The organism is Acidobacteriota bacterium (assembly GCA_040752915.1).
Classification (GTDB): Bacteria; Acidobacteriota; UBA4820; order UBA4820; family DSQY01; genus JBFLVU01.
Genome location: JBFMHB010000002.1, coordinates 1 through 57671 on the forward strand (window position 1 = coordinate 1; position 57671 = coordinate 57671).

General features: G+C 67.6%; 34 protein-coding genes (1 of these 34 running past the window's edge). 6 read left to right on the forward strand and 28 right to left on the reverse strand.

The annotated features are described in order from the left end of the window. From nrfD to hypF, 9 genes are all read right to left on the reverse strand, one after another. Nucleotides 1-1132: NrfD/PsrC family molybdoenzyme membrane anchor subunit (gene nrfD / locus AB1824_00810; GenBank protein ID MEW5763488.1), on the reverse strand; the 1132-nt coding region annotated here is incomplete at its 3' end. After that, nucleotides 1129-2013, reverse strand: coding sequence for a hydrogenase 2 operon protein HybA (hybA, locus tag AB1824_00815; GenBank protein ID MEW5763489.1), 885 nt, complete (start codon nt 2011-2013; stop codon nt 1129-1131). The genes nrfD and hybA, both read right to left, overlap by 4 nt. 1 nt (nt 2014) lies before the next feature. Beyond that, a complete protein-coding gene (locus tag AB1824_00820; GenBank protein ID MEW5763490.1) occupies nt 2015-3142 on the reverse strand; it encodes a hydrogenase small subunit in 1128 nt (375 codons plus the stop codon). 333 nt (nt 3143-3475) lie between these two features. Beyond that, a complete protein-coding gene (hypB, locus tag AB1824_00825) occupies nt 3476-4213 on the reverse strand; it encodes a hydrogenase nickel incorporation protein HypB (protein MEW5763491.1) in 738 nt (245 codons plus the stop codon). 18 nt (nt 4214-4231) lie between these two features. Continuing rightward, entirely contained in the window at nt 4232-4588 is a 357-nt protein-coding gene (locus tag AB1824_00830; GenBank protein ID MEW5763492.1) for a hydrogenase maturation nickel metallochaperone HypA, read from the reverse strand. Nucleotides 4589-4630: 42 nt separating this feature from the next. After that, a complete protein-coding gene (hypE, locus tag AB1824_00835) occupies nt 4631-5650 on the reverse strand; it encodes a hydrogenase expression/formation protein HypE (GenBank protein MEW5763493.1) in 1020 nt (339 codons plus the stop codon). Next, nucleotides 5647-6756, reverse strand: a complete 1110-nt coding sequence (gene hypD / locus AB1824_00840) for a hydrogenase formation protein HypD (protein MEW5763494.1) — start codon at nt 6754-6756, stop codon at nt 5647-5649. The genes hypE and hypD overlap by 4 nt, the downstream gene beginning before the upstream one ends. Next, on the reverse strand, nt 6756-6989 hold the full coding sequence (locus AB1824_00845) for a HypC/HybG/HupF family hydrogenase formation chaperone (protein MEW5763495.1): 234 nt from the start codon (nt 6987-6989) through the stop codon (nt 6756-6758). Before AB1824_00845 ends, hypD begins: the two co-directional genes overlap by 1 nt. 245 nt (nt 6990-7234) lie before the next feature. Then, nucleotides 7235-9571: a carbamoyltransferase HypF gene (gene hypF / locus AB1824_00850; protein MEW5763496.1), complete on the reverse strand. Its 2337-nt coding sequence runs from the start codon at nt 9569-9571 to the stop codon at nt 7235-7237. Nucleotides 9572-9857: 286 nt separating this feature from the next. Here hypF and AB1824_00855 point away from each other — a divergent pair, with 286 nt between their 5' ends. Both AB1824_00855 and AB1824_00860 read left to right on the forward strand, forming a co-directional pair. After that, nucleotides 9858-11399 carry an ATP-binding protein gene (locus AB1824_00855; GenBank protein ID MEW5763497.1) on the forward strand — a complete coding sequence of 514 codons (1542 nt, stop codon included), beginning with the start codon at nt 9858-9860 and terminating at the stop codon, nt 11397-11399. Then, nucleotides 11396-11758 carry a response regulator gene (locus AB1824_00860; protein ID MEW5763498.1) on the forward strand — a complete coding sequence of 121 codons (363 nt, stop codon included), beginning with the start codon at nt 11396-11398 and terminating at the stop codon, nt 11756-11758. The genes AB1824_00855 and AB1824_00860 overlap by 4 nt, the downstream gene beginning before the upstream one ends. A 59-nt stretch (nt 11759-11817) precedes the next feature. Here AB1824_00860 and AB1824_00865 read toward each other — a convergent pair whose 3' ends face one another. Together AB1824_00865 and AB1824_00870 are read right to left on the reverse strand one after the other, a co-directional pair. Beyond that, entirely contained in the window at nt 11818-12552 is a 735-nt protein-coding gene (locus AB1824_00865; protein MEW5763499.1) for a TIGR02186 family protein, read from the reverse strand. After that, nucleotides 12549-13460, reverse strand: a complete 912-nt coding sequence (locus tag AB1824_00870; protein MEW5763500.1) for a sulfite exporter TauE/SafE family protein — start codon at nt 13458-13460, stop codon at nt 12549-12551. Before AB1824_00870 ends, AB1824_00865 begins: the two co-directional genes overlap by 4 nt. 106 nt (nt 13461-13566) lie before the next feature. Here AB1824_00870 and AB1824_00875 point away from each other — a divergent pair, with 106 nt between their 5' ends. After that, a complete protein-coding gene (locus AB1824_00875) occupies nt 13567-14724 on the forward strand; it encodes a HAMP domain-containing sensor histidine kinase (GenBank protein ID MEW5763501.1) in 1158 nt (385 codons plus the stop codon). Continuing rightward, complete coding sequence (locus AB1824_00880) at nt 14724-15116, forward strand: response regulator (GenBank protein MEW5763502.1); 393 nt, start codon at nt 14724-14726, stop codon at nt 15114-15116. The genes AB1824_00875 and AB1824_00880 overlap by 1 nt, the downstream gene beginning before the upstream one ends. Nucleotides 15117-15187: 71 nt before the next feature. On the opposite strand, the gene AB1824_00885 is transcribed toward AB1824_00880, so the two are convergent. From AB1824_00885 to AB1824_00905, 5 genes are all read right to left on the reverse strand, one after another. Beyond that, nucleotides 15188-16039 carry a cytidylate kinase family protein gene (locus tag AB1824_00885; GenBank protein ID MEW5763503.1) on the reverse strand — a complete coding sequence of 284 codons (852 nt, stop codon included), beginning with the start codon at nt 16037-16039 and terminating at the stop codon, nt 15188-15190. A gap of 100 nt (nt 16040-16139) precedes the next feature. Next, nucleotides 16140-18710, reverse strand: coding sequence for a PEP/pyruvate-binding domain-containing protein (locus tag AB1824_00890; protein MEW5763504.1), 2571 nt, complete (start codon nt 18708-18710; stop codon nt 16140-16142). A 145-nt stretch (nt 18711-18855) separates the two neighbouring features. Next, a complete protein-coding gene (locus tag AB1824_00895) occupies nt 18856-19638 on the reverse strand; it encodes a TIGR02186 family protein (protein ID MEW5763505.1) in 783 nt (260 codons plus the stop codon). 1 nt (nt 19639) lies between these two features. Beyond that, the gene (locus AB1824_00900) at nt 19640-20560 is read right to left on the reverse strand and encodes a sulfite exporter TauE/SafE family protein (protein ID MEW5763506.1); all 921 of its coding nucleotides are present in this window, start codon (nt 20558-20560) and stop codon (nt 19640-19642) included. Between the two features lie 60 nt (nt 20561-20620). Further along, a complete protein-coding gene (locus AB1824_00905) occupies nt 20621-21430 on the reverse strand; it encodes a cytidylate kinase family protein (GenBank protein ID MEW5763507.1) in 810 nt (269 codons plus the stop codon). 243 nt (nt 21431-21673) lie between these two features. Between AB1824_00905 and cobA the strand changes: the two genes are divergently transcribed. Both cobA and AB1824_00915 read left to right on the forward strand, forming a co-directional pair. Then, nucleotides 21674-23380, forward strand: a complete 1707-nt coding sequence (cobA, locus tag AB1824_00910; protein ID MEW5763508.1) for a uroporphyrinogen-III C-methyltransferase — start codon at nt 21674-21676, stop codon at nt 23378-23380. 34 nt (nt 23381-23414) lie between these two features. Next, entirely contained in the window at nt 23415-24050 is a 636-nt protein-coding gene (locus AB1824_00915) for a bifunctional precorrin-2 dehydrogenase/sirohydrochlorin ferrochelatase (GenBank protein MEW5763509.1), read from the forward strand. 160 nt (nt 24051-24210) lie between these two features. On the opposite strand, the gene AB1824_00920 is transcribed toward AB1824_00915, so the two are convergent. The 12 genes from AB1824_00920 to gcvT form a co-directional block, all read right to left on the reverse strand. After that, nucleotides 24211-26418 carry a hypothetical protein gene (locus AB1824_00920; protein MEW5763510.1) on the reverse strand — a complete coding sequence of 736 codons (2208 nt, stop codon included), beginning with the start codon at nt 26416-26418 and terminating at the stop codon, nt 24211-24213. A gap of 185 nt (nt 26419-26603) precedes the next feature. Then, a complete protein-coding gene (locus tag AB1824_00925; GenBank protein MEW5763511.1) occupies nt 26604-29501 on the reverse strand; it encodes a M28 family peptidase in 2898 nt (965 codons plus the stop codon). A 37-nt stretch (nt 29502-29538) separates the two neighbouring features. Continuing rightward, complete coding sequence (locus tag AB1824_00930; GenBank protein MEW5763512.1) at nt 29539-34200, reverse strand: proprotein convertase P-domain-containing protein; 4662 nt, start codon at nt 34198-34200, stop codon at nt 29539-29541. Between the two features lie 325 nt (nt 34201-34525). Further along, nucleotides 34526-37984 (reverse strand): M6 family metalloprotease domain-containing protein, encoded by a 3459-nt coding sequence (locus AB1824_00935; GenBank protein MEW5763513.1) that lies wholly within the window; start codon nt 37982-37984, stop codon nt 34526-34528. Between the two features lie 156 nt (nt 37985-38140). Continuing rightward, complete coding sequence (locus tag AB1824_00940) at nt 38141-41344, reverse strand: hypothetical protein (GenBank protein MEW5763514.1); 3204 nt, start codon at nt 41342-41344, stop codon at nt 38141-38143. Between the two features lie 21 nt (nt 41345-41365). Beyond that, on the reverse strand, nt 41366-43522 hold the full coding sequence (locus AB1824_00945; protein MEW5763515.1) for a hypothetical protein: 2157 nt from the start codon (nt 43520-43522) through the stop codon (nt 41366-41368). A gap of 367 nt (nt 43523-43889) precedes the next feature. Next, the gene (locus tag AB1824_00950) at nt 43890-50456 is read right to left on the reverse strand and encodes a hypothetical protein (GenBank protein ID MEW5763516.1); all 6567 of its coding nucleotides are present in this window, start codon (nt 50454-50456) and stop codon (nt 43890-43892) included. A 354-nt stretch (nt 50457-50810) separates the two neighbouring features. After that, nucleotides 50811-53588: a hypothetical protein gene (locus AB1824_00955; protein ID MEW5763517.1), complete on the reverse strand. Its 2778-nt coding sequence runs from the start codon at nt 53586-53588 to the stop codon at nt 50811-50813. 109 nt (nt 53589-53697) lie between these two features. Further along, nucleotides 53698-55161, reverse strand: coding sequence for an aminomethyl-transferring glycine dehydrogenase subunit GcvPB (gene gcvPB / locus AB1824_00960; protein ID MEW5763518.1), 1464 nt, complete (start codon nt 55159-55161; stop codon nt 53698-53700). Then, nucleotides 55158-56507, reverse strand: a complete 1350-nt coding sequence (gene gcvPA / locus AB1824_00965; GenBank protein MEW5763519.1) for an aminomethyl-transferring glycine dehydrogenase subunit GcvPA — start codon at nt 56505-56507, stop codon at nt 55158-55160. Before gcvPA ends, gcvPB begins: the two co-directional genes overlap by 4 nt. 9 nt (nt 56508-56516) lie before the next feature. Beyond that, on the reverse strand, nt 56517-56906 hold the full coding sequence (gcvH, locus tag AB1824_00970; protein MEW5763520.1) for a glycine cleavage system protein GcvH: 390 nt from the start codon (nt 56904-56906) through the stop codon (nt 56517-56519). A gap of 89 nt (nt 56907-56995) precedes the next feature. Continuing rightward, nucleotides 56996-57671: the 3' portion of a glycine cleavage system aminomethyltransferase GcvT gene (gcvT, locus tag AB1824_00975; protein MEW5763521.1), read on the reverse strand. The gene runs 425 nt beyond the window's last position; the window shows 676 of its 1101 coding nt (coding positions 426-1101); the start codon falls outside the window, past its right edge; the stop codon is at nt 56996-56998.

A 57671-nucleotide genomic window follows, 5' to 3' on the forward strand; every position in this document is an offset into this window, starting at 1 on the left:
TGTAGAGCATGATCTCGAGGGCCACGATCCCGAACGTGATGAACATCTCCGGGACCGAGGGGAAATAGGAGATGCCCTCGCCCGGGTCGAATCCGATGAGGTAGCTGTTGAACCGATAGAGGGTCCCCCCAAGCAGCATGAAGAGGGCCGCGCGGAACTGCACCACCGGATCCAGGCGCCCCGCCTTGGAGGCGAGCATCACGAGGGGCGCGACGGACAGGGCCGTCTCGATCCAGAAGAAGACGCTCATCCATCCGGAGGTGAACGCGGCCCCGAGCGCTCCGCGCCAGATGAGATCCGCGAAGCGAAGGACCAGGTAAAGGGAGAGGACCACGACCATGACGCCCGACAGGCGTCCGAGCATCTCCGTCTCCCGCTCCCTCTTGAAGAAGTGGCTCGCCAGGGAGCCCTCGAGGACCACCACGGCGTAACCCATGGCGATGACCGAGATGAGGAAGAGGAGCGGGATGAAGGGCGTGTTCCAGAGCGCGTGGAGCTTGTGGCCCGCGAGCAGCATGACGGTGCCGAGGGAGGACTGGTGCATGGTGGGCAGCAGCAGCCCCAGGGCGACGATGAAGATCATGAGCTTGTTGATCACGGGGTGGAGGGCCGTCGATAGGCTCTTCAGGATCGGCAGGGGCGCCTCCACCTTCCACTTCTCCATGAAGGCGGGCGAGAGCTCCAGCCAGAGCACGACGACATAGGCCATCACGCAGAGGGCCACCTCGAGTAGCGCCGAGTTGAGGTTCCACTGCCAGAAGCGCATGGGGATCCGGTAGATCCACCAGTAGCGGCCCACGTCCACCACGATGGCGAAGCCGGCCATGGAGTAGCCCAGCGCGCTCGTGAGGATGGCGGGGCGAACCAGGGGATGGTAGACCCCCTTGTTGAGGATGTAGACGAGGATCGCCACGGCGTACCCGCCGCACCCGAGCGCGGTTCCCGTGACCACGTCAAAGGCGATCCAGATGCCCCAGGCATAGCCGTCGTTGAGGGCCGTCGTGGCGCCCAGGCCGGCCAGGAAGCGCCAGGCCAGGAGGAGGACCCCCACGCCGAAAACGGCGAGGAGCCACTTGAAGGGTCGGGTGAGAATGGGGCCGCCGACGGGCGTCGCTTCGAGATGGGCGCTCATGGCTTGGCCTCCTCCGCGGACTGGCCCTTCCGGTTCCGCCAGATCACGGCGCCGAGGATCACGTACAGCACGGCGGGCGTGATGAACCCCTGGTAGACGCCGTGCTGGATCTTCTGGGCCGTCTCGGGGACCGGCTTCTCGCCGAGGTTCGGGAAGCCGAGGGCTTCGAAGGGCACGCCGGCCTTGGACAGGTAGAGGACCTGGGTTCCGCCGCCGTCGCGTTCGCCGAAGATCTTCGGCTCGTAGCGGTCCGGGGCGTCGGCCAGGCGTTTCTTCGCGTCCGCGAGCAGGTCCGCGTACTTTCCGAAGACCACCGCCTGCCGCGGGCAGACCTCGCAGCACGCGGGGTTGAAGGCTTTGTCCTTCCGGTCCTTGCACAGCTCGCACTTGACGATCCTGGGAACGGCCTTTTCCCACTCGAACTTCGGGATCTCGTAGGGGCAGGCGATCTGGCAGTAGCGGCACCCGATGCAGCGGTCCCCGTCCCAGGTCACCACGCCGTGGTCCCGCTTCTGCAGCGCGCCGATCATGCACGCCCCCACGCATCCGGGATCGATGCAGTGCATGCACTGGCGCTTCACATAGGAGATCGTGTCTCCTTCCTTGTAGAGTTTGATGATGTTCTTCGTCTTCCCGTTCAGGTCCGTGGGGTAGTCGTAGAGGCGCTGCGGATCCCAATCCGTGGGCATGTTGTTGGCGTCCTTGCACGCCACCACGCAGGCCTTGCAGCCGATGCAGCGCGTGGCGTCGTACAGCATGCCCAAGGCGTCGGGAGGCGCCACCCGCGTTTCGCGGGCTTCCAGAGAGACGGCGCTTCCCGCGGCCGCGGCCGCGCCCACCCCGGCCATGGCCTTGAGGGCGGTGCGTCGGTCCACGGTCATCTCACTTCTCCTTCTCGGGTTCGGCGGCCACCTTCTTGGCGGCCATGAGGCCCGCGCCGATGAGCGCGCCTCCCACGAGACCCGCAACACCCGTGGCCACCGCGCCGACCTTGCCCTGCTTGCCGTGAATCTCGGGGTAGACGTCGGGCGGAGTGGGCCGGGAGATCTCCACCGTCGAGTGGATCGGCATTTTCCAGAGGACCGATTGCTCCGTGCACCCCACGCAGGGGTGGCCGATGCCGATGGGCCACGCCTCCACCTCGCCGAAGTGCTGGAGGGAGCAGTTGGCGTGCGTCGCGGGCCCCTTGCACCCCATCTTGTAGAGGCAGTACCCGAGCCGATGGGCCTCGTCTCCGAACTGCTGCACGAAGCGTCCGGCGTCGAAGTGGGGCCGCCTCGGGCAGTCCTCGTGGATGACCCGCCCGTAGGCGAACTTGGGCCGCCCCAGTTCGTCCAGAGCCGGGAGCGTGCCGAAGGTCGCGTACTGAAGGGCCACGCCGAGGAAGTTGTAGGGGTTCGCGGGGCATCCGGGAATCGTGACCACGGTCTTGCCCTTGAGGACCTCGGGGGCGCCCGTGGCCCCCGTCGGATTCGGATCCGCCGAGGCGACCCCGCCCCAGGAGGCGCAGGCGCCGATGGCGATGAGGGCGCCCGCCTTGGAGGCCACGTCGTTCACGATGTCCAGGGCCGTGCGCCCGCCGATTTTGCAGTAGATGCCGTTCTCCTTCACCGGAATGGAGCCTTCGATGACGCAGATGTATTTGCCCGCGTTCTGCTCCATGGCGGCGTGAAGCGCCTCCTCCGCCTGGTACCCCGCCGCGGCGAGGAGCGTCTCGCAGTAGTCCAGGGAGACCAGGTCAAGGATGAGCTCCGCGACCTTGGGGTGGCTGGTCCTCAAAAGGGATTCCGTACACCCCGTGCACTCCTGGAAATGCAGCCAGATGACGGATGGCTTGAGTCCCTTGGCGGCGTTCTCCGCCCAGACCTTGGCGGTCCACGCCGGCAGACCCACCGACGCGGCCGCGAGGGTGCAGGTCTTGAGGAAGTCCCTGCGCTGGACGCCTCCGCCGTCTTCGCCGCCCTCACGCGGCCGGACACGATCGTACGGTATGCCCCTTGGCTTTCCCATGGCCACCTCCTTGTTTACGCGACCCCCCAAACAGCGAAAATCTACGATGAAAGATAGGGTGGATGGGAATAAATGTCAACCTTGAGAATCGCCCACATTTTCATATAAATACGCCACTTCGCGAGGGGCCGTTCCAGGGGGATTCCGCCCGGATTAAACGTACCGTGTTGATACATTCATGAACGCTCATTCTCATTCGGAAATCAAACACACAACAAAACCATACACAAACACCCCTTTGCGCGAGCAATTACTTACTGATTGAGGGCGCCTCGGTCGGAAGACTCGGAGGGCGATCGGGCCCCGAAACCGCCGGAAGCCCCCATCCCTCCCCTACCCGAGGAGGGCCTTCCTTTCGGCCTCCAGGTAGGCGGCCAACCCGGAGAGGGATTCGGGGGCCCGGGAGGAGCACGCGAAGACCTTCAGGTCACCCTTGAGGAGGCGCGCCTCCCGCTTGGGCCGCTCCACGTCGAAATCCACATGGGGGAGAAGGTCGGTCTTGGTGATGCAAAAAAACTGGGCGTGGCGGAACGCCACCGGGTACTTGGCCACCTTGTCGTCCCCCTCGGTCACGGAAAGGAGGACGCCGTTGAGGTGGCACCCCAGGTCGTAGAGCCCCGGGCAGACCAGGTTCCCCACGTTTTCCACCACCAGGAGGTCCAGATCCTCCAGGGGAAGAGCGTGGAGGGCCCCGTGGACCATGGCCGCGTCGAGGTGGCAGGTGGATCCCGTGGTCACCTGGCGGACGGGGAGCCCGAGGGCCCGCACGCGGGCCGCGTCGCGGTCGGTGGCGAGGTCGCCTTCGATGACGCCGATGCGCCAGCGGCCGGCCGTGAGCCGGGCCAGGGCTTCGATCAGGCTCGTCTTGCCGGATCCCGGGCCGGACATGAGGTTGACCGCGAGGACCCGGTGTTCCAGGAGGTGCTCCCGGTTTTCAAGGGCCTGCCTCTCGTTGGCCTCGAGCAGGCTCCGATAGAGGCGCGCCTCCTCCCGGTGCGGATGGTCGTGGCCGTGACCCTCGTGGGCGTGTTTGGCTTCCTCGGGCAGACCGCAGCCGCAGGTCTCGCACATCGCATCCTCCCCCGCGGCTCAGGCCGAGCCGCCCACTTCAAGGTCCAGCCCCCTCAGGAGGATGTCGCCCCCCGAAAGGACCTCCATCCCCGGCCGCCCGCAGGCTGGACAGGCCAGGGCGTAGCCTTCGAACACGCTCTCCCGCCCGCATTCTCCGCACCGGGCCCGCACGGGCTCCACCTCGATCCGGAGGGGGGCGCCCTCCAGCCCCGTCCCCTGGCGCGCCATCTCGTAGGCTCGCTCGAGGAGTTCGGGCACCACGCCCGTGAGAAAACCCACCGAGACGGACACCTCAAACACCTTGGAGGCGCCTCGGCGGGCGGCTTCCTCCTCGGCGGTTCTCACGAGGGCGCAAGCCAGGGACCACTCGTGCATGGGGGTCCATCCCCTTTCCTCCAGGCCCCGGATCCACGGGGCCTAGCAAATCCTCGGCAGTTCGGCCCCCGAGAGAAGGTCCAGGGGGCGCTCCTCACCCGAAACGGTCCGGACCGCCACGGGAGACGCCCCGGTCCGGACCGCCTCCACGCGGCCGATCCGCGCCGCGCCGGCTCCGAAGGGGTGGCTCCGGAGGGCGGAGAGGGCCGACTCCTCGCATCCTCCCTCCACGAAGACCAGGGCCCGGCCCTCGCAGGGGCTGGAGAGGGGATGGAGACCCAGGAGGTCGCACACGGCCCGGACTTCGCCGCGGACGGGCAACGCCTCTTCGTCGAGCACAATCCGGACCCCGGCCCGCTCGGCCACCTCGTGGCAGGTCACGAGGACACCGCCCCGGGTGGGGTCGTGGAGGGCCCGAACCGGGGCCCCCGATGCGGCGAGGGCCTCCACCAGCCCGTTGAGGGGCGCCACGTCCGACCGCAGCGCCTCCCCCGCCATGCCGTGGCGGCACGCCATGATCGTGGCTCCGTGATCCCCCACGGGGCCCGTGACGAGGAGCGCGTCTCCCGCGGCCACCCGGTGGTCTCCCCAGTCCCGGCCCGCGGGAACGGAGCCGAGGCCCGCCGTCACGGCATAGATCCTGTCCCCCCTGCCCTTGGGCACCACCTTGGTGTCTCCCGCCACGATTTGCACGCCTGCTTCCCGGGCCGCCTCCGCCGCGCTCTCCGCGCAGCGCCGAACCAGGTTCATTTCGGCCCCCTCCTCCAGCACGAGGGCGAGGGTGAGCCAGAGGGGCCGCGCGCCCGAGACGGAGAGGTCGTTGACGGTTCCGCACACGGCCAGACGGCCCAAGTCCCCTCCGGGGAACTCGAGAGGCTCCACCACGAAGGCGTCCGTGGTCAGGGCCGGGCGCCCTCCTGGCCAGGCCGGCAGGACCGCGGCATCGGAGAGCACCTCCAGGGCCGGATTGGAGAAGAGGGGCAGGAACAGGTCCTTGACGAGGGACCGCGTCAGGCGGCCCCCCGCCCCGTGGCCCATGAGAATCCTGTCAAAGGGTCTCACGCCACACCGCCCGAGGCCCGCCAGCGCTCGTGGCGGTAGTAGGCCGCGCAGGTCCCCTCGCTGGACACCATGCACGCGCCGACCGGAAGGTCCGGTGTGCAGGCCTTCCCGAAGAGCGGGCAGGCGGGCGGATCCACGGCCCCTTTCAGAACCTCGCCGCACAGGCAGCCGGCGGGCTCCTCGGGGGCCGGAACGTCCACGGCCAGCCGGGAAGCGTCCCGATGGACCAGGGACTCCCGAAGCGCCAGCCCCGAGTCCGGAATGGACCCCAGGCCCCGCCAGTCCGAGGCATCCCGACGAAAGACGCGGTCCATCGCCGCCCGAGCCGCCCCGTTTCCCTGCGGCGTGACGGCCCTTCCGTAGAGATTAGAAACCCCGGCCCGCCCCGCGCTCCTCTGGGCGGCCAGGTCGCGCACGCCCGCCAGCACGTCCGTGGGCGTAAAGCCCACGACCGCCGAGGGGATTCCGTAGTCCCTCGCCAAAAAGGAAAAGGCCTCCGATCCGGTGATCACGGAGACGTGCCCTGGCAGGAGAAAGCCGTCGAGGCGAAGCTCCGGATCCTCCGCCAGCACCCGCAGGGGCATGGGGACGGTCTTGTTTCCGGGCAGGATCATGAAATTGGAGAGGCCTTCGCCCTCGGCCTCCTCGAGCGCGGCGGCGATGGTGGGGGCCGTGGTCTCGAAGCCCACCGCCAAGAAGACCACCTCCCGCCCGGGGTTCTCGGCGGCCACGCGCAGGGCGTCCCGAGGGGAGTAGACGACCCGCACGTCTCCGCCCTCGGCCTTGAGCCGTTCCAGGCTCCCCGTGCTGGAAGGCACGCGAAACAGGTCCCCGAAGGTGCAGAGGACGGCGTTTCGCTGTCGGGACAAGGCCTCCGCCCGGTCCAGGTACCCGACGGGCGTCACGCACACCGGACATCCGGGACCCGAAACGAGGCGGATTTCAGGAGCCAGCTTGCCTCGCAGGCCTGCCTCGGCGATGGCGTGGGTGTGGGTGCCGCAGACTTCCATGAGGACCAGGGGGCGGCGGAGGGTGGCCGCTTCCGCCTTGGCCGCCCGCAGGAGCGCCGCAACGGCCCGGGGATCGCGGAACCCCGCTTCCTCCATCACGGGCCCTCCGACTCCAGGCTCGCGGCGATCCGCTCCAGCCCTTCCAACGTGAGCCGCGCCTCCTCCTCGTCCACCTTTCCGATGGCGTATCCCGCATGGATGAGGACGTGGTCCCCCACTTCCGCATCCTCCAGCAGCATCAGGGACACGGAGCGCCGCACCCCGTTCAGCTCCACGGTGCCCTCCCAACCGTCCTTCTCCACGAGCCGCATGGGAATGGCCAGGCACATGGCGCGCTCCTTCCTCCCCGTCGGGATGAGTTTCTAAGATGGGCCGGCGCCCGAGAAAGGTCAAGAGGCGGCGGAGCGGGGAGGGGAGCGCAGGGAGTCGTGGAGCCCGATCGGCGCGGCTCGCGTCGACGAGACGCCCGAAGCGTAGGCCGGACTTGGCCTCTCCGATGAGGTTGCCTGCGTGAACGGCCGGACAGGGATTTCTGGCAGGGTCCCCGCCTGAACCCCGATCCCGTCCGGCCCGCTCAGGCTTCGCTCTGGAGGTGGGCCAGGACGGCCTGGCCGTAGGCGAGGCCCCCGTCCCCCGGGGGGACGGTCGCGGGCAGGAGGACCTCGAAACCGCGGGCGGACAAGGTGGCCGAGAGCCCTTCCCGCAAGAGCCGGTTCACCAGGCACCCGCCGCCGAGGGCCGCCAGACGGACGCCCGCCGGCGCGGCCTTAAGGGCAAGGTCCGCCGCGAGGGAGCAGAAGGTCGAATGGAACCCCGCCGCCGTGCGCGCGCCGTCTTCCCCGCCCATCAGCCGGCGGGCCGCCGCCGCCAGGAGTCCCGCGAAGGGGAGGCGCGGAAAGGAACCGCCCCTCAAGAGGCCGACCTCGTCCCAGGGCTCCGCCGGCCAGGCCCGACAGGCCAGGGACTCCAGGCGCGCCGCGGCCTCCCCCTCGTAGCCGTTCTCCGCGGTGAGCCCAAGAAGGGCTCCCGCGGCTTCGAAAAGACGGCCCGCCCCCGAGGCGAGAGGCCACCCACCCCCGGCCAGGGCCGCCACGTTTCTCGCCTGGCCGGGCTCCACGATCGCCCACAGGGGCAGGCGGTGCAGCTCCGCGGCCATCCCCGCCGTCGAGAGGGCCGCCACCGCGACGCGCCAGGGCTGGCGAACGGCCGCCTCCCCTCCCACCAGGGACACGGGCTCCAGGTGGGCGAGCCTCGTCCAGGACCCGTCGCCTCGAACTCCAAGCCATTCGCCGCCCCAGGAGGTGCCGTCGGGGCCGAAACCCGTCCCGTCCAGGATCACCGCCAGAGCCGTCTCGCCCCGGGCCGGCCAGCGCCCGTGCTCCGAGAGGACGGCGGCGGCGTGGGCCGCGTGGTGCTGGACCCGCACGACCCGCCCCCCCCGCTCCCGCGCCATCTCTTCGCCGAGCCAGGCGCTGGCGTAGTCGGGATGCAGGTCCACGGCGATCACGCCGGGAAGGCATTCGAGGAAGTCTTCCAGGCCTTCCGCGGCCTCGCGGAGGAAGGCCCGCGCGGCGTCCGTATCCAGGTCGCCCACGTGCTGGGAGAGAAAGGCCGCCTCGCCGGCTGCGAGGCAGGCGGTCGTCTGCAGGTGGGCGCCCAGGGCCAGGACGGGACGTTCCGCGGGGCGGGGCAGGGGCAGCGGTTCAGGCACGTACCCCCTGGACCGGCGGAGGACAAAGGCCCCGTCTTCCGCGCTCCGGACCACCGAGTCGTCCGTCCGGCGGACCACGTCCCGGTCGTGGAGCAGAAAGAGATCGGCCAGCCCTCCCAGCCGGTGGAGGGCCTCCCGGTTGCCCAGGGCGATGGGTTCGTCCGAGAGGTTTCCCGAGGTCATCACGAGGGCGTCGTAGGGGGCATCCCGGAAGAGTTCCACGTGAAGGGGCGTGGTGGGGAGCATCACCCCGACGTCCGAGATGCCGGGAGCCACCCCCTCGGCCAGAGGGAAGGGGGAGGCTTTGCGGACGAGGAGGATGGGGGCGCGGGCCGAGGCGAGGAGGGCTCGGTCGGAGGCCGCGACGCGCGCGGCCTTCTCCGCCGCGCGGGCGTCCCGAACCATGACGGCGAAGGGCTTGGTGGGCCGGGCCTTGCGGCGCCTGAGTCGAGCCACGGACTCCTCGCGGTCGGCGCGGCAGGCGAGATGGAAGCCGCCGAGTCCTTTGACGGCCACGATGGCGCCCTCAGCCAGGGCCATGCGGGCCTTCTCCAGGGCCGCCTGCCCCTCCGCCTGCGTCCGCCCCTCCCCATCCGTCAGCCAGAGCCGGGGGCCGCACTCGGGACAGGAGACGGGCTCTGCGTGGAAGCGTCGGTCGCCGGGATCCTCGTACTCCTTCCTGCAGTCCGGACACAGGGGGAAGCAGGCCATGGAGGTCCTCTCCCGGTCGTAGGGGAGAGACCGGGCGAGGGTGAATCGCGGGCCGCAGTTCGTGCAGGTCGTAAAGGGAAATCGGTGGCGGCGGTTCTCCGGCTCGTCCATGTCCCGGCGGCAGTCGCCGCAGAGGGCCGCATCGGGAGGCACCAGGGCGCGCCGCCTCGGCCCCTGCTCCGACTCCAGGATGCGGAAGCCCTCCGCGCCCAGGGGGGCCACCTCCCGCTCCGCCACCTCGTCGAGCCGGGCCAGAGGAGGAAGCGCGGCCCGCAAGCGGCCCGCGAAGGACTCCACCTCCTCGCCGGGACCTTCGATTTCCAGGACGACTCCGTCGGGGCCGTTGAGAACCCAGCCCGAGAGGCCTGCGGCGACGGCAAGCCGGTACACCGTGGGCCGGAAGCCCACGCCCTGCACGAATCCCCGGCACCGGATGCGCCTGCGCTTCACGTCCATGCGCAAGGCAGGGTAGCAGAGGCGGAGCGGCAAAAGAAGAACCCAGGGAAGCCGCCGTCGACCGCGGCGGAAGACGCTCCGGCTCGTGCGTCTGCGCGGATTCTCCGGACGAGCCTCCTTCTTCCTCCCGGGCACCTCCCTTCCCGTCACGGTTGTTCAGGGAAGCCTCGAACGAGGTCCCCCGCCCGCTTCTCCGAGGCGGAGCGAGGGCCGGCCCCCCTGACCGCGGGGGGCAGGCCTCCTGGTCGGCCCCTCCCTTTCTCAACGGGTCCCTTCCTGCGAACCGCCGGCCGCTGTAGAATCACCTGGAGGTCGAGACATGAAGCCTGATGCGGCCAAGCCGTCGGCGGACCATCCCGAGTACACCCTCGGGGCCCGGGAGGCGGAGCGCTTGAGGGAGGCCGAGCGCGCCTTCCTGGACCGCCCCCAGCTTTCCATCCGGGCCCGGATCGCCTCGGGGTTTCTGCTGTGCTTTCTCCTCGTGGCCCTCACCGCCGCGGGAAGCCTCGGACTCCTGTACGGCGTCAAGGCCAAGGTCCGATTCCTGTCGGCCTCGGAGTCGTTGAGCGGACATCTCCACGTCGCACGGTCCCACTTCCGGGATTACTTCCGGGAGGGCCGGGGGCTTGCGGAGGCCCGAAGGGAAGCCGAAGCGGCCCTGGACCACTACCGCGAGAACACGGTGGTCCTCCTGGCCGTGGCCGGCCCGGAGGACCTCTCCCGGGTGAGCCGCAACCTCGTCCGCCTCTCGGAGGCTCTCGCGGAGGCCTCCTCCATCGAGAGGTACGGGGCCTGGGACCCGTCCCTGCGGGACGAGGTGGAAGGGACCTTGGAGAGGGAGAGCGGACAGGCCCTGGAACTCATGGACCAGCTCATGACCCGGGAGGCCGCACAAGCCGGACGCCTCCTGTCCATGGCCCAGATCCTTCCCTTCGCCTCCCTCGCCATCCTGCTCCTGATCATCTTCTGGGTGGCCTGGATCCTGGCCAGGACCATCACGCTGTCCCTCCAGCGGTTCCACGAGTACACCCGTCGCATTTCCGCCGGCGACTTCAGCCCCATCACCCCGGCCAAGCCTTACCGGGACGAGTTCTCCGACCTCGCCCTGGCGGTGAACCGGATGCTCTTCGAGCTGAGGGCACGGGAGGCCCAGGTGACTCGGGCCGGCAAGCTGGCGGCCCTGGGCACGTTCACGGCGGGCATCGCCCACGAGTTGAACAACCCCCTGAACAACATTTCCATAACGGCCGAAGCGCTCCTCGAGGAATGCCGCGAGGGCGGGGACTCGCGAAAAGCCCGCCTGCTCAAGTCCATCTACAACGAGGTCCAGCGCGCCGATGCCATCGTCAGGGGGCTCCTGGATTTCACGCGGGACGAACCCTCCCCTCTCGCTCCGCTGCGCTTGCTGGACCCCGTGGAGGGGGCCGCCGACCTGCTCGCCAACGAGATGGCGCTCTCCTCGGTGGTATTCGACAACCGGGTCCCCGCGGACCTCCCGCCTGTCCGAGGAGATTACGACGCCCTTCGCCAGCTCTTTTTCAACCTCTTTCTGAACGCCGTGCAGGCCATGCCGAAGGGGGGGAGGCTGACGGTGACGGCCGGGCCCCGCGAGGGCGGAGGGGCGTGGGTGGAGGTCACGGACGAGGGATCGGGCATCCCCGCCGAGGCGCTCCCCCACGTGTTCGATCCCTTTTTCACCACGAAGGAGCGCGGAAAGGGGACGGGCCTGGGCCTGGCCATCTGCCACGGAGTCGTCGAGCGGCACAAGGGCGAGATCCACGTGGACAGCGTCCCCGGGCGGGGGACCACCGTGCGGTTGCTCTTTCCTCCGGCCCCCGGCCCCGCGGAGGCCGCCCCATGACGGGGGGCGCACCGGCCGTGCTCGTGCTGGACGATGAGGCCATCGTGGTCGAGCGCCTCACGGAAGCGCTGTCCCGAGCCGGAGCGGAGGTGGAGGGGTTCACGGATGGAGCGTCGGCTCTGCGCGCCCTGCGGGAGAAACCCTTCGACGTCGTGGTAACGGACCTGAAGATGCGCCCCCCGACGGGAATGGACGTGATCCTCGAGGTGCGCCGCCTCCGCCCCGAAGCGCGAACCGTGGTCATCACGGGCTACGCGGACCGGGAGACCTTCGAGCACATGCGGCGCCTGGGCGTGTCCGCCTTCGTGGCCAAGCCCTTCCGGCTCAAGGACGTGGTGGACAAGGTCCTCGCTCGCTGAGCGGGCCTCGGTTCTCCACGGGAGCCTCGCCCGACCTCGCGCCGACGGGCGTCCGGGCTTCAATGCCCTTGAAGACGCGGAAACACCGCGCCGACGGCGGCCCCCAGAAGGAGGGCCAGGAGGGCCGCCCCGGTTCCGTAGAGCGCGGGGGCTTGCCTCGCGGCGGCGGTGAGGAACGCGGCGAGACCGGTCCTGCGCACGGGGACTCTTGTCTCCGACTTTTCGGCCACGCGTCCCTCCCGGCAGAGAAAGACCTTTACGTTGAGGATGCCCTCTTCCAGGCGCGGGGGAAGGTCGAAGCCGGCGGAGAAGGTCCCGTTCCGGCGCTCCACGCCGTGATCTGCTAGGGAAAACCGGCCCGATCGGCTCCGGACCCGCAGGACTTCCTCCGCCTCGTGGGCAACCGCCGCGCCCGCTCCCAGGGACTCCCGCAGCGGGGCCAGCCCGAGCCCTTCCCGCCTCCGTTCCTCCCCCGTCAAGAGCTGATGGAGATCCCCCTCGGAGGCCAGGAGGTACAGGGTCGGGGCCTCCCCCACCGGAACGCCGCCCTGCGGAAGCCAGAAGGGTCCCGTCCGTCCGAGCCTGACGTGGGCCTCCGATCGCCATTCCCCCTCCACGAGCACCACGAGCGCCCCTTCGTCCGGGGCCGGTCCCGTGACCTCCAAGCGGACCCCTCCGTAGAGGAGTCCCTGGGCGATCTGGCCGGGGCGGACCTCCACGCGCAGGGGCCGGGCCGCGGCTCCGAGGGCGGCCGCTAGGCACACCCCGATCCAGAAGAGGCCGGCCCTCCTCACGGGTGGCCTCCCCCCTGGGTCAGGAAGGTGGCCGGGAGAGTGAGGAGGTCGTCGAACATCTTCAGGGACAGGAAGAGGAGGAGCAGGGCGAACACGACCCGGAGCTCCGTTCCTTTGAGCCTTCTTCCCACGGCGGCGCCGGCCTGGGCGCCGACCGTGGACCCGACCATGAGGCACAGGGCCACGACGACGTCCACGGTCCGGTTGACCGAAGCCTGGAGGACGGTGACCCCGAAGGCCGTGAAGAGGATCTGGAAGAGGCTGGTGCCCACCACCACCCGCATGGGCATTCTCAGGAGGAAGGTCATGGCCGGGACGAGGAAGAAGCCGCCCCCCACCCCCATGAAGGCCGCCAGGAGCCCGACGAGCGCCCCGAGCGCGAGGGGGGCCAGAAGGGAGACGCGAATCCCCGATTCGGGAAAGGAGGCCTGGAAGGGCAGAGCCCTCAGGAATCCGGGCGTCGGAACGGTGCCCTTTTCCTCCTCCCGGTCCCGGATCCGGGCCAGAAGCCCTTCCACGAACATCACCACGCCGAGGATTCCCAGGAAGGCCACGTACAAGAAGACGATGACGGCGTCCAGGTTTCCGCTCCTGCGGAGAATCCGGACCCAGAAGGTTCCGCCCGCTCCGCCCAGGAGGCCTCCCGCGAGGAGAACGAGCCCCATCCGGAAGTCCACGTTGCCCTGGCGGAGGTGGGCGAGCACGCCGGAGGCGCTGGTGCCCACGATGGCGTTGGTGTCGGAGGCGGCGGCCACGGCCGGGCTGATCCCCAGCATGATGAGCAGAGGCGTCAGGATGAAGCCGCCGCCCACCCCCAGCAGGCCCGAGAGGAACCCCGCGAGACCTCCCGCCGCGACGAGGAGCCAGAGGTTCATGGGCAGTCCGGCCACCGGAAGGAAGATCGTCATCGCCCGCTCACGCCACACAGCCTGCAGGAAACCGCTTGGGCTTTCAAGTCCGCCTTCCGCCTCCGCGCCGGAGACGCTATACTCGCTGACCAGGAGGCGCCCGCCCATGTTCACCGCACGAGGTGCCCGCGGCACCGATGCGGAAGGCCCCGCCCACGGCGCAGGACCCGATTGGGAGTTCGAAGCGGCCAGGGGAGCCCTGTTGGGGCGCCCCAGGGTCAGCATCCGCCTGAGGCTCTCGGTGGGACTCGCCCTTTGCTTCCTCCTCTGCGCCGCCGTCGTGTGGACCTCGCAAGGCGCGCGTCCGGCCTCTCCTGCGGAAGCGGACCTCGCAAACCGGGTTCCCCTCCTGCTCCTCGCCCTGCTGTTCCTCGCCTTCGTGGCGATCGCGTTCCTTTTCGACCGGGCCCTCATGGGCCCCATCCGGCGCTTCGAGTCCTACACTTCGCGGGTGGCGCGGGGAGATTTCAGCCCGATCGGCCCCACGCGGTGGTATCGGGACGAGTTCACCGATCTCGCCCTGGCGGTGAATTCCATGCTCCGCGAGCTGGAAGCACAGCAAAACCAGATGGTTCAGGCCGCCAAGCTCACCACCGTGGGCACGCTCACGTCGGGCATCGCCCACGAGCTCAACAACCCGCTCAACAACATCGCCATCACGACGGAAGCCCTCATGGAGGACTTCAAACGGCTTTCCGAAGGGGAGAAATGGAAGCTCCTTCAGGACATTTACTTCGAGACCGAGAGGGCCGGCGAAATCGTCAAGAGCCTCCTCGACTTCACCCGGGAGGAGAGGCCGGAATCGGTTCCCGTGTCCCTGGCGGAGGTCGTGGAATCCACCCGGCGGCTTCTTCACAACGAGATGGACCTGTCGGGGGTGAGGTTCGCGGCGGAGATTCCGGAGGACCTGCCCACCGTGCGCGCCGCCGTGAATCCCCTTCGGCAGGTCTTCTTGAACCTCTTCATCAACGCGGTCCACGCCATGCCGCGGGGCGGAACTCTTTCCGTCCGGGCCATGAGAACCGACTCGGAGCGGGTCTGCGTCGACGTGACCGACACGGGCACGGGCATTCCGGCCGAAGTGCTTCCCCGAATCTTCGATCCCTTCTTCACGACCAAGGAACCGGGCAAGGGAACCGGCCTGGGGTTGAGCGTATCCCTGGGCATCCTGCGAAAGTACGGCGGGGAAATGCGCGTCGTCAGCGAAGTGGGCAAGGGAACTACGTTTCACGTGTGTTTGCCGGTGATGGAGACATCCGGTTGATGCCGAACCCGGAGGTGGTCATGGCGGCCCAGAAGCGCGTGATGGTCCTGGACGACGAGCCCATCGTGGGCGAAAGATTGAAGCCGGCGCTGGAGAAGGAGGGCTTCGAGGTGGAGGTCTTCACCGACAGCGAAAGGGCCGTCCAGCGTCTCGCAGAATCACCTTTCCATGTGCTCGTTACGGACCTGAAAATGCGCGGCCCTTCGGGAATGGACGTTCTCCGCTACGTCAAGGAGACCGCCCCCTCCACGGCGGTGATCGTCATCACCGGCTACGCCACCATCGAGACGCACCACGAGGCCGAGGCGTGGGGCGCCGCGAAGTTCGTCCCGAAGCCCTTCAAGATTCAAGAAATCGCCCGACTCGTTCGGGAGGCCGCCGGCCCGTCCTGAGCCTCCCGATCCAGACCCTCTATCCGATCCCGCCGCCAGGGAGCGCCTCTCCACGCCCGGTGAGGACCCGGTCAAGCCAGCCGGGACATCCTCAGCAACCTTCGTCCGACGGGCGCGACGGGCATGAGGACTCGGCCGATGGCCACGTCGGCTGGGTTTGCGGGATAGCTGTCCCGGAGGTAATCCCGCACCTTCCGAAGAACCGCGTCTCCGGTTCTCCCGAGCGTGACATGAATCCGTCCGCCCCGGGCGATCACTTCCACGGGGACGCGGAGGCCGCAGGGCTCTCCGGTGAGGTCGAGCAGTATCCGGGATTCCAATGCAAGATCCCGCATCCGGCTGCGGCTCTCCTCCGTGGGTTGGAATTCCGCTCCGACGGCGAGGGCGCCGAGAATGGGCAAGGCCGTCCGGAAGGAGAGCCTTCCCGTCCAGAGGACCAGGTCAAAGCCGTCGGCTTCCTGGACGGCGACGCCATGGACGTAACGGACCCACGATTCGATGTCCCGATCCACGGAGGTCAAGAACTCCTCGGCCTTGGCGCTCGGAAGCCTCAACCGCTCCTGCACACGCTCCACTCGGAGGCTTCTTGGGGAAAACACACCGACCCTGGACACATGCCGAACTCCCGGCAGAAGCCTGTGGCCCGCCCTACCGTAGTAGACCAGGGGACCCCTGGACCACATTTCGCAAAGCAGGGCCGTCATTCCTGCCAGATAACGCCTCCGGAGGTAATCGAAGCGGGGCCCGGAAATGCGGCCCCTGGAGGCCGCCACCTCCAGATCCCCCAGGTGCACGTCCTGTTCCGCCAGGCGCGAGATGGCCTCCTCCCGCGTAAGGAGATTCCACCCGATTTCTCTGGCCAGGCCGGCGGCCAGGCGTTCTCCCCCCCCAAACGGGAGCCCCGCGATCATCAGTATGGTCATGCACGCTCCCCATGAACCGTCCCCGAAGGGCGGCCCCATCATACATCGAGCGGAGTGGGACCTTCACACAACGGGGGCGGGACCGCCCGCGCCCGTGGATCTACCGCCCGCTTTCCCGGGGGGGGCGACAAGGCGACGCTTCCGGGTCGAATCGGTAATTCCCCGCCATGAACTGGGCCACATACCATTCCATCGCCTCGTGGCTCTCCATGTACATGTCCAACTGGCTGGAGCAAGCCATCAAGCGGCCCAGGATGTCCAGGGCCGCCGCGGTCTCCTCCGCGGTGCCCTTCCTGTGCCAGGCGTTCACGACGTCCCCTCTCCGGTCCGCCAGGAATCCCTGGCGAGAGAGCACCTTCTCGATGAAGACCGCCCGGAGGTTCCTGCGCCACCGGGTCGCGCCGCCGCCGGCGAAACGGAAGGAGATGTAGTTGGCGTTGGCCTGATCCGAGAGGCACGCGTCCACGAGCGTGAAGTGGTAGGCCAGACGGCTGTTGAGGTTCATGTACTCGTCGGCCACCAGGAGGTAGCTCCGCTCTCCCAGGGCCCTCCGGGCGCTGGAGTGGGATGCGAAGGATCCCGCCACCACCGAGGCGAGGCCGTTCAGGCTGGCCGGCATCTGCCGGCTCCAGGACACGCCGGGATGGGTGACTCCGCACCAAAAGGCCGCGAAAGGCCGGGATGTGATTTGCTCGGGCAAGATCTCCCTCGTCTCCGGGTCCTCAAGCCGCACCCCCCCTCCCAGGTCCAGGACGAAGAGGCGGATGGGTGTCGCCGCGACGAGCCTCCTTGCGCTCAGGGGCGACCGATCCGCCGCCCTGTCGTTCACTGAAAACATGGTTTCGATGGCCTTCTCGTGGGAAAACCGGAGGATATCGTGGGCGGACCGGCACCCCGAAGCCCGAAAATTGAAGGCCGACGGGTCCACGAGGTTGAGCGTCAGCAGGCTGGAGTGGATCGGATCCTCCCTGAGCTCGGCGTACCTCTCCCCGAGGGGGACTTCGGCGGTGGGAGCGGCCCAGAGAATCCCGCCGTAAAGGGCCGGACTGCCGGCGTCCAGGCTCACCTCCGAACCGTGGGACGTGCGCTCCATCGCGTGGGCCATCTGAAACGCGGACGGGATCTTGAACTCCCTGAGGAGCGCAGCGCCGTGGCCCGTGACGATCCCCCGTTCCGCAACGACTCCGGCGATTCGGTTCAGGACCTTGACGATGTCGGGCATGGGGCGCCGCACGAAAAGAATGGCTCCGGAGGGCACGTGGGCGAGGGATTCAACGTCCTCCACGTGAAACGCCGGTCCCGAGGCCCGGCCGCCGTAGATGGTCTTCCCACCCTTCAGGAGGGGCTCGGCCCTGGGGTTTCCCCTGGACTTCCCTCCGCCTGACTTGAATCCGAGGGCGAGGTCCCGAGTCTGGACGATCCACAGGGCGCCGTCTTCGTCGAGGACCCACTCCACGTCCTGCGGGGCCTTGAAGTGGGCCTCGAGCCGCACCCCCCAGTGCGCCAAAACCTGCAGATCTTCCGTTTCCATGGAGGATCCTCTGGACTCGTTCACGTCGAGGATTCTCCTCGCTATCCCCCCCCGTTCCCCGAGCACAACTTGGGATTCCTTTCGGGTGATATGCCGTTCAAGGACCGCGTGGCTCCGACCCCTCGCCAGTACGAACAGGTCGGCGGAGGCGCTCCCCCCGGCCAGGTCCACGCCCAGCCCTCGAGTGGCCGTGATGAGAAGGTTACCCGAGCTCGGCTGGTTCGGGTCCCTCGTGTACAGAATCCCCGCCGCCTTCGCTCGCAGGACGGGAATCACCAGGACCGCCATGGGGCTTTCCACCTCCCCGATGCCCCGCGAGCGGCGGTACGCGATGGCCCTCTCGGAGAAGCGGCTCGCGAGCACCTTCCGGTACGCGTCGAGGAGCTGGTTCTCCGGAACGTTGAGGAGGCTCAAGAACTGTCCGGCGAAGGTCTGCGGCCCACCTTCTCCCACTGCGCTGGAACGGACCGCGAAGCCCTGGCCGAGTGTGTCGAGGCGCTTGGCTCTCTCCATCAGAGCCACTTCCACGGCCCGGGGGATGGGCGCCTCGAGCACTTTGGCGACCAGACGCCGGGAGGCCTCCCGAATCCCCTCGAGATCGTCCGGATCCACCTCCCTCAGGGCATCCCGGATCTCCCGCCAGAGCGGGATGCCCACGGTCTGGCGATAGGCTTCCGTCGTCAGGACAAAGCCCTCTGGAACGGGCAGTCCGACGTGGTTCCGAACTTCTCCGAGGTAGGCCGTCTTTCCGCCCACTTCGTCCGAAGCACGAAGGTCTATCTCCGCCAGGGATGCGGCGAGCCGCGGAGTCTCCCTCTCCTGCCCCGCCGCGACGAAGGCCTCCACCTCATGGCGCTGTCTGGCCAGGAGCCTCACCAGCCGCGGGAACTTGTTCTCCGTGAGGGTCTCCAGTGCCTCGACGGTCCCGCGGGCCCGGTCGAAGACCTCGGCGATCCTCGGACCGATCACGTCCCGGAGAGGGGGGACGTACTGGAGATCCTCCTGGAGGGACGCCATGCGTTCGAGGCACTCGTTGTTGTAGGCGAGGAGGTCGCGGAAGCACCGGTAGTGCTCCCGCATGCGGGCCTCCGCGGAACGGACTTCCGCGTCGGTCCCCTTGCCTCTCCACGGAAGCCACATGGGCAGGCCACCTCCGCGATCGGGTCCTCGGGCCAGGTGATCACCGCTGGAGTGGGGACCCTTAGCGGTCTATTCCTCCCCGTGAGCGATTTTGGCCGTACCCGCCGGAAATGCCCTCGGGCGCCTTTCCCTCCCGGCGTGTCTCTTAGTGGGCGGAGACCTTTCCGCCCAGCCTGGAGGCGATGAAATCGATGCCCAGGCCCGCCAGCGTGGCCACGAGAATGCACAGAATGCCGTACAGGACCGCCCGGTCCTTGGCCATTCCGGCCATCTTCTCGGGGAACCCCACCTTCAAGACCTTGAGGGGAAGTTCCGCTCGAGACAGGACCCTTCCGTCCCTGCAGGCGTACACTTCCAGCCGGTAGTCCGCCGGCGGGGCCACTTTGGGCCAGGCGAAGGAGACGGCGTAGCGGCTCGAGTTCTCCCCCGGCGTCACCGCAACGGTGCCCTCGTTCACCTGGAGGATCCCCTGATCGGATTTGAGCTTCAGGTAGTTCTCCCTCACGAGCGGCTGGTCCATGACCGGCGGGTCCACCTTCATTTGGGCCTGGATCGAGGTCACGTCCAACTGGCCCGCCTCGAGGGCTTCCCGGGAGAGGAGGTCGGCCAGCGGGGCGCTCGAGAAGCCGATGAAGAGGGCGGGGACGCCGGCGATGCGGACCTTCCCCGCATTGGCCCAGATGGGCCCGAAGCGGCCCTTCTTGTTGAAGGACTCCTCGATCTGAGGTCCTTTCACGACGAGGTACACGCCGCTCCCGGCGGGCACTTCGCCCTCCACCCGGATCTGGGCCCCGCCGTAGAAGGCGTCCATCCGGATCACCTCCGGACTGATCCGGGCCGTCGGTGCGGCGGGTTCCTGAGAGAATCCGGAAAGCGCAAAGGAAAGAACGGCCAGGGCAACCAGCGATGCGGTTCGTGCGCGCTTCATGTCAGTGCCCTCCCCCCGTGGCGTACGAAAGAAGGCTCGCCGGCGTGACCACCAGGCTGAACGCCATCTTCACCATGACCAACAGGACGATGGAGGCGAGGAGAATCTTGAGCTGATCGCCCCTCAGCCGCTTGCCCACCCGGGCGCCGATCTGGGCCCCTATCGTGGATCCGATCATGAGGAGCAGGGCCAGGACCAGGTCCACCGTATGGTTCGTGGTGGCCTGCATGAAGGTGACCCCGGCGCAGGTGAAGAAGATCTGGAAGAGGTCGGTTCCCACCGCCACGTGCATGGGCATCCGCAGGAGGTACACCATCATGGGGACCATGATGAAGCCGCCCCCCACGCCCATGATGGCGGCGAGAATCCCGACGACCATGCACAGGAAGAAGGGAACGAACACCGAATGCTGGACCCCGGCGGTGGGGAAGTTCATCTGGAACGGGAGCCGGGAGAGTAGCCCGGGCTTCTTGACCGCCCCCGACTTCTTCGGGGCCATCCCGCCGCGCCGGAGGGCGTTGAGGCTTTCGAAGAACATGTACCCCCCGACGCTTCCCAGGACCACCACGTAGGTCACCGTGATGAGGAAGTCGGCGTTGCCCATGGCCCGCAGGACCTTGATGATCCGCACGCCGATGGCCCCGCCCACGAGTCCCCCGATGAGGAGAATGGACCCCAACTTCACGTCCACGTTTTTCAGGCGGAAGTGGGCGGCCGCCCCGGACGCCGAGGCCGCCACGATCTGGCAGGAGTCCGAGGCGGCCGCGACGGTGGGCGGGATGCCCATCATGATCAGGATGGGCGTGAGCAGAAACCCGCCTCCCACCCCGAACATCCCGGACATGAAGCCGACGATGGCTCCGGCCCCCATGACCAGGAACAGGTTGATGCTGATTCCGGCGACAGGTAAGAAGATCGACATGTCCCCCCCTGCTCGGCCACGCCCCCCATGATTTCCGCGGGTGCCGGGCCCTCTCCCGGGCTACGCGCTGGGCGGCTGGACCAGTCCCTCCAAACTCACGCTCGTGACCCCCTGAATCTTCCAGACCACCTCCTGGACCTCCTTCACTTGTTCGCGGTTGGCCAGTTTCCCCCGAATGGTCACCGCCCCCCCATGAGCCTCCACGTCCACTTCCAGCGTGCCCGTGGCCGGATGGGTGACGAGGCTGGCTCGGATCCGGCTGGCGAGGGCCAGGTCCTCCATGGCCGCCATCGAATCCTCCGTTTCCTCGAACACCCGCTGCCTCGCGACGGAGGCGATGATGTCGCACGCCTCCTTGATGTCCATGTACTCGAGGTTCAGCACGATATCGTAGAGGGAGGGTTCGCCCCAGTCCACGCCGTAGAGATAGTGGGTCCACTTCTTGCGGTCCTGGTCCATCTTCTGGATGTAGGCGACGGATTCCTCGCGGGTCATCTTGAGCCGGTCCTGGACCATGGCCACCCGGTGTTCGAAGGGCGCGATGATGCGGGTCCTCAGGACGTGGCTCACTCCCCGAAGCAGAAGGTGGCCCGCGTTGCCGTGGTAGATGGCTTTCCCCCCCCGGACCTCCTCCGTCAGCGCGGCCTGGATCAGGGTGAGGTAGACGTACTTCTTGTGGTTGAACCGGTCCCAGAACCCCGGGGGGTTCATGAGGGCGCTCCGGAGTTCTTCCTGGGTAACGCCGTACGCGGCGGCCCGCTCCACGATCACGTCGCGGTCCACGCACCGGTAGCTCAGGTTGTCGGCCAGGCACTCGGCCAGGATCTTGCCGCCGCTGAAAGACCCGCGGGAAATGGTGATGACCGCCATGGCCGACCCCCTCCGTATAATTTGGACACGCCCCGCATCGGCGTCAACAGGATGCACCCGGGCGAGGCCTCAAAGCAAGGGGTTTCGAATCCTTTTTCCGCGCCTTTTCATAACATTTTGTTACAATCCCCCACCTCGGACCGCGGGCCCGTCCTTCCATTGACCCCTGCCGGCCCCCATGCTACACAGGCCGCTCGGTGATCCCCATCCCCCGAAGGGAAGGACCCCGAAGAGGGACATCGCATGAGACCCGGCAAGGTGTACATCGTGGGCGCGGGCCCGGGCCACCCCGAACTCCTCACTCTCAAGGCCGCGGCCCTCCTGCGCCAGGGCGACGTGATCGTGTACGACCGCCTGATCCAGGAGGAGGTCCTCGCCCTCGCCAAGCCCTCCGCCGAACGCCTCTACATGGGGAAGCCCGTAGGCAAGCACGACTCGCGCCAGGACGAAATCCACGAGGTGCTCGTCCGGAAGGCCCGAGAGGGGAAGGTCGTCGTGCGGCTCAAGGGCGGAGATCCCTTCGTCTTCGGACGGGGGGGCGAGGAGGCCGAGTACCTGGCCGCCCACGGCGTGGCCTTCGAGGTCATCCCCGGCGTCTCCTCCGCCCTGGCGGCGCCTCTCTCGGCGGGCATCGCCGTCACCCACCGGGAGAACGCCTCCTGCGTGGCCATCGTCACGGGCCACGAGGCCAAGGACGAGGAGACCCGCATCGACTGGGAGGCCCTGGCCCGCCTCGACACCCTGGTCTTCCTCATGGGCGTGAAAAACGCGGGGCGGATCGCCTCCCGCCTCATCCGCCATGGGCGGAGCCCCAAGACCCCGTGCGCGTTCATCCAGATGGCCTTCTGGCACGACGAGGCCGTCCTCGTCAGCACGCTGGGGCGCGTGGAGGAGGACCTCGCCCGGGCGGGGATCCGGCCGCCCGCCACTTTCGTCGTGGGGGAGGTGGTGCGCCTGAGGGAGAAGATCAGCCATGCCGAGCGGGACCTCGCACGGCGCGCCGACGGCTCCGCCCGCTTCGACCCGTCCCCCGTACCCGATCAGCTTCTCCGCCTGGCCTCGGCGGGCCTCGGCTCACAGGCTTTGGGTCTCGCCCTCGAGGTCTCCCTCTTCGACCGCACCGAGACGCCGGAACCGCCCGAGTCCCTGGCCGCCGCGCTGGGCTGGGACGCGTCCGCCGCCGTGGAGATCCTGGACGCCCTCGTGGCCTTGGGACTGCTCGAAAAGCGGGAGGACGGCTACGGCAACCTGGAACTCTCCTCCCGGTACCTGCGGGACGGTTCGCCCCATTCGCTCCGGCCCACGCTCCTCCACCAGGCGTCCCTCTCCGTTTCCTGGGACCGCCTGAAGGCGTACGTCCAGGAGGGGTGCCGCGACTTCGTGGCCCCCGATCCGAACCCTGCGGGGGCCGCCGCCTGCGAGGCCCTCGCCCGATTCGCCGCTCCCGCCGTCGTGGAGAAACTCGATTCACGGCCTCCGGGCCCCGTTCTCCTGATTGGCTGGGGAGGGGAAGCCTATGCCGAGGCCCTCCGCACCCGATGGCCGGACCTGGCCTTTTCCCACCGGAACCCCTTGGAAGGCCCGGACCGCGGGCTTCGCATGCTGGCCCCGATCCCAAGGGAGGGCGCCCCCTTCGGTACGATCTTCCTCTCGGGTCTCCTGGCCTCCTCCAGCCGCGGCGACGTGCAGAAGATCCTGGAATGCGCCGTTGAAGCCCTCGATTCCGGCGGCCGGGTCTTCCTTCACGACGCCTTCCTGCCCTCCAGCGTCCTGCCTCCCCCCGAGGTGGTCCTCGGCGCCCTCGGGCGGCGGGTGGCCCAGGGAGGATGCCGCACCTGGAGCGTCAACCGGCTCGTCCAGACCCTGGACGCCCTCGGCCTCTGCGGGGTGAAGGTCCACTCCCTTCCCGCGGGCACCCTTCTGGTGGAAGCCGGAAAGGCGTCGGCGTGACGCCCCCTCCTTCAGGGTCCGAGGGAGGAGAACCGTGAGCTACTTCGTCAACCTCAACGTCAAGGGCCGCAAGGCCGTGGTCGTGGGCGGAGGGAACGTGGCCCTCCGGAAGGTCGGCGGCCTCCTCGCCGCCGGAGCCCGCGTCTCGGTGGTGGCCGAATCTCCCCACCCCGAGATTCGCCTCCTGGCCGCGGCGGGGCGCCTTCGCCTGGAAGCCCGCCCTTACGCCGATGGAGATCTGGAAGGCGCCTTCCTGGCCGTGGCCGCCACCGACGACGAGGAGGTGAACGCCCGCGTCTCCGCCGAGGCGGTGCGGCGCGGGATCCTCGTCAACGTGGCCGACCGACCGGCCCTCTGCACCTTCACCCTGCCCGCCGTGGTGCGGCGGGGGGACCTCACCCTCGCGGTGGCCACCGACGGCCGTTGCCCGGCCCTTTCCCGTGCCCTCCGGGAGGAACTGGAGAACACCTACGGGGAGGAGTACGCCGGGCTGACGGACCTGATGGGGAGCCTTCGAGGGCGGCTCATGGCCGAGGGACGCCCCTATGGCGAAATCCAGAAGGCCCTGGAGGCCCTCTACCGCGGAGGGGCCCTCCGCCTCCTGGCGGAAGGCGACCTCGAAGGGCTCCGCGACCTCATCCGGCGAACCTGCTCCCTCGAAGAAGATTAGGCCCATCCGCACGGCTGTCCGGGGTTTTCTTGACCCGTCTTGCGCTACCCGCCTTCCGGAACGAAGCGGAGGAAGGCGCCTCCCGACGGCGGTGGGCCGAGTGCAAGGAAGCCGACGCGGCACCCGACCTCATGGACCGATCTTCCCGGTCGGAGAACCCTCAGGGGCACGTGCTCGTTGTGTCGATCAGGCTGTTTCCGCACAGCCCCGAAGCGCTCGTGCTCCGCTGGCTCTCCACTCCGCCGACGCGCTTGAGCCCCCAGGAACTCTCCATGGGGCCCGAATCGCCCACGATGATCCAGAAGGTGTTCCCCGAGGGCGGGGTCCAGGAGGAGCCGCTGGTGATGCCGCACACGGAGCCGGTCCAGCCATAGGTGGACACGCTCGAGAGGGGGCCGTAGTACAGGTTGTAGGAGGGGGCCGGACAGGTCGTGGAGTCGAAGGTCACCGTGATGTCCGACCCTGACTTGACCCCGCGCGCGGGCGAGGTGCCTCCCCGCCCGTCGGGCGCCGGGGCCACGGAGCAGGTCTGGATGGTCACGGCGTGCCCCGCCGAGGTGCCCGAGCACCCCGAGCCGTTGGTATAGGAGACCGTGTAGGTTCCGCTCTCCGTGGCCGTGTAGGCGGCGCTGTTCGTCCCCACGGGGTTCCCGTTTTTTCTCCACTGGTACGAGGACATCCCGCTTTCCGTGCTCAGAGCCACCGTGGTGGCCGGGCAGGTGTTGGTGGAGTCCCCCGTGATCGTGGGGGTGGCGGGCTGGTAGGCGTCGGTGCCCGACACCGTGGACGTGGACGCCTCCTCGCCGCAGGTGTTGATGTACTTCACCGAATAATCGTAGGCCGTGTTGTTCGTGCCGCCCGTGTCCACCCAGGAGGTGGCGCCGTAGGCGATGTAGCCCGAGGCGTCGGTGGCGCCGCGGAAGACGCGATAGCCCCGATCGGGGCTGGAAAGGCCCTCGTCCCCCCAGGCCGTGGGAGCGGCCGCCCAGGTGATCCGGGCGCCGTCGTCGGCGCAGATCCCGTTCTCGTCCGTGACGGACGGGGCGGACAATCCGGAGGGCACGTCGCAACAAGGCGTCGCGGAGCAGGATCCTCCGCTCTCCCAGGCCGCCACCTTAACGTCGTCCACCATCCAGTAATACCCGTAGTGGCCCAGGTACCGGAAGCGAACGCGGACGTCGGAGTGGCCCGCGGCCAGGTCGCTGAGGTCCAGGACCACGGGAACGGACTCGCCGGGATCGGCTTCCGGCGGGAACCCCCCGGCGGGAGGATTCCCCACGCTCACGCGCCAGGTCTCCACCGTCTGCCACGTGGTTCCCCCGTCGGTGCTCACGTCCACGAACGCCGACTCCTCGTGGCCCGTTTGGAACGCCCAGAGAAAAGAACGGAAGGTCAGGTCCACGGAAACGGCGTCCGTGCAATCCAGGGACGGCGAGACCAGGCTGTCTTCCTGGATTCCCCCCTCCCCGTAGTGGTCCGAGTCCAGAATCTCCACGTACCCGCTCATGCCCTCGGGGAGGGGACGCTCGGCCGGATTGGCGGTGGTCCAGGTCTGGCCCGCGTCTCCACCGTCCTCGAGGCTCCAGCCCGTCGGGGGATCGTCTTCGGAGAAGTCCTCCTCGAGCAGGTACGCAGCCGGGGACCCCACCGGAATGACGAAGGTCTCCTGCCAGGACCCCTGTTCGCAAGTCATCGTCACCGTGAAGGACATGCGCGCGCCGCAGGGAACGTCTCGGCCGATGTCGACGGTGAACGAAGCGTCCTCCGGCTGGAAAAACAGGGTGGTATCGTAGGCCTCCACCGTGTCGAGCGAAACGGAGGAGGGGGTGACGGTCACCCCGGACGTGGAGGTGGACACCGCGACCTGAGCGGCGGTGGCATCCGTTCCCCCCCGGTTGAGGATCCTCAAGGTCAGATCAAGGGTCTCCCCCGGGCCGGCCAACCCGTCTCCGGGACTTGAATCGCAGGAGTCCATCCACCAATGGGAAGCGACCTCCAGCCGGGCGCAGTCCAGCGTGAACAGGTGGTACTGCCCCCCGTCGTCTTCCGTGGTGGTTCCATCCTGGTTGCTGGAAGTGACCGAGAAGAGGTACGTGTCGCAGGGCAAATCCGTGAGCGTGATGGAATGGGACGTGCCCGCTTCCTCTACTTCCACATAAGAGCCCAGGGCGCGGGTGGGACCGAAATCCACGCGGCTGTCGGCGGCCTCGTTGGTCGTCCAGGTCACCGTGGCCGTGGTATCCGTGATTTCGCTGACCTGCACGTCCGTGATGACCGGCCCCGCCCACAAGGCGGACGAAAGGGCCGCAATCCACACCGCGACCGAGAAAAGCCCCGCCCGGGTTCCCCGTCTTTTTGCCCTACCCATGGACACCCCTCCCCCGCCCCGCCGGGGCGACTCGAAGGTGCTGCACGGGAACAAGATAGCCCCGGACGGGGCGGAGGGCTACTCGAAGGGACCTCGGGCTCGGCGGGCTCGCGTGAAATGTGCGTGGGCTCACGGACTTGCACGCGACCAGAGCAGGCTCCGTGCCGGCCGGACGCCCAGGCGCCTCACGGACAGGCGGTTGCGGTGCTCTTGGCGGTGAAGCCGCACTGGTTGGAGGCGGCGGGGTGGCGCTCACTCCCCGCCGAGTCCCTTCCCCAGTGACTTTCCATGGCCTCCCCGTCGGTTCCCACGAGGACCCACCAGATGAAGGCCTCCCCCACGGGCACGGAGGGAGAGGTCCACGCATAGGTCCCCGAGGGCCCCATCCCGCAGACGGCGCCCGAAAGCGCACAGGCCGACAGACCGCTGGCCACGCCCCAGTAAAGGTTGTAGTCCGGGCTCGCGCAGGTGAAGACGTCCCACGCGATGTCCACCTGGCTTCCGTCCCCATTGGCTTTTGAGGCCCTCGCCGCCGTTCCGGTCACCCACCGGCCGTCGGGCACCGGCTTGACCGCGGCAGTCCCCCCCGCGGCGGCGCACGGCTCCACGCTCTCCGCCTCGACGCGCACGTTGTCCACCATCCAGTACCACTCGTAGCTCCCGTTGTAGTACCGGAAGCGCACCTGGGCGTCGGAGGCCCCCGCCGCGCGGCTCGTCAGGTCGAGCGTCTCGTGCTCCGGATTCGCCGTGCTCGCCCCCGTCCACCGGCCCACGTTCTGCCAGGCCCCCGACGTCCGGCTCGACCGGACGTCCACGTCGCACACCTCGCTCTCGTACCGGTAGAAGTAGTGGTCGAACTCCAGCGTCACCGACGTGGCCGCCGATAGGTCCAGCACCGGCGTGATCAACTGCTCGTCTTGTGTCGCCCCCGTTCCCGCCTCGTCGCTGTCCACGATGGCGAAGGGATCCGTGATGGGCGCCGTGGCGTTTCTCCCCCCGGGGTTCGACGTCGTCCACGTGGAGGCCGCGCCCCCTCCCGATCCGCCGTCCACCACCGTCCACGTCCCGGGGATCCCCGACCCGAAGTCCTCGTCCAGCGCCGTGAAACTCGAGTGGCTGCCGGTGGGGGTGCCGGAACGGACGAGGAGGTTCCCGTCCTCCTGACCGGTCCCGCCGTCCACGGCCCGAACCACGTAATGGTACGTTGTCCCAAGGGCCAGGCCCGCCGCGTCCCGGAAGGCCGTCGCCACGATCCCCCTGGCGATGCGGGTCGAGGCATCGGGGACGAATCCCGCGGAGGTGGACCGGTACACGTTGTAGGTCACCGAACTTCCGCAATACGAGGCGGCCGCTTCCCAAGACAGGTCCAGGGAGCAGGTCGCCTCTCCAGGGTTCACCACGGAGGACAGGCCCGAAAAGGAGGGGGGCTCGGTGCAGGGCCCCGTGGTCACCGCTTCGGCGCAGTCGCTCGGGGCCGAAAGGCAGTGGCCGGTGGCGTCCAGGGCCTGGATCCGGTAGGCGTAGGGGACGCCTCCCGAGGCCCCTTCGTCCGTTAAGGCCGCGGAGGCCGTTTCGCCGAGAACCAGGGCCTCCTCCCCGGATGCGCACCCCCCCCTCGTCCGGAGGACCCGGTAGGTCAGGCCACCTCCCCCAGGGGTCCAGGCCACCTCGACGCGGTTCTCTCCGGCCGGCGTCGCCGAAACGCCGGTGGGAACGGCGGGCGGTCCGCACAGGGGGTCCGCCAGGTGGGCCAGGGTGGCCACGTAGGCCTTCACGGCCGAGTAGAAGAAGCCGGGCGATCCGCAGTTCGCCCGGGTGTCGTTGGACGTGTGGTAGTAGGGATAGTGGCCGGCGTGGCTGCAGTATCCCTCGTTGTCCGTGATCCCGCAGACGGCCGACCACCCTTTCTGCCAGAAGGGATAGTGGTCGCTGGCCGTCAGGCTCGCGCAGGAGAAGGCATCCACCGGACAGCCGGTGGCATACGCCGAAGCGCAGTCCGCAAACAGGAGTCCGAGCCACTGGGAAGACGCGTTGTAATTGAGGTCCAGGTTTTCCGCCGCGGGAGAGCCATCCCCCTGCCAGCCGATCATGTCCGCGTTGAGGACCGCCTGGATTTGCTCTCCGCGGGCCTGGGCGTCGTCGGCGTACGCCGCGCTCCCGTACAGGCCCTGCTCCTCCCCCGTGCAGGCGATGAACTTGACGGTATTGGCGAAGGCGTAGGGCGCCATGGCCCGGGCCGCGGCGGTGACGACGGCCGCACCGCTGGCGTTGTCGTCCGCCCCGGGGGCGGCCCCCGAGGAGGGCATGTCATCCAGGTGGCCGATCACGATGTAGACGCGTTCCGGATTCGTCCTCCCGGTAAGGGTCCCGATGACGTTCGGCGCGTAGCCCGCGCGGTAATCCTGGAGCGACGGGCTCAGGCCCCATTCGGCGAACTCGTCGAAGACGCCCTGGACCGCGGTCTGGCACCCGGAACTCAGGGAGTGCCGGGTGGTGTAGGTATTCGGGAACCGGCCGCCGATGACCGCGTCCCATGCGCCCGAAAGGGTGGAAGGGTCCAGGGAGTCCACGAGGGACTGGACGAGAGGCTTGGGCGTGACGGCCAGCGGCTCTCCCCGTCTCTGCCTTTCTGCGTACTCCGGCGGAGGCGGATCTGGAAGCGCAAGCGGGCGAAAATCCAGGATCTGGAAGAACCAGCGGGGAGACTGGACGCATTCCTCGGGGACATCCCCCTCGAAGCGGAGGAACGCGAGATTCTCTTCGAACCGGAGGACTTCGCCGCACGCTCTCTGGAAATCGGGCGACCATCCATCCCTCAACCCCGCCACCGCGTAGGTGGCGCCCTCTTCCCGGTGATCCAGGATTTCGGCATCGTATCCGAGACGGCGGAGGGTGTCCTCCGGGCCCGCTCCGTCCGCCAGGGCCAGAAAGCCCGACTCGTACTCGTAAACCAGTTGGACTCCCGCGGAGAGCAGGAGGGCGCGGTCCTCCACGGTGCGCCGTTCGATGCGGAGGATCTCCGCGGCGGCCGTCCCCGGCGGTGCCCACAGAATCAAGCCCAATGCCAGGGCCGGCCACTTCATGTCCTCGCCCCTCCTATCCTGGATGCCCTCCCACCCCCTACGGGCAGGCGCCCGTGGGATCGATGTGGCGCGGGCCGGCGGATGCGCTTCCGGGGTGACCGTCCCCCCCGGGATTCCAGCCGGTGACGAGGTACCAGAGGACTCCTCCCGGGGCCGCCGCGGGATCGTCTGAAAGACCCGTGGCTTCTGGCAATCCGAGGTTGTCCAGGCGTTTGCAGGAATCCAGGCCGCCGTCGAGCAGGGCCGAGAGGTCCGCGAGGACGCCTCGGTAGAGGTGGTAGTGATAGGCTTCTGTGTTGGAGCCCCATTCCAGGGTCGAATCGTCGGTCCACTTCATGTGGGTGGCCGGAGTGCCCGCGGTTTCGCCGGGGGCCGCGGCGGGCACGCAGGCGCTCATGGCGCACCCTCCGGGAGCGGTGTAGGTGACCCGAACGTTGTCCACCATCCAGTACCACTCGTAGCTCCCGTTGTAGTACCGGAACCGCACCTGCGCGTCGGAGGCCCCCGCCGCGCGGCTCGTCAGGTCCAGGGTCTCGTGCTCCGGATTCGCCGTGCTCGCCCCCGTCCACCGGCCCACGTTCTGCCAGGCCCCCGACGTCCGGCTCGACCGGACGTCCACGTCGCACACCTCGCTCTCGTACCGGTAGAAGTAGTGGTCAAACTCCAGCGTCACCGTCGTGGCCGCCGATAGGTCCAGCACCGGCGTGATCAACTGCTCGTCTTGTGTCACCCCCCAGCCCGCCTCGTCGCTGTCCACGATGGCGAAGGGATCCGTGATGGGCGCCGTGGCGTTTCTCCCCCCGGGGTTCGACGTCGTCCACGTGGAGGCCGCGCCCCCTCCAGATCCGCCGTCCACCACCGTCCACGTCCCGGGGATCCCCGACCCGAAGTCCTCGTCCAGCGCCGTTCCGGACCCTGGTACGGGCTGGCCCAGCATCACGGAGAAGGTGTCGTCCCAGGCGCCCTGGTTCGAGACCAGGTGCAGGGAGAAAGTCGCCGACGTACCGCAGGAGACCGAGGGGTCCGCGAAGACCCGGAAGTGGGGCGGATCGGAGGCGCGCTCCTCCCCGGAGGGAATGTCGGAATAGGATGCCGAATCGACCAGCACGAGGATGCCCGGCGTCGAGGTGGAGAGGCTCCCCAGGACCGCCGTGGCGCCGGAGGTTCCCACGTTTTCCGCCGTCACGGCAAGGATGGCCTCCTCCCCCGCGTCCCAGACGCCGTCTCCGCCTCCTCCCCCCGAGCCGGTGCAGGCGTCCGTCAGGAGGTGGGAGGCGTAGGCCAGTTCGGCCCCACAGGACTGGGCGGGGAAGGTGAAGCTCAGGCTCCAGGAATCGATGGTTCCCGTGTCCGAACCTGCGTCGTCCACGACCTTCAGGCCCCAGTTCCCCGCCGCCACCTGGCCGTCGAAGGCCGACAGGGAGCCCTCGGGACGGAAGGTGCCTGTGAAGGGAGCCGTCCCCCCCGTGATGGACGAGGAGGCCTCGTCGTCCAGGACCGTCTCCGTGAAGTTCTCGCCCGAGCCGCCGTTGTCGGTGGAGAGTTCGACCTGGGTGCCCTGGGGGCTCACGAGATAGATGTCCAGATCGCCGTCGTAGGTGTGGGTGATGGAGTGGATGGTCACGTTCACGTCCACGATGACCTTGTCGTCGGGCACGGACAGGACCGAGGTCACCCCTGCCGGGTTCGCGTCGGGAATGGCCAGCCCCGGGGTCTCGGTGCGCGTGTAGGTGGGCGCGCTCGTGACGCCCGTCGTAAAGGCGTAGTAGGCGCCCCCGTTGTCGTCGGAAGAGGAGTTGCCGGCGGGGTCCGCCGAATCCACGGCGTAGTAGTAGCCCCGGCAGGCTTCCAGGGCGCTCAGCGTCACCGAGTGAGCCGTCCCGTACGCCGCGTCGGACCCCGTGGAGGAAGGCGGGACGGATGTGCCGTACCGCACGCGCGAGTCGGCGGGCTCGTCCGTGGTCCATGTGACGGTCACGTTTTGGCCGCTCACGGAAGCCGAGACGTCGGAGATGACCGGGGCCCGGCAGTCCCCGGAGGCCGTTCCGTCCACGTCGACGTTCGGGGTCCCGCAGTAGTCCGCGTCCACGTAGCGCACGGTCAGGGTGGCTCCGTCGGTCATGCGGACCTCGGAGGGACCGGGTGTGGACGAATCCGTGGTGGCGACGGTGCCCGTGTAGACAGCCGACCCCGGTGGAGTATTGGACAGGGTGAAGCTCTTGTGGCTTCCGTCGGCGGTGGACCAGGCTTCCACCGCAAGGGTGGCGGGCGAGCCGGGGACGTTCGAATCCACTACGGTCACCCCCACGGAGTCCGTGCACCGGACGACCGCCTTGGACAGGGACACGGATCCCGCGCAGGGCATGGGGGTCACCGTCGCGCAGGCGCTCATGGCGCTCACGCAGGAATCGCTTGCGGTCGCGGCCTGCACGCGGTAGAAGTAGGTGATCCCGTTGACAACGGTCGTGTCCGTGTAGGCGAGGGAGGGGGCGTTCACCGTGGCCACCTTGGTGAACCCCGCGTCGCAGTTCATCTCGTTCCGGTAGATGAAATAGCGCGTCGCGTTCGGCCCGCCGGAGGTCCAGGTCAGGAGCGCCGAATCGCTCCCCGCGGCCACCGAAGCCGTGGGAACGGTCAGGGAAGGACAGGAGGTCTGGTTCTGGTTGGTGGCGTCGCCCGCGGACCCGCAGGCGATTCCGTGGCGGGCGAGGCTGGAGTAGATCGCCGCCGCGTGGGGCGTCCCGTTGGCCGTCCCGTCCCCGTCGTCGTCGAAGGCCCTCATGGTCGAATACAGGCTCCCCCCGTTGCAGCCGTTGGAGGTCGGGGGCGTGCAGGTGTACATGTTGCCCAGAGTGGGCATGCTCGAATAGAAGAGGCGGTCCGCGAGCTGCCAGGCCGTGGGAAGGTCCAGGCCGCACAGGGCCGGCAGATCCCGGTTCACGAAGTCCCACAGGGCCTGGGTGGAGAGGCCCGATTCGCAGTGGTCCTCCCATCCGCAAGGCCCGTTGTAGGAGCCCGACCCGCCGCAGTTCCAAACGCCGCCGGACCCCTGATTTTGCGGGGTCCACGGCGTCTGGGAGGCGTGCATCATGTAGTCCGCGTCCCGGATCCCCGAACAACCCGTGCAGGCGTCCCCGTAGCCGTCGCAGTTCCCGCTCGTGAAAGCGCCGCGGCCGGTGCAGGAATCGTGGAGCTGCAGGGTCGCGGTCCAGTCGGCGCGCGTCTCCACGGGCGGGCTGTCTCCCCCCGAACCGTCGTAGTCGTCCATGCTGTGGCCCCACTCGTGGAGCGACACCCCGGGGATCTCTCCCAGGTTCCAGCACCCCGCGGCGGCCTTGTAGAAATTCAGCGTTCCGCCCCCGGAGGTTGCGTTGCACCAGGCGTTCTGATTCACGTTCACGTTCATGTGGCTCGAGTTCAGCCAGGTGTTTCCCGGCATGTAGGTCCTGGCTTTGATATTGATGTTGGTGAGGTGGTAGTACTGGATCTTGGCCGACCACGTGTTGCCGGGACCTCCGGGATTGGGGCTGGGCACTCCGCAGTCCGTGCCCACGCTCTGGCCGTAGTCCGCGTCGCCCGTCGTGGTCGACAGGCTCGTGGACCCGCACGAGTCGTTGATCCAGGTGTATTTCCCCTGGGTGAGATCCACGGTGGCCGAATCGCCCGGGAAGAGCCCGCCCACGTCCGCGTAATCGTTGGGTGCCGGCAAATTGGTCCGGACGAAGGGAAAGGGCCGGTCGGAGGGGTTGTTGTGGTTGTCGCCCGGATAGACCACGCCGTGGACCCGGCCGTAGCGGTTGGCATCGACAAAGCGGACGATCTCCCCCGAATGGGCGTCCACGAGAGCTTCCCACATGCCCACCACACCGGGGCGCCGGAACGAGAGCCGGTAGCAAAGGACGTGGTCGAGGCCCGCTCCCACCTCTCCCTCGTAGCGGTTTGGATCGGCTCCCCGAGGCAGGACGGGGATCAGGAGCAGGGAGCCCGTGTCGAGAATTTCGTCCTTTTCTCTCGGGAAATCCTGGAGGTACCCGGCCAGAATCTGCCAGGCGGTCTCCAGGCTGAGGGCGGGCCGCGGGTCCGTCCGGACGGCGGCCACCTTCTCGGTGACCACCTGGATCAGGTTTCCGTTGTTGATCCGGAAACGGATGACCGCCCCCTCCACCGGCACGCCCGCGACGACCTGCTGGAAGTTGGCGTAGGCCATGTGGCCCGCCGCCCCCAGGCCGTCCCGGATCGGCACGAACTGGGACGGATCGACCTGGAAGAGATCCCGGTGGCGCCAGAGGAATTCGAGGGCCAGGGACTCGACGGTGCCGGCGGGCAGGCACTCGGGGTCGGGGCAGGCCATGCCCCATTCCGCCGGGTCCAGATCGTTCGCCGGCCCCGGAATGAAGGGTATGGCCCCGCCTTCCAAGAGAGAGGGAACGCCGCGACGCAGGTCCATCCACGCGCGCCACTGGCCCCCCGCCTCCGCGCGCAGGGCTCGCAACCCCTCCGCCTGGGCGGCGGCGCCCTCCAGGAGATCCGCATCCGCCTGGATTTCCACCACCCGAAGCTCGGGCCGGACGGTGGTCAAATGGTCGAAGGGATGGAGCGGCTCCTTGGCCCTCTGGCTCCACGTGGCGATCGAAACCACGGCGAACCCGGCGAGAAGCGCAACGACTGTAAGGCAGGACCGTCTGATGGTGGCGCGCATGAGTCCCCTCCCCGCGAGGCTGCAGGTTCAGCCAGAGAGGGCCCACACGCTATGCGGAACGAGAATCCCACCCAGAGGCCCCCGCCCCTCGTAACCCGACAGCTCCGTATAGGATTCTGGTGCCTCCTGGCGAAGATGTCAAGTTCTTGAAACAATAGAGGTTACTCCGTTCTCAGCATCCTGTCCGGGCAGGAGGGACGCCCCCGCACGCCTGTCCCCCCCATGAAGACCGATGCGGCAAAGCCGAAAGGGCGGCCCCGAAAGGCCGCCCTTGCTTCCCGATTTCCGCGAACCGAGGCCCGCCTCGTTCCGCCTCCGCAACTTCTTACGGCATGCCGTCGCAGTAGGAATCGGCGGCGCGGGCCACGCCTTCCGACGTGGTTCCCAGGGAGCCCTCGGCGCCCGTCCCGTTGTCGGCCGTGACGAGGAAATACAAAACCGATGGCGTGGAGGTGAGGCCCGCCTCCAGGTCCACATCGCCCACCTGGAGGAGTTCTCCCGCATCCGTCCAGGAGGACCAGAGGCATTCCTTCTTGCCGACGGAGGCGTCGGTCACCTGGAAGGCGGTGGTCACCGGCGAGGAGGACACGTAGAGCTGGTAGTGGTAGGCCCCCACGTCCTCGAACTCGAGATCCACGAGGCTCCCGTCCTTGGCGGCTTTGAGGTGGTGGGAGGCGTCGTCGGAGACCTCGGCGGGGGGCGGGCAGAGGGACCAGGTGACGGACGTGGCGGAGGCGTCCTCCGTGTAGCCCGAGCAGCCGTACCCGGTGACCCGGCAGGTGTAGGAGTGGGCGGCCGCCGAGGAGAAGACCGGGCTGTACGTGGAGCCGGTGGCCCCGGAGACGGGGACACCGTCTTCGATCCACTGGTAGGAAAGGGGAGCCGTGCCTCCCGTGGCGGAGGCGGTGAGGGTCACCGGAACCCCCAGGCAGGGCGAAAGGGGGCCCTCGGGAGCGACCGTAACGGACGAGGGGTTCGTGCAGGCGCATCCGTCCTTTTCGTTGATGAGGATCCGGATGTCGTCCACGTACCAGCCCTCGGTCCCCGTGCAGCCCGACCAGCACGTGTAGGTGTACACCACGAACTTGAACCGGAACTGGGTGGCCCCGGCGTAGGCGCTCAGGGGCACGGCCAGTTCGCCCCAGGTCAGGTCTCCCGCGTCGAGGTAGAAGGATTCGTTCCGGACCCAGGTCGTCCCCCCGTCGGTGGAGATCCACACCCGGGCGCGGCTGTAGCCCGGACAGGGAATGGCGGCCGCGTGCCAAAAGCGCAGTTCTTTGAGGACGGTGCCCGAGGGGACGGCGATATTGGGACTGATCCAGGATTCCTCGGGGTTCGTGTAGCAGACGTCGGGGGAGGCCTCGGGCGTGTGGTAGCTGTGGGTGGCGCTGTGGGCGCGATCGGTGGACCAGATCCAGTCCCCGTGGCCGAGGGCCGTGGTGCAGGCGCTCACGCTCCGGGCCGTGGTCCCCGCCCAGCCGTTGGGGTAAGCCTCGGCGTCGTCGGAGAAGAGGAGGTCCTTGTCGGTGGCCTTGGCGAAGGTCCCCGAAACGGGGGAGATGTTGCCGCCCGTGAGCGTGTACGAGAAGGTGATGCTCCGGTCCGCGTACCCCGCCGGATCGCAGGCCAGCGTCACCAGGAAACTGCGCTGGGCCGTGGCCCCCGAGGCGATGTCCCCGAGAAAGACGGTGGGATTGGCGAGGGTCACGGCGGAGGCCGGGATGTCGCTGTCGGCGGCCACCCCCAAGGAGAGATAGACGGCCGTGGCGGTCTGGCCCGCGCAGGAGGAGTTGAGGGCGCTCACGGTGAGGGTGACGGTCTCCCCGTTGTCGATGTACCCGTCGCCGTCGCCCGAGAGGTCCAGGACCGTGCTTCCGGCGTAATCCACGTGGGGCCCCGACACGGACCCGTAGACGTACCCGATGCTCGAGGTCTCGGCCCCGATGCAGCGCACGTCCATCAGGCCCGAGGTGGTCTCGTTGTTGAGGGCGTTGTTGGGATCCGTCGTGGAGGTGAATTCGGAAGCCCCGTCCTCGTAGGAGAAGGCGGCCCCCGCCGTGCTCGAGTTGAGGCCGTCGGCGGTGGTCGTGTTCCACCCCTTGCGCTCCACGTTGGCGGCATACGGCGGGTCGTCGCGGAACCCGTTCACATCCCGGTGCCAGACGAGAAGGCCGAACTCGGGCAGGTAGGGCTCGTAGTAGCCCACGGGCGCGCGGTTCTCAAAGACGAACCACTCGCTGGAGTCGTTGGGGCAGACGGCCCGGTGCATGACGTTGTCCTGGGCCGCTCCCGAGAGGGCGTCGATGCGGTAGGCCCCTGGATGATGGCTTCCGCCGGAGTACAGGTCCGTCACGTCTGCGGTGAAGATCCACCCGTAGCTGTCCGAGGCGTTCTGCAGTTCGATGTCGAACTTGAGGGGCGTCCCCATGTGAGAGGGGTTCGTGCCCGATTTGACCCCGTTGTAAGAGCCGTTGTCCATGAGGTCCCACTCGCCCGCCACGGTGGCGTCGTAGTCGTAGTCGTAGAGGTCGGGGCCGCCGAGGGTGTGGAAGCCCTCGTGGGCGTAGACCCCCACGCCGAACCACTTGTCCGTGACGGCGGGCGGGCTCACGCCGCGGTTGAGGGCCGGCTCGAATTCGGGATTGATGGAATACGTATGCCCCCGAGGGACAGACTTCCCGTCCACGGTGACGGCCGTGTCGATGTTCCACTGGTGAGACCAGATGTGATTCAGGGGATCGGTCACCCCGTCGCAAGATTCTCCGTAGTGCTCCTGGCCTTCCCTCGCGTGGATGACGAAGATCATGAGTTCGGCGTCGGAGATCGTGCCGTCGCCGTTCGTGTCGTACCGCGCGTAATCCACGTCGGGCTCGGCGGCCTTGATGGCCCATTCGATGAGATCCTTGATGTTGTTCACGCTGTCGCTGCTGCAAAACCCCATCTTGTACTTGTCCTCCCCCCAGTAGGCCATGGTCTGGGGGTTGATGTACCAGCCGTCGTTGACCACGGTGCCCGAGCCGGCCCCGTTTTGGGCCACCGTCACGTCCCACTGGAACTGTCCGTAGGAGACCTCGTCGTAGTAGTGGTTGAGGCCGCCGGGGATGGCCGGGTCCCCGAAGAGGTCCTGCCAGGCGGAGGCATCGTTGGGGCGGCCCGGGATGGGCTCGTAGCCGGGCTCGCCCGCGATGGGCGTATTCGGCCCCGTGGTGTGGCGGCTCGCCGTGTCGGCGAAGTCCACGAGGATCACGAGGACAGGGAGGCTCAGGGGCGTCGGGTTTACGGCCAGGGGCTCCTCGCCGGGGGCCGGGGGCAACCGGTCCGCCCGCGTTCCGAAGCCGCATTCCAGGAACCGCCGCTTCACCGACCCGTCGTTTTCCGGGCGCAGGGGGATCTTCAGGTCCGATGGGTCCATGCGGGGACGGATGTGCCGGGGCCATCCCTCGGGAACCGCGTCCCGCCCCGCCCGCAGCCGCGAGGGAGACAGGGCCTCAAGGCCCCCCGTCGCCGGATCGGCGTACACCCAGAAACCCTCCCCGTCCCGGACCAGGGTAAAGCCGTCCTCGGATTCGAAGAAGCAGAGGCGCTCGTCCCCCACCATCCGGACCACCACCGGCGTCCCGTCGGGCTGGAACCTCACGTGGGGCTTGGGGTAGGCCTTCACGGCCCAGACCGCCACCGAGGCCGACAGGGCGCCCGCGGCCGCCGCCGCGAGCGCAAAGTTCTTCCAGGACAAGGATTCACGGAAAAAGGACCGGCCACGCTCCTTCGGACGCACGTTCCCCATGACGCCCTCCCACTTGCAGACTATTTGCGGAAGGGCCCCTGAACGTCACGGGGGATTCTCTGGCTGGGGATCGCTCCCAACGGGGGTGTGGACGCGAAGAAGAAAGAGGCGGGCCAAGGCCCGCCCCTTTTCTCCGGTGTTGGACCGACCAGAGCCCTACGGGCAGGTGCTCACCGTGCTCTTAGCGGTGAAGCCGCACTGATTGGAGGCGGCAGGGTGGCGCTCGTTCCCGGCCGAGTCCCTGCCCCATGAGCTTTCCATCACGGAGGCGTCCGAACCGACGAGGACCCACCAGACGAAGTCCTCCCCCTCCGGGATGGCCGGGGCTGACCAGCTGTAGCTTCCCGTCGGTCCCATGCCGCAGGAGCTTCCCGAAAGGGAGTAAGAGGAAAGGCCTCCTTCCGTTCCCCAGTAGACGTTGTAGGCGGGGCTTACGCAGGTGGAGACGTCCCAAGTAAGGTCCACCGTCCTCCCGTCCTGAGACGTCTTGGCGGCCATCATCGGTGTCCCCGTGACCCACCTCCCGTCGGGGACGGGCTTGACCGACGTGGTGCTCCCGGATGTGGAGCAGGGGGTGTTTGTCTGCACGTGCGACACGACGATTTCGTCCACGTACCAGCCCTCGTAGGTCAGGGATCCATCCGTCGAGAAATTCCATCGCACGAGGATTGTCTGGCCGTTGTAGGCCGAGAGCGTCACGCTGTACTGCGTCCAGGTGAGGTTCGTGCCCGTATAGCAGGGTAGATTGTTGTCGTATCCGCAGGCGTCGCTCGTGTTCCGAAAGGTGTCTGGATAGGCCGGCGCCGGCGTCAGTTGGGTCCAACTGGAGCCTCCGTCGCTGGACACCTCCACAACGCCGCCGTCGTAACGGCTTTCGATCTCATAGGCCGTCCAATACGTCATGCGGGAAAGCTGACCCGCCGTGAGGGTCAGGGGAGGGGTCCGGAGCGCGCCGCAAGAGCTGTCCGCGTACCCAGAGTGGTACGCGCTGGCACCTCCGTGGACCCGCGCCGCGGTGGTGTGCCAGGTTCCGGTGAGAGTCATGGCCGGATCGCCCACCTCCGCCCCCGCCTGCCAGGTGGAGTCTCCGATGCTCCCCACGGGAACCGCGGAACGCCGAACGAGATTCGAATCCTCGACCCCATTGGCGTCATCTACGGCCCTCACGACGTAGTAGTAGGTCGTCCCGCTTACGAGGCCCATGGCATCATGAAAAGACGTCCCCAGGACCCCTGTCGCAATCATGCTCCCAGTCCCCGGAATGAAGCCCGAGTCGGTGGATCGGTAGATGTTGAAGGTCACCTCCCCACCGCACTGGGCGGACGCCGCGCTCCATTGGAGATCCAGGGAACAGGGAGACGCCGAGCCGGAGGTAACGGCGGACAGGCCTGCAAACATGGGGGCTAGGGTGCATACCCCCTCGGCCGTTTCCGAAGCGCAAGAACTCTGGGCCGACTGGCAACGGCCCGTCGCGTCCACACCCACCACGTGATAAGCGTACGAGGTTCCTCCCGAAACCTCAGTGTCCGTGTAGGAGGTTGACGTGAGCCCTTCGGCCAACAGGGTCCAGGCCAGCGGCGCGGGCGAGCAGGTGGAGCCCTGTGCCCGATACAGGCTGTACGTGGCGGCCGCTGGGGAACCTCCCGCCCAGGACAGGTCGATTCGGTTGTCTCCGTTGGCGATGGCCTGGAGCGATGAGGGCGCTCCCGGGTCCTCGCATCCGCACTCGTCGAAGCGAAAGGAGGCCACCCGCGTGGCGCTGCTCCCGGACTCCATGTACTCGGAAAAGAACCAAAACGTGCACTCATCCACGGGATCAACGCCTATGCCCGCGTAGTCACCCCATCTATCGTACGTCGTCTGGGAGGAGACCCCGTCGATGATCCGGTGTTCGTAGTAGGGCATGGTTCCCAGGGGGTCCGTGCTGAGCCGACCCGCATAATAGAGAGACGGGTAATAAGGGGTGCTGCTTCCCGTTCGGGTGTAACCCACGGCGATGTTCCCACTGCCATCCATGGCGGCGCTCGCGACGGACCGATGCACCCCCGGTTCGCCTCCGAGGGTCCCTTCCTGATACAGGTACCAGGAGGATCCCTCCTTCCGGAGCTCGAACCACCTCACCGCCGCGTGATCCGTCCCGTCCACGTCCACCGCAAAGGCTCCAACCAGCGTTTCGTGCGAGCCGAAGTTTCTGTATTGGAGAGGGAAGTGGAGCGGCTCCCGAATGGGGTCGATGGCCTGCGTGGTTCCCGGCTGGGGCATACAGTCCCAGTTTCCCGACGTTCCGCAAAGGGTGTGATCCCAGTCCGTCATCTGGATGCTGGGTAATTGAGTGACGAAGGAATTGGCCGGTGTGGCCCAGTCCACGAAGACCTCGCGCATTTCCATCAGGTCGCATCCCGCGCACGTACCTCCGTGGATCTCGGTGTCCACGGGGCGCAAGAAGAGGCCCCTGGCCCCGGAAGGCGGGGGATTAGGCCCCTCGTGGCCAGCGGGAAGGAAAAGCTGGAAGCCCCACCCCGCAAGGTCCGGAAGCGAGAACTTCTGCATCGTCGCCGGTTGGCCGGTCAGCATCTTGGAGCGTTCCATCGCAAAAACGTCGCGCGTCGTGGACGTGCCCGCGTTTACGCCCACAAGGTAAGCTCCGTCGTCGAAAGCCCCGTCCCCATCCTCGTCCAGAGGCCAGACACCGTACTTGGGGTAATCCGGCACGCTCGAATAACCGGCGTTGAAGGTGTAGGCGTACCATGCGCCCGTCGGGTCCGGGGTCTGGGACACGTAAACGCAGAAGTAACTTCCCGTTCCGGAGAATTCACTGATGACCCACCGGTCGGCCAATTGGTCGTAAAGGACGATGGGGTCGCAGTACCCGTTGTTGCAGGGGGAGGTCGAGGAGAGGCTCTCCATGGTAAAAGAAGTGTCGAATACTCCGTTCTTGTCGAAGACCCATACCGTTGAGTTTGCCGCGTTCACGCCTTGAACGACGTGATCCGGCCCGACGTCCCCCGTGCAGTCCGGGGGATAGGATCCGTAGTCCGCCCCCTCCACGTTGACGATCGGTGTGTCAAAGGCACTTGGCGCCGGGATGGGAGCCTGGCGCTGCCATTCCACAAGGCGGTCTTCGACGGGGGGGACCACGACCTCCGGCCCAAGAAAGCCCTGCTCGTCTCTCCGCTTCATCTCCAGTCCGTACAGACCTTCGACCGGAGCCAGGGGCGGAAGGTCCCTGACGCGGGGGCTGAGGGTGGGAAAAACCGGGCCCACCACCTGGGTTGCCCCTGCAATCCGCTCCTGCGCCCAGCCCGGCAAGACCGGTGAAACGAAGAGTATAACGAACGTCAAGATTGCCAGGCGCCTCATAGGATCCTCCCCTTCCCCACTTTACAGGTTTCGACTCTCCAGTAACAGCCGAGAGGCACTTCGAACGTACTTGTTTTCCGACCGGGCCAAACGGGAAAGCGCCTGACCGTCCAGGGTCTCGAGGAGAGCTTCCGCCCAGGCGAGGACGTCCACTTCCGCATACTGACGCCGGATAGTCTCCGCTCCAGAAACCGCCTTGCCCTGGAAGGCCTCCATTTTCCCAGGTCTACGCCCCCACAGAGTGCGGTCCAGAAAAACACGATCCTCGGGGCCCGAGACACGCAGAGTCAGGACCTGCACCCAGGCGCGTGCCCGGGGGGGAGGGTAGGGCGTGGCCCCATCCCTGGAATACCTAACGTCCTGCCAGCGGCTTCTGTAGGAGAGATCCAATCGTCCCAGGACCTCCTCCAAGAGTGGATCGGCCAACATGCGCTGGAGGGGTACGAGCCTCGACACCGACTCGCCTTCTTTTCGGAGTTCCAGGATTCTCCTTGCCGCATCGTCGGGAGAGACCGGTCCCGAGGGATCGCCCATCCACTTTCGGAGGAGGCCCGTATCCTCGATTCGGGAGAGTGCGGCGGCCCGAACGGCGGGGTCGCCATCAGTCCTGGCGGTGTCCTCAAGGACCTCCGGGTCCGAGCATTCAAGCACACCTTCCATGCGTCGTTCCGGATCAGCCTGCCGGTGCAGCCACCCTCTCAGTCCGCCGATCTCGTCCAACCGCCTGATGGCCGCGACACGAACATCCACATCCGGGTCCATCGAGGCGATCCGGCCCAGCCGATCCAGGTTCCTGATCCGGTCGGCCGCTGCCCGCCGCACGACCCAGTCCGCGTCAGATTCTGAGACCCGGCCGATGACCTTCTCGTCGTTGATTCTCCGCAAGGCCGCCAGCCGGACGTGCGGGCTGGCATCCTGGAACAGTACCAGCGCAAGAGATTCCTCCGAAACCAGCCGGCTCGCAGCAATGGCGCGCACATTCGGAGACGGATCGGTGGAGGCGGCCGTCCGAAAGAGACTCTGGTCATCCGAGACTTGGAGGAGGGCGGCGGAACGGACCTCCGGGGACGGGTCGTTGCGAGCGGCCGTTGCGAGGACCGCCTCTTCCCGGATGCGCCGGATGGCAGAAGCCCTTACCCGGGGGCTGGCATCTCTCCGAAAAACCTCCACGAGGGACTTGGCGTCGGAGATTCGTGAGACGGCCCGCGCCCGGACCTCCGGTTCGGAGTCCGAGTAGGCGATTTCCAGGAGAAGCTCCGGCAGATCCAACTGCCCCACGGCCGCTGCCCGAACCCTTCCGTCCGCGTCGGATCGGGCCAAATGGGCCCGTGTCTCCTGAGAACGAAGGCCCTCCGCCGCCGCTGCTCGAACCAGGGGATCTTCGTCCGCGACGGCCACGGAACTGAGGAAAACCTGGTCGTCAATCCGGCGGACGGCTTCCCTTCGAACGACGGCGCTCGCATCCTTCCGGACCAGGACCTTCAGAACCTCCTCCGTCGGAAGCAGCTCCACGGCCTGACGTCGAGTCTCCGGATCGGGGTGGTCCGCGACCACGTGATCCAAGGCGCCCAATTCTCGAAGCCGCCGAAGAGCGAGGGCCTTCGTCTCCCGATCTTGGCTGCGGTCCAGGAGCACCTTGAGGTGGTCGGGGTTTGACAACCTGGCGATTGCGAGCATTTTGGGCCGTGATTCGACTTCTTGGAGGACGGCGAGGCGGAGAAAGGAAGGATTTGAAAGGCCTTTGACGGCCGCCTGTCGAACCTCCACCTCAGGATCCGAGACCGCCGCGTGAAAGCGCGCCTCCTCCGAAAGGAGCCTTTCCACGGCGTTTCGGCGAACCACCCAATCGGGATCTCCAAGGGCCGTCTGTTCCAAAAGGGCCTGATCCTGGACCCGGTCAATCGCTTCCGCCCTGAGGAACCAATCGCCCTCCCGAAGAATGTCCTCCAGAAAGACCGGATCGTGGAGGCGCCGAATGGCTTCCATCCTCGCCCCTTTGCTCGATGCGCATCGGGCCACCCGCCAGAGATCTTCCTGATCCTTGAGTTGCAAGACGGCGGCTACAGCCTCCATTTCGTCCTGGCTTTGAACGGCAACCGACAAGAGGCCCGAGGGGGAGCCCTCGGGGATCACCTCTCCCCCGAGGCCATTGGCGTTCGATCCGACCACGGGCGGCATCACCTTCTCGCAAGGTTCAGAAGCCTGAGAGGCCGCTGTCCACCCAAGCATCAGTCCTGTGCCCCATAGGACCATCAGGGGTAACGTGGAGAACACGATCCCGATCCTCCCACCCCACTGAGCACCCCGGTTCACCATGCCTCCGCCCGCCTTCCCCAACACCCGCCCCCCTCCCTCTGGGCGACCTCCCACGCGCCTGGCCGCCGGCGGCTCGAGCAGATTGCAGCAATCCGCGTCAAAAGCTTTATTCTAGCAGCCCCCAAGGTATGGGGCTTCGCTCTCCGACTCCTCGTCGCCTCTCTTGGCGAGATCAAACAGGTGGGGCGGGCCGGAGCCCGCCCCGTTTGAATCCGATGCCGGGCTTCTCCTACTTGTCGCAGTACGCATCTGCCGTGCGGGCCGTGCCGGAGGAGTTGTTCCCCAGGCTCCCCTCCGTTCCGAAGCCGTTGTCCGCCGTCACCAGGAAGTACAGCACCTGCGTGCTTCCCGTGATCCCGCTTTCCAGATCCACCAGGGACATCCTCAGCATTCCCGGCTCCGCGTCCGGCGTCCATCCCGCCCACGCGCAGTCCCGCTTTCCGTACTGCGGGTCCGCCACCTGGAACGCCGACGTGTTGGGGCTGTTGGACACGTAGACCTGATAATGGCTCGCCGTCACGTCCTCGAAGACGATGTCCGTCGCGCTCCCGTTCTTGTACGCCTTCAGCGGGTGGTCCGCGCTTCCCGACACCTCCCCCGCCATGCAGGGCGAAATCGTCACCGCGTGGCCCCCCGACGTGCCCGCACACCCCGAGGCGTTCGTGTAAGACACGGTGTAGGTGCCCGACGCGGTGGCCGTATGCGTCGCGCTGTCCGTGCCCACGGGGCTCCCGTTCAGGTACCACTGGTACCCCGTCATCCCCGATTCGGTGCTGAGATTCACGGTCGAAGCCGGGCAGGTGTTGGACGAAGCTCCTGAAATGGCCGGCGCGGGCGTGGCGTCCTCGTCCGAAGCCGCGGACCCGCCCGTCTCGGCCTCCATCCCGCACGCGTTCTTGTACCGCACGCTGTAGGTGTAGCTCACGCCCGGCAAAGCCGTCGCGTCCGTCACCGACGTCGTCCCGTAGGCCACCTCCGCCTGAAGGACGCTCCCGTCCCGTAGCACGTCGTAGGTCCTCGTCCCCGACACGTCGCCCCACGACCCCGGGTCCGCCGGCCAGCTCACCGCAATGCCGTCGTTCGCGCAGGCGCTCGCGTCCACGGCCGTCACGCTCCCCACCGACGAAGGCGCCGCGCACGACGTGCACGTGCCAACGGTTGTAACGCTCACTTCCACGTCGTCGATAAACCACCCGAGGGATGCCGTATTGCAGTCGACTATTACGCAGAAGGCGATCCAGACGGTTTTTCCGGCCGCCCCCCCGACATTGCCAGAAATGGCGTTGCAAGCAGCATCCAAGTCCAGGACCGTATTGACCAGCGTGCTTTGTGTGTCTGTCCAAACAGGCAGTCCAGCCGCATAATCAGGAGGACAGCCGTTCGTTCGAATTGTGTTGGTATAGGTGTTCTGCAAGATGGCGGCGGAGGGAACCAATGTGTAATTCGAAGCGTCTGTTGAAACGGCCAGCAGTGCTCCGTCATACCGATTCTCAAAGCTCCAGCGATGCCAGAAACTCATCCTGGCGGACGTTCCATCCGCGGGCACAGCAATCCCAGAAGCGCCGTTTGGCTGTGCAAAGGTGAAGTGTGAAACCACAGTCGTCAAGCCCGTGCAGGTGGAGGCTCCGTACCGGAATACGTGAGTCCCACTGCTCGAAGGCGAGCAGGACTGTATCCCACGCCAATCGGTCAACGTTCCGGTACCGCTAAAATACCCTGTTGTCCAGTCGCTCAGCCCCGAGCCGGATTCAAAATCGTTGAAATACAAGATCGAAGTACTCGCCGTTCCCGGCGCGGCGCCGCGCTCGGTCGCGTTCGCGTCCTCCAGCCCGTTGACCGTCTCCACCGCCCGCACCACGTAGTAGTACGTCGTCCCGCTCTGGACGCTCGCATCCGTCCACGTCGTACCCGTCAAGCCGCTCTCGATCTGGTTCGACGGCCCCGGCGTGAAGCCGCTCGCCGTGTCCCGGTACACGTTGTAGGTCACGCCCCCTCCGCACGAGGAGGCCGCCGCGCTCCAGGCCAATTGCAGGGAGCACGTGGCCCCCGACACCGCCGTCACGGAAGTCAAACCCGAAAAGGTCGGCGGATTGATGCACGGCGCAGCGGGCGTCGTGGCCTCCGCGCAGGCGCTGTAGGCCGACTCGCAGACCCCGGACACCGCCGTCACCACGTAGGCGTACGTCGTGCTCCCGCCCGCCGTTCCGTCGCTGTAGGTGGTGGCGGCCACGGGCCCGCCCGTCGTCAGCTTCGTGTAGGCCCCCTGGGGGCACGTTCCCGTGGCTCGGTACACGTGGTACGCGCTCGCCCCGCCCACGGGGCCCCAGCTCAGGTCCACGTTGTTGTAGGCCGTAGCCGTGGCCGAGAGCCCCCCCGGCGCCCCCGGCGTCCCGTTCGCGTCCGTCCCCGCCGTCGCGTTCGACCAGGGCCCCGTGCAGGAGGCGCTCCGTCCCCGCGCCGCATACGTGTGCGAGGCCGTATCCCCCGGCGAGTACACGTAGGGACTCGTCACGCCCGAGAGCGTCGTCGTCCCGTCCACCAGCAGGTCGTACGCCGTCGCCCCCGCCACCGCGTGCCAGGTGACCTGCACTCCGCTCAGCGCGCATGCGCTCACGTCCCCCACCAGCGGCGCCGCCGGCGCCAGGAGGCCGTTCACGTCCGTCCCCGCCGTCGCGCCGGACCACGCTCCCGTGCAGGAAACCGTCCGGGCCCGCACCGCATAGGTGTGCGAATTGGAGTTCCCCGGCTCGTAGAAATACGGGCTCGTCACACCCGAAATCGTCGTGGCCCCGTCGATCAGGAGATCGTAGGCCGTCGCTCCCGAGACCGGGCCCCAGGACACGTTCACTCCCGTCAAGGCGCAGGCGTCCGCGTCCGTCACCGCGGGCGCCGAGGGCGTCCCCGGCGTCCCATTCGCATCCGCGTAGCTTTGGGCGCCGGAATCCGTCGTGCACGTCTCCACCACCGCCTGGACCACGTAGCTGTGGGAGGACGTGTCCCCGGGGTTGTACAGCGCGCCGGAGGCATACCCCGCCACCGCCACCGACCCGTCTCGCAGCAGGTTGTGGCTCGTGGCTCCGGAACCCGCCGTGTACGACACCCGGATCCCGCTCTGCGCGCACCCCGACTCGTCGGCGAATCCCGTGATCTCCGGCGCGCCGGGCGGCGTGCATGAAGTGCCGGTGGTGCACGTGCCGTATCCCGTAATCAAGACATCGTCGATGGCGGCCTCGATCAGACCGCCGACGACGGTCCCGTCGGCCGCGCGCACCCGGATCCGCATGGTCGAAGTCAAGCCGACGTAGTTCTCCAGTTGGAACGTGACGTTCGTCCATGTGTTGTGGCCGGTTACCGAATCCGGCAACGATTCGAGCTGGACCCACGTGGACCCTCCGTTGTTGGACACCTCAAGATAGTAGTAGTCACCCGAATCGTCGTTGGTGTATTCGTTGAGAAACCACCGCCACAGCGAGAGCGTCGCCGAGGCATATCCGGAGGCGTCGAAAATGGGCGATGTTGCGATGACCTCCCCGCCGTCCACGTCGTCCGTCCCCGCGGCCCCCGCCGGGTTCGCCGCCGTGTACAGGGAGTTCACGCCGGGGGAGGCGGTGTGGTCGTCCTCCGGCTGAGATGGCTCACCCAGGTTCCCGGTCGTTCCGACGGGATCTCCGATCACGAAATCACCCGTCGTGGCGGCGGGGGAGCCCTTCGCGAAGGTCCATCCGAGATTGCCCCCCTCAAAGGTGTCCGAGAAGAGCGTCGCGGAGCCGCCCGTGGGCGTCCCCGACCTCTCCACGAGGTTCCCGTCCTCGAGGCCGTTCGCCGAATCGTAGGCACGAACGACGTAGTAGTAAGTCGTTCCGTTCGAGAGCCCGACGGAGTCGGTGTAGGAGGTCCCGGTCCACCCCGCGTAGAGGCGGTTGGAGAAATTCGGGGTGAAGCCGCTCGTCTCCGACCTGTATACGTTGTACGTGACACCCCCCCCGCAGTTCGAGGACCCGGCGGACCAGGAGAGTTGCAGGGTACACGTGGCGCCCTGGGAGTTCGTCACGGAAGTGACACCCCCGAAGGCGGGAGGAAGGGTGCATACCCCCGTGGCGGTGGCTTGGGCGCAGGCGGATTGGAGGGACTCGCATCCGCCCGTCGAATCGACGGCGGAGACCTTGTAGGAGTAGGTCGTGCCCCCGCTCACCGTGGAGTCCGTGTACGGGGAGGACGTGAGGCCCGAGGCGATGACGGAGAAGGCCCCCGGCGCGGCGCACGTCCCCACGGCGCGATACACCCTGTAGGTGGCGCCCGCCGGGGTTCCGGCGCTCCAGGGGATGGTCAACTGGTTGTCGCCCGGAACCGAGACGGTGCCGATGGTCGGCGTCCCCGGGGTGGTGCAGGGAGCGGGCGTAACGGTCACGCAGTTGCTCATCGGGCTCACGCAGGCATCGCTGGAGCCGATCGCCTGCACGCGGTAGTAGTAAGTCACACCGTTGGCGAGGGGCGTGTCGGTGAAGGAGGTGGACGGGGCCATCACGGTGCCGACCTTGGTGTAGCCCGCGTCGCACCCGGTCTCGTTGCGGTAAACGTAGTACTTCGCGGCGTTGGCGACCGTCCCCCACGAGAGGGAAGCCTGCGTATTGCCGGCCGCCCCCGAGAGAACGGGCGCCACCAACGCGGGGCAGCAGTTGGCCTGGTCCGTATTGACCACCGTCGTGCAAGCGATCTTGTGGCGGTTGAAGGCGTTGAAGATGGCGCTGGCGTGGGGTGTGCCGTTGCTGAGATCTCCGTCGCAATCGTCCACCACCCGGAAGGTCGTGAAGTAGTTGCTGGTGGCGCAGCCGTTGGAAGTGGTCAGGGACGGGCAAGCGTAGGCCGAACCGGACGTGGACCGGCTGGCGTACCAGAGGCGGTCCATCAGCTGCCATGCCGTGGCCGCATCGAGCCCCCACGCCGTCAGGTCCCGCACGGGGAGATCCCACATCGCCTGCGAGGAGATCAGGGACTCGCAGTGGCCTTCGTAACCGCAGGGCCCGTCGTAGGAGGGGTTCGTGTCGCAATTGAAGCCGCTGGAATTGTCCAGAAAGGTCGGATCGTACGGCGTGTTGGAGGCGTGCTTGGCGTAATCGATCTCGCGGATGCCGGAGCAGCTCAGGCAGCAGTCGCCGTACCCGGAGCAGTTGTATCCGACGGTGGTCGTTCCGCACCCCCGGTTCATCGTGTAGAAGAACCCGCCGCCGGCGCAGGATCCGTGAGTCTGGAGAACCCCCGAAAAGTCGCCGTAGGTTTCCCCGGTGCCGTTGTCCCCTGCCGGCGAGCCATCGTTGGAGTCCAGCCCGTGGGCCCATTCGTGGAGAGACACGCCGGGCAGTTCGCCGGTGTTCCAGCAACCTCCGCCGGACCGGAAGAAGTTGATGGACGTTCCATCCCAATAGGCGTTGCATGTATCCGAAATGTTGACGTGGTCGGTGATCCTTCCTTGGAGCCACGTATTTCCGGGGAGGTACGTGAAGGCTTTGATCTTGATCATGGATACGTTGTAATACTGCGTCCGGGAGGCCCTCGTGTTTCCCGCCCCGCCTCCGGGGCTGCTGCAGTCGGTCGCGGCGCTGGTTCCAAAGTTGATGAGCCCCGAAGCGTCCGAGGCGAGCGAGATGGACCCACAATCGTCCACGATGTCCACGCCGCCCACGTTGCCCGCGCTTCCCGTCCTTCCCGTCATGGTGCTCGTTCCGCTCGTCCCGGGAAAACTGCCGACGATGTCGGCCCAGGCGGACCCGCTGTAGTCCGCGTAAGGGAACGGCACGATGACTTCGGTGGCGGGCTGGTCGGTCTTGTACACGCCGCCCTGGATGCTCCCGTAGCGGTTCGCGTCCACGAATTCGAGAAGTTCCCCGTTGTGGGCGTCTACCCTGGCCTGCCACGTGCCCATCACGCCGGGCCGACGGAAGCTCATTTCATAGACAAGGCGGTATCGGAGGCCCTGTCCCCCCTGGACCAAGACCCGCGAGAGAGTCTCCGGCGCGGAGACGGGGACGATCAAGAGCCGCCCGGGCTCCAGGACTTGATCTTGCGGCGAAGGCCCGCCGATGAACCCGTACAGGATCTGCCAGGCGGTCTCGGCGGTGATGGCCGGAAGGGGGTCCAGCCCCCGGATGGCCTCGGGGTTCACGAACTCCTGCCCCACCTGCACCAAGTTCCCGTGATTCAGACGGAAGATGAGGTGGGCCTGATCGACGGGGATGCCGTGGTAGGTCCACTGGAAATTCAAGAAATAGAGGTAGTCGAGGACAGGGCCGGAGCCTTCCGTCACCAATGCCAGATCGTCGGGCTTCACCCCGAAGAGGTCCGGATAGGCCGCGAGGAACTCCAGAGCGCGACCCGCCACCACTTCCACCGGAACATCCCGCCCTTCCATGAACGCCGGCAGCCCCAGGTCATCCCCCTGCAGGGTGTTGGCCGTGCCCGGGATCCATGGAATTCCCCGGCCCTCCAAATGCGCGGGCCGTCCCGTTACCCGGTCAAAAAGCATGATCCAGCGGCCGCCGCGGTCGGTGAAGAAGCGGTCCCAGTCCCCCAGGACCGGAGCGAGCGCTTCGATTTCCGCCCGGGATGCCCCGGCCCGGTATTCGTCCACGGAAACCGTCTGGGAGGTGACCCATGTTTCCGGTTTCGCGAAGGACAGGGAATCCAGGAGGTCCTTGTCCTCCTTCACCACCTGCGCCGCCACGGCCAGGGGCAGGAGTGTCGCCATGCCGAGACCCAGAAGAAACCGCACGCCCCGCCGCGCCACCCAGCATCCGACCATTCGATCCTCCTGCGCCTGAAGAAAACCCCGACCGGCCGCTCACACCGACCGTCGAACTAGATACTACGTACACATCACCGTGCTAACTCCCACCCCCGCAGGAGGTAATTCATGGAAGAATCTATTTATGATCGCGCAACTTGTCAAGCCGGTAACCGAAAAGCGTATACTTAGTTACCGCTTTTTGGAGGCATTGCGCCGCCGTGCCCCGGCCCAAGGGATTCGGAAGGACTGTATCCTCCGGAACCGGGCCCCCCGGCCGGTTTTCTCCGGTCCCCAACGAAACCGGGGCGGGCCGAAGCCCGCCCCGAGGGTTGGATGGAAGGTGGGCCCCATAGGGGCCTCGTCGCCGACCTATTGCGGCTGGGGGAAACCGCCCGGGCCGGGAAGGAGGATGGCGTAGGCGCCGCGGCCGTACGTGAAGGCCGTGAGGGTGGTGCTGGCGTAAGGGCTCCCGGCGGGCCCGCGGTCCACGGTGAGGTACTGAATGACGGTGTTGGGCAGTCCCTCCTGGAAGCGGTACCAGACGGGGGAAGCGGCGGAGATGTCGTTGGTGAAGTAGAAGCCCATCTCGGTGCCGACGAAGGCCTGGACCGGGTTGTTGGGGTTGATGACGATGGAGTTGGCGGGCACGTCGGGGAGGTTGCCCGTCTTGTCGGTCCAGGTCCAGGCCCCGCCCGAATTGGTGCAGAGGAAGACGTGGCCCGGCGTCGTGGGTGTGTTGGGGTTGAACCCGCCCACGGCGGCGTAGACCTTGTACTCCGTGGTGGGATCGAAGGCCACCCCCATGACGGCGCGGTTGGGGAGAACGGTGTTGCCGCCCGTCAGGTCGGTCCATTTGGACTTGCTGTTGGCCTTGCAGGCAAAGGAGGAGGTGTTGGCCGCCGCCAGGGTGCAGTTGGCTCCTTTGAACGCCGTGTTACTCCACTGCACTCTTCCGTCGTCGGAGCCGACCACCACGGCCGTGGGATTGGACAGGGCGATGTCCAGGCTGATGAGGCTTCCCTGGCCCTTGGTGAGGTCCTTCTTCGTCAGGCGCGTCCAGACCCCGCCCCCGTCCACGCTGGCGTACGGCCTGTGGGAGCCGTAGACGAGGTTTTTGCACGCCGTCGTGTTGCCGTGGAAGACGTCCATCTTGAAGGGCGCGCTCCACCCGTTCCGGTCGCCCGACCACTTGGTGGCCAGACGGGTGTAGTAGCCCGAGGCCCCGTCGGTGGAGCGGTACATGCCTCCATAGTAGACCTCATAGAGCCAGTTCCCCGCCGTGAGGGTCCCGCCGATGGGGTCGAAGGCCGTGAAGAAGCCGTCTCCGCCGGCCCCCCTGGCCTGCCAGGTGAGGTCCGGATTGGAGCTGTCCCAGCTCGCCGTGCCGTTGTCCTGGGATCCTGCGAAGAAGTACTGGACCGCCCCGCCCGCCAGGTCGGCCCCGGTCTGACCCGCGTACCACTGGATCGTACCCACGTCCTTGTTGAGGTCGGTGAAACCGCCCGCCGTGCCGTCGGCGGCATAGAGGCCCCCGTCGCTTCCGAAGAGGAAGAGGGAGGAGGGGCCCGTGCCGGAGACCCACTCGGCTCCATGCTGGTCCGGGTGGAGCGAGCCGTAGCTCGGGCAGCCCGTGCTGTACACGTTGCTCAGGTTCGTCAGGGTCATGGAGGTGTAGGTGGAGTCCACAGAGGCCTTGTAGAGGTCCACACGGCCGATGTACAGGGTCTTGTCATCGCCGGGATCCGTCAGGAGGAAGAGGTTGTACCAGTCCTGCCCCTCTCCCCGCGGAATGTTGTAGCAGTCCCGGTAGTTCGTGTCGGCGCTCCCCGCGAGCATGCGCCAGGTCTGGCCCTGGTCCGTCGTGACCCAGGTGCCCAGGGCGTTGGTCTGGGAGGCGCTCTGGACCTGTGCGTAGAGGACGAAGTTCCCCGAGGCGTTCCCCCGGGAGGAGGCCAACCGGATGCGCCCCAGGTCCGTGGCGGCGTTGGTTCCGTTCCCGGTCCCCGCCGGCCATCCGTTGGCCGAGAGGGTGAGGGTCGGGCAGCCCGAATCGGGGACCGTACCCTTGTACACCCCGTTGTTGCCGTTGTAGGCCGAGGAGGTGAAACCCACGGCCACGTAAAGCGTGGTGGGGACGGTGGAGGGGTCGAGGACGATGCCGCTGATGCGGTTCAGGGCGCCGATGGGCTGGTCCAGGTTCAGCGGGTCCGTCGGATTGGCCCCGAAGGGACAGCGGGTCCAGGTGAGCCCGGCGTCGTGACTGATGAAGAGGTCGAAGCGCGTCCCCACGAGGATGTTGTCGCTGTTGTTCGGATCCACCTTGATGACGCCGATGTTCTGATTGGCGAAGCGCGGCGTGAGGGCGGCGAAGGGCGTGAAGACGTCGGCGCCCAGCTGGGTCCAGGTGAGACCGCCGTCGGTCGTCTTCATGATCCCCTGGCCGAACTGGTCGTAGGCGTCGAAATCGCCGGTCCCCACGTAGACCGTGTCCGGATCGTTGGGGTCGATTTCGATGGCGCCCACCGCCTGGGTCACGAAGTCGAAGTCCTCCCAGAGCGGCGTCCACGCCGTGTCGGGACCACAGCAGTTCTGGGTCTTCCAGAGTCCGCCCGTGGCCGCTCCCGCGTAAGCCGCGATGGCGCCCGGGGTGCTCGTCGTACGGGGGTCCACGGCGATGGCGTTGAAGCGCCCCGTCACCCGGCCGTAGGTGTACCCGTCGGTCTGGGTGGACATGTCCATGGGGGAGGGGCCGACGGGAGTCCAGGCGTCGGCGCCGATGGTCAGGCCCTGGGTCCGGGCGGGACGGCTGGTCCCGGCCGCCGGCCACCGGCCCTCGGGGACCTTCTCCTTCACCCAGCGCGCCGCCGATTCCATGGCCCCGGTGGGGATGGTGGTGCCGGGATAGGTCATGAGGTGCCAGCGCCAGGCGCCGTGGCTCTTGACCGCGGAGCCCTCCACCTCGAGGGCCGACCCGGCGGGCGGAAGGTACTTGGGCTTGGGGGCCGCCTTGGCCGAGGGCTTGGGCGACGGAGGGGGGGCCTTCTTGGCCGCCCGGGCGGGCAGAGCGAGCGCCGAGAGGAGGAGGATCCCCGCCAGGGGAACCGAGGAAAACCGCTTGAACGTACGGGTCAATGTGGGCTGAGACATGGTCTCCCTCCCGCCGGCGGACCGGCTTTGCAGCGTTGAGATGCCCCGCGGCATCTTTCGACTCCCTCCCCCGGTGGGGGGATTCGGACCGGCGCGAAAGGCCTTGCGATCAGCCCTCCTTGGGCCGGTAGGTCAGCACGGGGTTCCGGGCCGCCGACACTTCGTCGAGGCGCTTCCGGAAGGCCTCGTGGGGGGCCTTCTTGACGAACTCCGGGTCTTTTCTCGCCTCGTCCAGGATCGCCTTCACGGCCTCCACGAAGCGGTCCATCTCCTCCACCGGCTCGGTCTCCGTGGGCTCCACCATGAGGGCCCCGTGGACGATGAGGGGAAAGTACACGGTGGGCGGGTGGAAGCCGTAGTCGATGAGGCGCTTGGCCAGATCCATGGTGGTGATGCCCCCGGGAAGGCCCTTGTCGCAGAAGACCACCTCGTGGAGCGTGGGACCGTCGAAGCCCAGGGGGAGGTGCTCCCCGAGCCTCGCCCGCAGGTAGTTGGCGTTGAGAACGGCCATCTGGGAGGCCCGCTTCAGGCCCTCCCCACCCATGGTTTCGATGTAGCAAAGCGCCCGGACGAGGATCAGGAAGTTGCCGAAGAAGGCGTGGACCTTGCCGATGCTCTTGGGACGGTCCCAATCCCAGCGAAAGCCGTCCTTCCCCCGGACCAGCACCGGTTTGGGCAGGAAGGGCTCCAGGTGGGCCTTGCAGACCACGGGGCCCGCGCCCGGACCCCCGCCTCCGTGGGGGGTGGAAAAGGTCTTGTGGAGGTTGATGTGCATGACGTCGGCGCCCCAGTCGCCTGGGCGGGTAATCCCCATGAGCGCGTTGAGGTTGGCGCCGTCCACGTAGACCTGGCCGCCCTGGGCGTGAAGGATCGAGCAGATATCCGCGATGTTTTTCTCGAAGATGCCCAGGGTGTTGGGCACGGTGAGCATGATGGCCGCCACGTCCGGCGCCATGCGGGCCTTGAGGGAGGCGAGGTCCACGCAGCCGTCGGGCCCGCTCCGGATCTCCTCCACGCGGTAGCCCGCCATGTGGGACGTGGCGGGGTTCGTGCCGTGGGCCGAATCGGGGATCAGAACCACTTCCCGGGCGTCCCCGCGGTCCTCGTGATAGGCCCGGATGACCTGCATCCCCGTGAATTCGCCCTGGGCCCCGGCCGAGGGCTGGAGGGTGCAGGCGTCCATCCCCGCCACGGCGCACAGGGCCCGCTCGAGGGTGTGGAGGATTTCCAGCGCCCCCTGGACCGAAGCGTCGTCCTGCATGGGGTGGAGGCCCGTCAGGCCCTCGAACCGGGAGACGTCCTCGTTGAGCTTCGGGTTGTACTTCATGGTGCAGGAGCCCAGCGGGTACAGGCCGTAGTCCACCGCGTAGTTCATCAGGGACAGCCGGGTGAAGTGCCGGACCACGTCCACTTCGCTCAGTTCGGGAAGGCGGGCCGGGGGATCGGGGCGCAAGAGATCCCCGAAGAGAGCCTCGGCGTCAGCCGTGGGGACTTCCTTGGTGCACAGGCAGACTCCCAGGCGGCCGGGCTTGTCCTTTTCGAAGAGGAGCGGTTCCTCGATGAAGCGGCTCATGAAAGACCTCCCAGGATCTCGGCGAGCTTCTCGGAGGCCTCTTTCGGCGTCTGCTCGGTGGCGCAGAGGAGGTACCCGTTGGACAGCTCCGGATAGTGGGCCGTCAGGTCGAGGCCGCCCACGATGTGGGCCTTGAGGGCCTCGGCGTTGGCCCGGGAGGGGGGGATCTTCAAGCCCACCGCGAACTCGTTGAAGGTGGGGCCCGAGAAAAGGGGCCGGATGCCCCGCTCCGCGAGTAGGGACTTGAGGTGCTCGGCCTTGCTCAGGTTCCTCAGGGCGAGTTCGCGGAGGTTCCGCCGGCCCATGAGGGCGAGGTAGATGACCGCGGCGAGCATGCAGAGTCCCTGGTTCGTGCAAATGTTGGAGGTGGCCTTCTCGCGGCGGATGTGCTGTTCCCGCGTCGTCAGGGTGAGGACGAAGCCCCGCCGTCCCTCGGCGTCCCGGGTCTCTCCCACCAGGCGCCCGGGCATCTGCCGCACATGGGCCTTTCGGGCGGCGAGGAAGCCGAGGTTCGGGCCTCCGTATCCCAGCGGGAGCCCGAAGGAGCGGGCCTCGCCGCACACCACGTCGGCCCCCGCGTCGCCGGGAGGCCGGATCAGGGCGAGGGCCAGGGCCTCGCAGACCACCCCCACGAGGAGGGGGCGGTTGGGACCCGCCGGAAGGGCCGCGGCGACGGCCCCGAAGTCCTCCACGACGCCGAAGAAGTTGGGCTGGCCCACGAGGAGGCAGCACGCCCCCTCCAACCCCGCCCCGGCGAGGGACGGGAGGTCGATCCGGCCGTCGGGCCCGTAGGGCACCTCGGCCACGTCGAGGTCCAGGTGTTTGAGGTAGGTGCGGATCACCTCTCGGTAAGCGGGGTGGAGGGACTTCGCCACGAGCACCTTCCGCCCCTTGTGGACCCTCGCGGCCAGGAGGGCCGCCTCGGCCGCGGCGGAGGCCCCGTCGTACAAGGACGCGTTGCAGACGTCGGTCCCGCACAGATCGGCCATCATGGTCTGGAATTCGAAGATGGCCTGGAGAGTGCCCTGCGCCAGTTCGGGCTGGTAGGGCGTGTAGGCCGTGTAGAATTCGCTCCTCGAAAGGAGGTGGCCCACCGGGGCGGGGACGAAGTGATTGTAGGCGCCCGCGCCCAGGAAGCCCGGACGGCACGTGAGGGAGTGGTTCCGGGACGAGCGGGTGACGAAGCGCTCCCTCAGGTCGCATTCGGGCAGGGCCGTGGGCATGTCCAGAGGCGCCTTGAGCCTCAGAGGCTCCGGGATGGAGGCGAAGAGGTCCTCCACCTGGGACACGCCGGCGGCGGTGAGCATGACCCGGAGGTCCTCCGGACTCTGCGGAAGGTAACGCATGGGAACTCCTCAGTGGGAGGCTTCGGCGACGTACTTCCCGTAGGCCTCGGCGTCCATCAGCCCGCCGATTTCGGCGGCGTCGGAGAGGGCGATCTTGACGATCCACCCCTCTCCGTAGGGATCCTGATTCAGGAGTTCGGGGTGGTCCTTCAGCGCCTCGTTGGCGGCGGAAACCGTTCCGGATACCGGGGCGTTGAGTTCCGAAACGGCTTTCACGCTCTCCACGCTGCCCATGGGGTTCCCCGCCGTGACGGCGGCTCCCACCTCGGGCGCCTCCACGAAGACGATGTCGCCGAGTTCGTGCTGAGCGAAGTCCGTCACGCCCACCACGGCCTCCCCACCGCTCGCGCGAACCCACTCGTGGGTCTTGGTGTACCTCAGGTCTCCGGGCACGTTCATCTGCACCTCCGGAGCCCGGGCGCCTTTCTCCGAAAGTCCCCGGGCCTCACCTCGCCGTCACTCCGCTCTTACGTCCTCGCCAGCCCGAGCTAGCGGCTTCTCTTGTAAAAAGGCTTGGGGACGACCCGCGCGGCCAGGCGCCTGCCCCGCACGTCCACCTCGAAGGCCGAACCCGGGGCGGAGATCTCCACGGGCAGGTACGCCATGCCGATGGACTTCTTCAGGAAGGGCGCCTGGGTCCCGCTCGTCACATGGCCCACCTTTTCCCCGCCTTGGTAGCAGTCGTACCCGTGGCGGGGGATTCCCCGGTCCACCAGTTCGAAGCCCACGAGCTTTCTCCGGACCCCTTCGGCTTTCTGCCGCTCGAGGACCTCCCGGCCGTTGAAGGAGGGCTTGCTCAGTTTCAGGATCCAGCCCAAATCCGCCTCGAGGACCGTCGTCGTGGCGTCGATGTCGTTGCCGTACAAGGCCATGGCGGCCTCGAGGCGCAGGGTGTCCCTCGCACCAAGGCCCGCCGGCTGGAGTCCCTCCTCCCGGCCCTCCTTCAGGAGGGCCCGCCAGAGTTCCGGGGCCTTGGAGGGGGAAAGGTAGACCTCGAAACCGTCCTCCCCGGTATAGCCGGTGCGCGCCAGGAGGCAGCGCTCGCCGAGCACCGTCCCGTAGGTGAACCAGTAATACTTCACGGCGGAAAGGTCGGAGTCGGGAACGAGCCTCTGAAGGATGGCTACGGCCAGAGGACCCTGGATGGCGATCTGGGCCGTCTGC

Coding starts and splice junctions, on each gene's coding strand:
- AB1824_00895 (MEW5763505.1), bottom strand. CDS start 19,638: ATGAAGCGCGCACGAACCGCATCGCTGGTTGCCCTGGCCGTTCTTTCC.
- AB1824_00935 (MEW5763513.1), bottom strand. CDS start 37,984: ATGGGGAACGTGCGTCCGAAGGAGCGTGGCCGGTCCTTTTTCCGTGAA.
- AB1824_00930 (MEW5763512.1), bottom strand. CDS start 34,200: ATGCGCGCCACCATCAGACGGTCCTGCCTTACAGTCGTTGCGCTTCTC.
- gcvPA (MEW5763519.1), bottom strand. CDS start 56,507: ATGCGTTACCTTCCGCAGAGTCCGGAGGACCTCCGGGTCATGCTCACC.
- AB1824_00870 (MEW5763500.1), bottom strand. CDS start 13,460: ATGACGATCTTCCTTCCGGTGGCCGGACTGCCCATGAACCTCTGGCTC.
- AB1824_00940 (MEW5763514.1), bottom strand. CDS start 41,344: ATGAGGCGCCTGGCAATCTTGACGTTCGTTATACTCTTCGTTTCACCG.
- AB1824_00830 (MEW5763492.1), bottom strand. CDS start 4,588: ATGCACGAGTGGTCCCTGGCTTGCGCCCTCGTGAGAACCGCCGAGGAG.
- gcvH (MEW5763520.1), bottom strand. CDS start 56,906: ATGAACGTGCCCGGAGACCTGAGGTACACCAAGACCCACGAGTGGGTT.
- hybA (MEW5763489.1), bottom strand. CDS start 2,013: ATGACCGTGGACCGACGCACCGCCCTCAAGGCCATGGCCGGGGTGGGC.
- AB1824_00900 (MEW5763506.1), bottom strand. CDS start 20,560: ATGTCGATCTTCTTACCTGTCGCCGGAATCAGCATCAACCTGTTCCTG.
- AB1824_00875 (MEW5763501.1), top strand. CDS start 13,567: ATGTTCACCGCACGAGGTGCCCGCGGCACCGATGCGGAAGGCCCCGCC.
- AB1824_00885 (MEW5763503.1), bottom strand. CDS start 16,039: ATGACCATACTGATGATCGCGGGGCTCCCGTTTGGGGGGGGAGAACGC.
- AB1824_00890 (MEW5763504.1), bottom strand. CDS start 18,710: ATGTGGCTTCCGTGGAGAGGCAAGGGGACCGACGCGGAAGTCCGTTCC.
- hypD (MEW5763494.1), bottom strand. CDS start 6,756: ATGGAGGAAGCGGGGTTCCGCGATCCCCGGGCCGTTGCGGCGCTCCTG.
- AB1824_00945 (MEW5763515.1), bottom strand. CDS start 43,522: ATGCCGCCCGTGGTCGGATCGAACGCCAATGGCCTCGGGGGAGAGGTG.
- AB1824_00880 (MEW5763502.1), top strand. CDS start 14,724: ATGCCGAACCCGGAGGTGGTCATGGCGGCCCAGAAGCGCGTGATGGTC.
- AB1824_00845 (MEW5763495.1), bottom strand. CDS start 6,989: ATGTGCCTGGCCATTCCCATGCGGCTCGTGGAGAAGGACGGTTGGGAG.
- AB1824_00950 (MEW5763516.1), bottom strand. CDS start 50,456: ATGGTCGGATGCTGGGTGGCGCGGCGGGGCGTGCGGTTTCTTCTGGGT.
- AB1824_00925 (MEW5763511.1), bottom strand. CDS start 29,501: ATGAAGTGGCCGGCCCTGGCATTGGGCTTGATTCTGTGGGCACCGCCG.
- cobA (MEW5763508.1), top strand. CDS start 21,674: ATGAGACCCGGCAAGGTGTACATCGTGGGCGCGGGCCCGGGCCACCCC.
- AB1824_00920 (MEW5763510.1), bottom strand. CDS start 26,418: ATGGGTAGGGCAAAAAGACGGGGAACCCGGGCGGGGCTTTTCTCGGTC.
- gcvPB (MEW5763518.1), bottom strand. CDS start 55,161: ATGAGCCGCTTCATCGAGGAACCGCTCCTCTTCGAAAAGGACAAGCCC.
- hypB (MEW5763491.1), bottom strand. CDS start 4,213: ATGTGCGAGACCTGCGGCTGCGGTCTGCCCGAGGAAGCCAAACACGCC.
- AB1824_00860 (MEW5763498.1), top strand. CDS start 11,396: ATGACGGGGGGCGCACCGGCCGTGCTCGTGCTGGACGATGAGGCCATC.
- AB1824_00855 (MEW5763497.1), top strand. CDS start 9,858: ATGAAGCCTGATGCGGCCAAGCCGTCGGCGGACCATCCCGAGTACACC.
- AB1824_00905 (MEW5763507.1), bottom strand. CDS start 21,430: ATGGCGGTCATCACCATTTCCCGCGGGTCTTTCAGCGGCGGCAAGATC.
- AB1824_00955 (MEW5763517.1), bottom strand. CDS start 53,588: ATGTCTCAGCCCACATTGACCCGTACGTTCAAGCGGTTTTCCTCGGTT.
- AB1824_00820 (MEW5763490.1), bottom strand. CDS start 3,142: ATGGGAAAGCCAAGGGGCATACCGTACGATCGTGTCCGGCCGCGTGAG.